Raw genomic sequence first — 57671 nt, forward strand, 5'->3', positions numbered from 1 at the left:
ATTGCGGTGCGCCGAGTCGTGCCGGGTTCACTGCGGCGATGTCGTGCGGTTGTTGGAACGTTGCTTGCGGCGGCACGGCCGCGGGTTGCTCGACCACGGTCGTCAGCGAGGCCGGGACGACCTTGCCGACGACGCGGTAGTCCCAAGCGCGGTGGACGGGCCAAGCCATTGCCGTTTTATCTTCCGGATCGATCAAGGCCGGCGTCGAGGTCGGGCCCATCCGCGGCCCGCGATCCAATTCCGGATCGGGAATCGGCTGCAACCGGGGAGCGGCGGGAATCGCCGTTCCGCTCGGAGCGACGCCGCTCGAATACGGCGACTTCGCCGGAGTCGAGATCGTGCCCGGCATGTTGAGAGCCGGTGCAGTGAGGGCCGGAGCGGTGAGCATCGGTGCGGAAAGCGCGGGAGCGCTGTAGGTCGTCGTCGGAACGGGCTGGCTCGTAGGGATCGGCGTCGAGGAGTTCAGCGTCGGCGGAACCGGTGTGAGTCCGCCGGCCGAGACGGAACCTGAATTCGAGTTCGGGGCATAGTATACGGAGCCGGTCGTCGGCAGCGGAGCGGCGGAGCTCAGCGTCGTGCCGTTTAATGATGTGCCATTCAAAGACGGCACCGGCGTCGAAAGGGTCGGTCGGGCATACGCCGGCGTCGCCACGGACGGAGCAGCGTAGGTCGGGGCGTACGTCTGAGTCGAATACGATGGTGCCGAGTAAGCGGGGGCCGCATAAGTCGGGGCGATGCTGCTCGGCGCGCCGTACGTCGCAGCCGGAGCGGCGGCGGGGGCCGCGGCGGCGCCGTAGTTATACCCGCTGACGTTGACGTTGCCTTGCGCCGGCGGATAGGTGTAAGCGTTGGTCGTGCCGGGAACGAACGACGACGTGCGCGGCGCGGCGTAGTTCGTGGTCGTGGGATACGGCGACGTCGGGAACGTCGAGGTTGGATAAGTTGGGGCCGGATAAGTTGGGGCCGGGTAAGTTGCTGCCGGAGCGTAGTAGCTCGTCGTGGCGACACCGCGGTTGCACGAAGAGCAACCGGCGGCCGGAGCGGCGTAGGTGGCCGCAGGGGCGGCATACGTCATCGCCGGAGCACCGATGCCCGACGTCGGAGCCGGAGCGTAGTAGGTCGTGGTCGCGGTGGGGCAGGCCGGCTGCGCCACCGAGTATTGCAAGCGATACGACGAATAAGGAACGTACTGCACTTGTTGTTGGTAGCTGACGACGGGACGCATCACGGTCGTCGGGCAACCGGTGCAAGGGTCGGCGCTGCAGACGGGACGATACGTCGTCACCGGCACCGCGACGGTTTGCGTTCGGTAGCACGTTTGCGGGACGTAGTTGCAAACGAGCTGCTGACCGCACGGATTGCAGACGGTGCCGCCGTAGAGCGAGGCCGCCGCGTTTTGGCGCTTTTGCAGACAGCCGAAGAAGGCATTCGCATCGGCAGGGACAAGCATGCTTGCCGCGGCCATGAGCGTGGCAGTTACTCGGATGCGTCGGTAAGTTCGTTTCATCATCTGATCTCTCCCTGCGACGGCGCTAACTAGTGCGTTCTTTTGGTGTACGAAAGTTTTGTTCAAGTCGTCAATGATTTCATCCGACGAAACGCCATTTGGTAATACTTTCCGACTGTGCGGAATGTTCATCTCGGGCGATCATTTTCGATCAGGTTGTCGACGACGCGCGATTTCGCTTGCTGCTTGCTGCCGGCAATTTGCCCGCGAACAAGCTCGAAACGAAGCGCACGCGACGACGATTCCGCCCGAAAATCCAGGCATTTCGTCCGCCCAACCCTACGTTAATTCCCACGCGCGGCGGGCGAATGCGCGAACTTCAGCCGAGATTATTCGCACGCCGCGGTCGCTACGACCGGCGCAACTCCGCTAAGTCGTACAACCGGAAGAACAGTTCGCGCATGTTGCGACCTTCGTTGGAAAACAATCGCTCAACTTCTTCCGGTGCGATGTCGCCGGCGGTGCCCGCTGCGGAATGCCGTGCGAGGAGTTCCGTCGCAAGTTGCACGGCCGTGGCGACGCTCGGGCAGACCTCGAACAGCGTCGGTAAGCGAACGGGAAAACAAACCGGCGTGTGCGTCGTGAGCAACAGCCCGCAATCATGCCGACGGACGCTACACGCAACTTGCACGCGACTTAAGAAGCTCAACTGCTCATAACCGTCGAGGCAAAGAATCGTGCGCGGCGTTAAGGGCTCGGTGAGTTTCAAGCGACGTTGTCCGTCGTGCAGCTCGATGAGTTGCACTCGCTCGCCGCGCGCCGTGAATTCGCGCACCAGCGAAGCGAGCAACGTCGACTTCCCCGCACCATGCGGACCTACGATTTGCCCGCGACGATTCGCGGATAAGAACCGCTCGACGAGCGCTGCCGCGGACAGGCCCGACGGAAAGAGAAACGGCAGCGCCCCGGGGCGCACGAAGCGCGACGAGAACGGATTGATCCGCTCCGCAGGTTCGTCGCCGCGTGCTTCGTCGTTCATAAGAGCGGGGGCGCCGCGGCCGGAACGGTGCCGACATGGAACGGCGTATCCGAAGTCAGTTCTTTGCCGCGCGTCGGAAAGAGACGCACGCGTACGCACCAACGAACCTTGACGATCACCCCTTCATAGCTGAGCGGGCTCATCGGCAGCACGGTGCGCAAGCGTTGCGGTTTGCGTAAGTCGATCATGCCGCCGTCATCGGTCGTTTGACGCACGAAGTGATGCACGGCGATGTCTTCGTCCCCTTTGCCCATCGTGTACCACAAGACGGAAACTTCGATGGCCCGCGCGTCGACGAGCGCGAGCGAATCGATCCGATATTCGGCCGTGAGCGTTTCGCCGGGCTCGTAATGCCGCCGGCTGCCGTCGAGCAAGATCGTGATGCCGGGATCGTTCATGCGTGCGGCACTCCGTTGCGGCCGGGAAACACCAACAGCGAGAAGACCCGCTCGAAGTCGGGCCAGTTGTGCAGGTCGCCGCGCACGATCAACTTCCATTTCACCGCGTTGTGCGGCGATTGAAACGAGTGCATCGCCGCTTCCGGCACGCGCAGCTCGAGTCGCGTGGCGAACGGTTGGCCGCGCTTCAAGGTGAACGAATCGCGGCGAAAGACTTCCGTTTCGACGACGCGCTGAATGTGCGTGCGCGAGTTCGTCCCTTGGCGAAACGTCGCCTCTTCGTCGCAGGCCAGCACGATCGAAAGTCGCTCGAAGTGCAGCCTGCCTTGCTGCGAGAAGAAGATTTCGTAGCGCCCCCCGGGATACAGCGGATGGTCGGAGACTTCGACGACCGTCGGCTCGACGCCAGTCGTGATCATGAGTTGCTTGCCGGCTAAGAAAGCGAGAAATCCTCCGGCGACGAGAAACGGAATCAACCCCAGGCCGAGCAGGTAGTCGGCACGGCCGGCAAGCGCTTCGTCGATCGCCTTGTAGACGAGCCAGCCGACGAGGATATTCCAACCGATCGCGACGATCGTCATGAACCAAGTGTTCCAGCCCGGCGCGGCGATCGGCAGCCGATGCTTCAGGGTCGTGCCGGGACTGTTCGTAATGTCCTGATCGGCCGGCACCGTCGGATAGCGCGACGACGACCCTCCGGCCCCTTCGAACAATTCCATATTCGACGCTTGTTGCAGCAGCGCGCGATGCTCGGCCGATTTTCCCCAAGTAAGAAACACGTAGATCAATCCGCCGACGCCGACGGCGACGAACGCCGCGGGCAACAGCGGCAAGACCCAAGCGACCCAACTGTAGCCGCGCTTGACGACGGCGGTCGACGGACGATGCGGGTCGTACCAGCAAGGGTATTCCTTGCCGACCTCGAACGGCTCGATCAAGCGTTCGCATTCGGCCCGATCGGTGGAATAAACGCCGGTCGCATCGAACGTGGTCGCCTCGTATTCGCGACCCTCGACCGCGTAACGAATCGAAACTTCCGGTCGATAATTGAGTTGATCTTCTTTGGAAATTTCGGCGATGCGCTTTCCGAGCACTGTGCCTTGGGTTTCTAGGAACTCATGGTTCGCGCGCCATTCGGGCGCGGTCATCTGCCCGACGACGATCGCTAAGATGCCCGACCCGGCGACCATGAGCACGGCGAAGAAGGCCGCCATCGCGGCCTGTCCGCCCAACTCCGACATCGTGCGGCGCTGACCACGTTTTTTGCTGAAGAAACGAAAGCGAGGCACGAGACGATGTCCAATGGCCGACGTGAGACGCGGGAATCGACGCCGGGCGGGCGATAGCAAAGCGGATCGGAGGCATTCGGAAAACGAGTACCGCTACGGCTCCTAGTCGCAACCGGGGCGCGACCTCCCTTTTCTAATCTCCGAAACCCGACGGCGGAAGGGTATAATCGCCGAGCGAAGAGCCGGAGCGCTCGAAGCAGGGCATAAATCAGGGAGGTCCGTTCCGTAGCGGCGAAAATTCATGAAAAAACAATCCGCCGGCCCGAGCGCAGAGCGGTCTCTAATCCAGCGGTTGAAGTTCGGCTCGACGCTCGCGCTCGGCACGCTTTTGTGCTGCGCGACCTCGGCTTGCGCTCAAGCGACCGCGCCGGCCGGCGCACCGGAGAAGCCCGTTGGCACCGCGACTCTGCCGACTGAAACTCGCCCGGCTGTGAGCACAGCTGGCCAAGGGGAAGATTGGTCGCAATGGCGCGGGCCGCGTTCCAATGGGATCGCGCTGCGGACTTCGCTGCCGAGCACCTGGCCGAGCGCTCCGCTGGAGCCGGTGTGGCGCATGCCGCTTGGGGAAGGTTGGTCGTCGCCTGTGGTCGGCGAGGGGCGCGTTTACATGCTCGATCGCAACGGCCCGCTCGAACGCGCAGCGGCCTACGATGCCGTCACCGGCAAGCTGTTGTGGGAACGGACCAACCCGGTCGATTTCAATCCGCATGCCGTGGGGCGTCGCTATGGCAACGGGCCGAAGGGAACTCCCGCCTTCGCCGGTGGATTCGTTTATACGCTCGGCATCGCCGGTTGGCTGCAATGTTTGAAGGCCGAGAGCGGCGAAGTGGTTTGGAAGAGTTACTTCCCGGCGGAGTTCGCCGAGTCCGTGCCGCTGGCCGACCAGCGCACTTATGTCGTCGCCGAAGATCATGTGGTCGTGCCGATCGGCGGAGGTCGCGGCGCGCCGGTGCCGCTGTTCGGGTACACCGGTTCGCCTCTGGTGTTCGATCAGTTCGTTATCGCGTCGACCGGCGGCGCGCGCGGCGGCACGATCACGGCGTTCGAGCGGACGACCGGCAAGGTCGCTTGGCACGCGCTGCATGAGAACGTCTCTTATTCATCGCCCGTCTCGGCCGAGATCGGGGGGGTGAAGCAAGTCGTCGTGCCGACCGGCCCGAGGTTGGTGGGCCTGGAACTCGCGACCGGCAAATTGCTGTGGAGCGTGCCGTATCAAAATCAATACGACGAAACGATCGGCACTCCGGTCGCCGCCGGCGAGCTGGTGTTGCTCACCGCCGTGGGGCGGCCGCTGTCGGCGTGGAAGATCGGTCGCAATGCGGCCGGCGAATTTGCGGCGAGCGAAGTTTGGCAAAACGACGATCTGCAAAGTTACTTATCGTCGGTGGTCGTCGTCGGAGAGTTCGTCTACGGCATGAACGACGGCGGCGAATGGCATTGCCTCAAGCTCGCCGACGGCAAAACGATCTGGCGCGGCGGCAACCACGGCTACTACACCACGCCGCTCGTCGCCGAAAATCGCATTCTGGCACTGAACGAGCGCGGTGTACTCGACGTCTTAGGAGTGAACCCGCAAGCCTACGAGCCGATCGTCACGACGAGGGTCGCGAAAGAACCGACCTGGACCTCGCCGGCCCTCGTCGGCAACCGGCTGTATGTACGCATGCGCAGCGCGCTGGTTTGCTACGAACTAAAGTAAGGCAGAGCTCTGAGGCGAGCGGGGGACGTAAGTCCCCCGGTGACATCAAAGCTGCTTGACGCATAGCGACTTGTCGGGGCGATCTTACCGGGGGACTCACGTCCCCCGCTCGCCTCGGATAGGCGCAACGATCGTTGCCGCGCCCAACGCGCTTTCCAGTTTGGTTCCGAGTTCGTTACAGTCGCGGCGTATGTAGGCCAGAGCGACGGTGATCCCTTGTCTGACCGACGATGACGTCACTTTTCCGACCGCTTGTTTTTGAAACAACAAGCCGCTGCCGACTTCGGCCGGCTCCGCCGGTTCGGGCGCAAGGGCAATATACTCCAACACCACGAGCGTCTTATTAACGTGGCCGAGAGCGTCGAGCCGAGCTACGGTTTCTTGGCCGAGATAACATCCTTTGCGGAAGCTTATCGTCAGTTCGTTACGGTCGAGCTCTTGAGCGAGGTTCTTGTCGGAAATGTCGAGACCGTAAAGGGGGAGGCCGGCTTCGATGCGCGGCGCTTCCCAAACATCGGCCGCGCAAGCAACCGCGCCGGCGGCAACGAGCTTGGCTTGCAGATCGGCCGCGGCCTCGCGAGGACAAAAGATCGTGTAGTTCGGCTCCGGTGCTTGGGCCGAGCGGGCGACGAACGCACCGTCTCCGAATGCCGGAATCAACGTGTTGCCGAGCGTGGCGGTCGGCAACGCAACGGCCAACGCTCGGCCGACGATCTCCGCGGCGTTCGCGCCGGCGATGAGCAGTTCCGCCCAATCGTTCGTCCGATCGGTGATCGTTACTTTCTCGCGGATCAAGTATTTGTCGAGGTGCTTACGCAACCGTGCGCCGACTTCGACGGCCGGCGCTCCGATCTCTTCCAACAGCAGCCGCTCGCCCGTGTTGTGTACGAACACATAGAACTGAATGTGCCCCTTGGCGTCGAGCAGGAACGCTTCGCAGCCGGTGCCGGCCGCGAGGTTCTTGATGTCGTTCGTGCAGAGGTTGTGCAGAAACACGGCACGGTCTGCGCCGGTGAGCTCGATCTTACCGCGCGTCGAGAAGTCGACCGTTCCGCAAACGTCGTAGAGCGGGCCTGTCATGTCCGAACACTCTGCTCGAGTCGCACGTTCGTATACTGGGCGTCGTTCACGATGATGCACGACTTGCGGCGCAGTGCGAGCCTTGCCACATCGGCCGCCTCGGCGACCGGTGCGATGCCGAGATCTTCGACCGTCGTCGCATCGAGCTTGCTCAAGAGATAGACCCGGACGCGGCGCTGTGCTTCCGCCAGCAGCAGCGCGGGGAAGGCATCTGCCGGCCGGACCTTGCGAATCTCATCGCCGGCCGTGTCGCGATCTTCTTGCTTCGTAAAGAGATCCAGGGCGGGCCCCAGCGGCTCTGCGAGCTCCGTACACAGCGCGACGGCGCCGCCGTCTTCGACCACTTCGAGCGCCATCGCCAGCGCCTTGCCGACGTTGGCCCACGACTGCGCCCCTTCGCCGGAGAGGGCTGCCACGACGAGATCGGCCGTGCGTGGGACTTCGCAATTCCACGTGTCGTTCCAAAGCTCCTCGCCGCGCCGCGCAACGGCCGTGGCTTCGCCGGCGAGAACCAGCGGCGTGCCGCTTCCCGACTGCGGCACGACTTGCACGGTGAATTGCGTGCCGGTCTGTCGGCCGACGAGCTCGATCTCTTGTTGCGACTTCTCGAACATCTCGCTCCGGCTGTCGAGCAGGTGCGCGTTGCGGAAGCGCTTATGGGCATCGGCATCGGAGAAGGTCGGGTACAGGCCGCCGAAGATGCCTCGATAGTCCCACGCTTCGCGCCCGCGAAAGCAACCGACGGGAATCACCATCTCGGCATCGGCAACCAATCGGTTGAGATAGATCGGCCGGCCGGAGCGGGTGTTGGTGAGGTAGCTGAGCTTGCCGCGATCGAGCGGGTCGTGGAGCTCGATGTGAATCGAAACGCCGTTGCTGAGCTCCAGTCGCTCGCCCGGCAGAGTTCGATCGGACTGCAGGACGGTGATGTCGGCCGGCAAGATCGAGGCGGCGAGCAATTGTTCGGCGATCACGCGCACGATCTCGGCCGAATGCGGCACTCCCCGGTCGAGCGCGATCGTGACTTTATCTCCCTCGACCACGGCTTGGGTGAGCATCGGGTACTTCAACGGATTCGCGAGAGCCTCGCGCGTGGCAGCTTCGATCGGTTGCGAAGTGATGGCTTCCGCTGCATGCGGCGCACAAACGGCGATGAGCCGTTCGTCGTCGAGGGGGATCGTGAACTCTGCGGATTCGCCGAAACGGACGAGAGAAGACATTCTAGGAAGCCTGTAAGAAATGGGGGCTCTCAAATCGCGGCCCCGTTGAACTCCATAACCGATCTTATCCCTCTGCGCTCAGCATGGTCAATAAGCCGAGCTTGAGTCGCAATGCAGCCATGCGACATAATGCTTGCTCGCTGCCTAGATAGATAGTGGCCCTAATGGCATCGAGCGGAAGCGATGGATCTTTCCGCACGGACATAAAAGCGTCAAGCCGACGCAATCGTACCAATCAAGGAAGGTTTTCGATGTCGTCGTTCTCCCTCGGCCGTATTGCGCCGACATTGGCGTTGCTTTCGCTCGTGCTGTTGTCGCACTTCGCCGGCTGCTCCGGGAAGCCGCCGAAAGGACCTGATGAAAGTTCCGCGCCGGCGCTGACGGAAGGGGAGAAGCTGCTGACGCGGATGATCGAAACCTACGCGAAGGCCGATTCGTATTTCGATCGGGGGGAATTGCGCATCGTCGGTCGCAACCAAGGACAACAGCTGACGGAATCGAAGTTGCCGTTCGCGGTGATGCTGGAGCGGCCCGGCAAGTTGCACCTGCATTTGTATCGTGCGACGTACGTGTGCGACGGAACTTGGGCCTGGGGCTGGGATGAAGACTTGCCCGGCTTTCTGCTGAAGAAGCCGGCGCCGAATCCCGTGACCCTCGGCGATGCTTACTCCGACGACGCGCTCAAAGCGGCGTTCAACGGCATGTACGGCGGTTCGCTGCCGGCCGAGATGCTGCTCGGGGCCGACGCGATGGATTTGATTCGCCACGGCGACGCAAAGCCGGAGTTGATGTCCGACGATTTCGTCGGCGATCGAAATTGTCGGCGCGTGCGCGTCAAATCCGCCGACGGAAATACGGTGTATTGGATCGATCGTGAGAATCTGACCTTGCGGCGGATCGAGTTCCCGACGGATCGCCTGGCGCTCACGCTCGCCGATACGCTCTCGATGACGGAGCTGAAACTGACGGCGGAATTCATCGACGCGCAACTCAACACTAAGGTGCCGGCCGAGGCGTTTCAATTCGACCCGCCGCCGCAACTGAAAATCGTCGATAAGTTGGATCCGTTGTGGGGGAGCTCGCCTCCCCCTCCGCTCGCCGAAACGCTCGGGCGGACGATCGGAGACTTCAAACTGCGCACGCTCGATGGTCGCGCGATCGGTCGGGGAGACTTAAACGGCAAGGTCGCCGTGGTCCTCTTCGTCGCGTTCGAGGGAAGTCAACACTTCGTGCTGGAAGCGCTCAATGCAGCCCAGCGGAAATTCGGCAAGCGCGATGACTTGATGATGCTCGCAGTCAGCATCGACAACCCGGGCCCGATGGGAATCGGCGACGAAGTTTTAGACAAAGCGATGAAGCAAGCGAAGTTGGAGGTTCCGCTGGCGCGGCTCGTCGACGGCTCGGCGATGACGGCGTTCGACGTCCGGTTCGTGCCGAACCTGTTCATTCTCGATCGTCAGGGGATCGTGCAAGATAACGAAGTCGGGCTCAATCCGAAGCTGAACGCGGAGCTCGGCACGCGCATCGACGAGGTGTTGGCCGGGAAGTCGCTCGTCGAAGCGGCCCGTGCGCGTTATGCGGCGCGATTGAAGCAATTCGAGCAAGCGCAACAAGCCCAGGCGGCGATCTCGCCCGAGGGGGGATTGTCGGCCCGAGTGAGCTTGGCGACGAAGTCGCAACCGAAAACGCTCAAGCTCACGCAGCTCTGGCAGAACACGGAAATCAAGAAGCCCGGCCACATCGTCGTGGCGGAAGAGAAAGGGAAGCCGGCGCGGATCGTCGTGCTGGACGGCTTGCGCGCCGTCGGCGAACTCGACGCGGCGGGGAAGCTCGTGCGCACCGCCCAACTCGATTTGCCGAAGGTGCCCGAGGAAGCGGTCGTTAGTTTTCTGCGTACGACCGTCGATCGGGACGGCAAGCGGTATTTCGCGGGTTCGGCTTCGGCTCAGCAACAGCTGCATTTGTTCGACGCCGATTTCAAGAAGCTGTTGAGCTTTCCGGATGGGACGCACGCGGGAATCTCCGACTTGCAGATGGGAGATCTCGACGGCGACGGCCGACCGGAAATCGTCGTCGGTTATTGGGGCGTCGTCGGGGTGCAGGCGATCTCGCTCGATGGGATTCGCCAATGGAGCAACCGCAAGTTGCCGGAGAACGTGCAACGCTTGGCGCTCACCGGACCCGACAAAGACGGCAAGCGGCTGGTGCTATGCACGACGGGGCTGATGACGCTGGCCGTGTTGAACGAACGGGGCGAAACGCTGAAAGAGATTCCGGTCGGCAATCGAGCCGCACGGCTCATCACCGCCGCCGATCTGACGGGGGACGGAAGCGTTGAACTGTGCGCCATTACTTCGACGAGCCCTGGCACGGACGTCGCGATCGGGTTCGACGCGGCGGGAGCCGAACTGTGGAACTATCCGCTACCGGCCGGCTTGCAACCGGTGCCGGAAATGCAAAACGAAATGATCGTCGGCGGCAAGTTGTTGAAAGACGGAACCGGGTTATGGGTCGTGGCCGGGGCCGACGGCACGCTCCACTTTCTCGACGTCGCCGGGAAACCGCTCGATTCGTTCGCCTGGGGTGCGGCGATTCGCGGCCTTGCGATCGGCACGCTCGACGGCGCTCCGGCGTTATTCATTTCCGATGAAAAATCGGTGACGGCTTTGCGCTTCGAGCGTTGATCGAACGAACGGCATCTTCACACACCGGCCGCTGGCGACTCGACCCGTAATCGGGTATCTTGCCGCTTTGCAAATTCACGCGCGAACGGGCTCGTTCTCGTTCGCGATTTCCACTTCGTCGTGGTTCCCGTCCCCACGGTTTTCTTATCGGAATTGCGCTCATGGCCGTCACCGCAGAATCGCTCGCTCCTTGGATCAAAACTCTCCTCACTGCGCCGCCGGCTGCGACGTCGGGCCTGAAGTTGAACGATTATCTCGCTGCGATCCCGCGCTTGGCATCGCTGCACGACGTGCCGTCCGGAACGCCGGTCCTGATCCGCGGCGACGTCGACGCGAAGCCGGGAGCCGAGATCGGCGAAGGGGATATCCGCCTGCGCTCGATGGCTGCGACGCTGGAGTTCGGTCGGAAGCATGGTTGGAAGCAGATCATCTTCGGGCATATCGGCCGCAAGCCGGAAGGAAGCCTGAACAAAGTCGCCAAGCGACTCGGCGAGTTGCTCAAGTGTGAAGTGCAACTGATCGGCGATTGGTACGACGATGCGACGAACACGGTGCTGGATTCCGTGAAGACGGCAATCACGAACGCCGCGCCCGGCAGCATCATCATGCTCGAAAATTCGCGGAAGTACGCGATCGAGCGGGTGCTTTGGGAAGCGACTCCGGACGACGTCGCGAAGGTCGCGCCGACGCTTGCGAAGTATGTGAACGAACTCGCCGAAAAGGTCGCGACCGTTTACGTCAACGAAGCGCTCTCGGCCGGCAGCATGGATTCGTCCAGCACGATCGCGCCGGCGGGAATGAAGCGCGCGGTGCTGGGGCAATACGTGGCCGGTGAGTTCGACGGCCCGATGCAGCAGTGCCTCAACGCCGACTTCGTCTTCTTCTCCGGTTTGAAGACCGACAAGCTCGACGACTTGCGCGCCGTGGTCGATCGCGGCACGGTGAAATGGGTGTTCGTCGCGGGCAACTTCGTGCTCGCGCTCTTGAAGGCCGATGCTGAACTTTCCGGCAAGCAGTTTTGCATGGGCTTGGCCGAAAAGCCGGAAAACGCGAAGCAGCCTTGGTACATCGATCCGAGCCGCGTGGCGCAAGCGAAGCAACTGCTGCAAGACGGCCGAGCGAAGGGAATCAAGTTCGTCATGCCGGTCGACTTCACGCTCGCCGACGGCAGCGTCGTCGACGCGATGACGCCGGAACAACAGCAGTTCGACGTCGGCCCGAAGACGTCGCAGCACTTCGCCGATGCGATCACGAAGTATCTCGCCGAGAGCCAAGGTAAGGGCGTGGTCTTCTACAACGGCGTGCTCGGGATGTTCGAAGACCCGAAGTTCGAAGCCGGCACGAAGAACTTCGTGCATCAATTGGCACGGCTCACCAAGGCCGGTGTGGAAGTTTATGTCGGCGGCGGCGAAGGGGGAGCGGCTTGCGAACGCTACGGCAAGCCGGAAGACATCAAGCATTGCTTCACGGCCGGCGGCACGGTGCTCAACGCGCTCGGCAGCGCTCCGGTTCCGTATCTGCAAACGCTCTACATGGCGGCGAAGAAGTAGGACGTCGCTTGAGCGGCCGGATTATATCCGACTCGCGCGTTGATTCATCGCGCGCCGAAGTCGGCATCGGGAGCGCCGGCTCGCACCGCTGCGCAGAGCGCTAAGAGCTTTTCGAGATTCGCTTGGATCTCCGCTTCGGGCTGCGCGGTCGACAGCGCATGTTCCAAGCGTCCGGCGATCGGCGTCAGTTGGGGGAAGCCGTAACTTCCGGCTGCCCCTTTGATCTGATGGGCCGAGCGCCGCAACTCGTCCCACTTCTCGGCGGCGAACAGTGCTTGGAGTTGGACGATCCGTTCCGGCATTTCGTCGACATATAAATCGACGAGATCCGCGAAATCGGGATCGGACCCGAGAGCGGAATAAAGGGGCGTATTCGGGAGATTCATGACCGATTCCGGAACTCGAGCGCTATCCCTGCTCGCGAAACAGACGTACGACAAAAAAAGCCTAGGACGTTATTCGCGAGACGCAAATCGAAATTCCGTGTGGAATCCCGTGACTGCGGTAAACCCCATTTGGGGTGTCCCACCTTATTCATGGTCTAGCCTTGGTTAGGAAGGTTCCATCAGCGGGGTATCGCACGCCGATCGAGCTTTCGCAGTCCGTCGACACTCTTGCGCTCCGTGGATTTTCGAGGTCCGCCCCATGTCCGATTCCGGCGTTATTCGCACGATCTTACACGTCGACGACGATCCGCAGTTCACGGTTTGGATGCAACGACTGCTGAGCCGCAAGGGTTACGACGTCGTCTCGCTCAACGATCCGACGCAGACGATCGACGAGATCATGCGCCACGGCTATCGCATCGTGCTCTTGGATATCGACATGCCGACGATCGACGGCATCGAGCTGTTGCGCCGGATCAAGGAATACGACGGCGGGATCCAAGTCGTGATGCTGACGGGCCTAGTAACGATGGGGAACGCGATGACGGCGTTCCGGCGCGGCGCGGAAGCCTTCTTCGTCAAGCCGGTGGAAGATCTCGACGCCTTGACCGCAGCGCTCGACGCCGTCGTTTATAAAATCGAGCATTGGTGGAACGCGCTGCATAACCTCACCAAACAGCGCCGTCAGTTCGAAGCGGCGAGTAAGGCCGCGGAAGCAGCCGGGATGCCGAGTGATGCGAGCGCGGAAATTTCCGTCGGCGCGCCAGGCTTAATCGTCACGATCTAACGGTATCGCAAGCGGGTGTCGTAAGCCGCAAGATCGGCTCCGTCGCGCTTAGATGAGCGGACGACTTTGCGCAGTCGTTAAGGTTCGCCAGAAATTGCGTGGCGCTGGGGGGAGTGGATAAATCGCTCCGCGCAGCCGTTTTCTTCGCAATTTGATCGCTCCGACCGAGCGATTCCGGCCAGCCGCTAGCAAGGCTGTATTTGTCATCGACCGCATATCCGGAAGATCGCGAACTTGCGAAATCAGGCCAAGGGAGCTTGGCATCCCGGACGATAACTTCGCTTAGCTGCAGCCGAGATGCTTTGAGATCGGCTTGAGTTCGTGATCGTTTCCCTATAGGAACTGGAGTCCTCCCCATGAAGTACGTTCTTTCTTTGTTCGCTGTTGCTTCGATGTTCGTTTTTTCGACGGACGTGAAAGCGGCTGCTCTTCTTGACCGCATGTTGGGCCGTAGCGGCTGCGCTGCTCCGACCTGCTGCGAAGCGACCTGTGCGGCTGCTGAGCCGACCTGCGCCGCTGCCCCGGCTTGTGCCGCTCCGACCTGCGCCGCCCCGACTTGTGCTGCTGAGCCGTCGTGCGCCGCTGAACCGTCGTGCGGTTGCGCTCCGGCTTGCGGCACGTCGTGCTGCCGTCCGACCCCGATCCGCGATTTCCTTGCTTCGCTGCATTGCAAAGTGCACAGCCTCTGCCACCGCAACAAGTGCTGCGATAGCGGCTGCGGCGGTTGCGCCGAAGCGACCTGTGCCGCTGCTGAACCAGCTTGCGGTTGCGCCAAGTAGTTCGACGGCTCCGCAAGGAGTCGCCGAAGAGGATTTAGGCTTGGGTCGGAAGAAGTTCGAGAAGGTTTGAGATGGAAGGTTTGCGAAAGTGTTTGTGTTCGTTGCTTGATAAAGTCCGCCTGAGAGGTTCGCTGTCGGCCATGCTGCAGCGGCCCAAACGATCCGCTTCGGCGGACTATAAAAAACCTGACGGCCCGTTCGAGACCACCATCGAACGGGCCGTCTGTGTTTTCCTTCCTTGAGCGTTTATGCTCGGAAAACGGTCGGCAACGGCTCCCGAACGAGAAAATTGCGTCGATTGTTTCGATTTCGCCGTTCAGGACGCATAAAAAGCAGTAGGTTTATTCTTGACGACCGCAGCCGGCGGTAGCCATTCTAGGATGGTTGCCCCGCGATTCCGCGGCGTTTGTAGTCGCAGCGATCCGGCGAGTCGTTTTCGACGTAAGCTTTACGTCGAAGCAGCTTTGGTCGTCGCGCGATATCCCGAACAGGAGATTGGCCTTATGGCGTTGCTCGCTCACCGTCGGTTCGCAGAAGTCGCTCGCAAACTCATGCTCGGCCTCGTCGCAGGCTGGACGCTTACGACGTTGTTGCCGACGAGCCTGTTGCCGAGCGCCGCAGCCGCGGACCTACCGGAACGAATTCGCGCCCAGGCGGAAGCGGGAGAGTTTTCCACCGCGTTCGCCGCCGCCGGCCGGTTGCCCGTCGCCGAACGAGACGAAGCCCTGCGCAACATCGCCGCCATTCAAGCGAAAGTCGGCTCCGGCCGGGCCGCGTTGGAAACGGTCGGCTCGATTCGCAGCGACCGGCTCCGGAGCGATATCCTCGCACAATTCGGCACCACGTCGAACTTCGACTCCGGCGGCATCACGGCCCGCCCCGCCAACGGCGGCCAAGGTGGAGCTGCTCGCCCCGACTTCGAATCGTTGATCGAGTTGATGACCTCGACCATCGCCCCTGAATCGTGGCGCGAGGCCGGCGGAACCCAAGGGGAAGTGAAGTCGCACCGTGGCGGCGTGTTCGTCGATGCCACGGGCGGGATGAAGCCGATCGTCGATGCCGAACAGCTGGCCCGACTCGGCAGCTTGCGACGCGAAGCGGCTCGCGGCACCGCCGGGGTCTCGGCTCGCAGCACTTCCTCGCTCCGTAAGGTTTCGCTGACCCGACTCGAACGAGAACTCCAACTGCGCGCAGCGCGCGGCTTAGCTCCGACGGAAGAGCTTGCCACGCTCGCCGGGTTGCAAAAGATTCAATATGTGCTCGTCTACCCGGAATCGGGCGACGTGGTGCTCGCCGGTCCGGCCGGCGACTGGTATGTCGGTCGTGAAAATCGTCTGCTCGCCGTCGACACCGATCGACCGGTCGTGTTGCTCGACGACCTCGTGAACCTGATGCGTCGCGAGTTCTTGGCCGGCGGCAATTTCGGTTGCTCGATCGATCCGACGCCCGAAGGGCTGCAGAAGGTCACGGCTTTCGTGACCGAATCGAACAAGAAGCCGCTTGCCCCCGGGGCTCGGCCGAAGTGGATGGACGGTCTCCGCGATGCCCTTGGCCCGCAAAAGATCACGGTCGATGGGCTCGACCCGACGACCCGAGCCGCACGCATTCTCGTCGAAGCCGATTATCGGATGAAGCTCGTCGGCATCGGCCGTGAAGAGAGCGTGCCGAACGTCCCGAGCTATCTCGACATGGTGAAGAAGAGCAAGGGAACGCCTCCGGCGATGGACCTGCTCCGCTGGTGGTTTACGCTCAACTACGATGCCCTGCTCACCTCGCCGGAGCACGACGTATACGAGCTTCGCGGTCAGGGGATCAAGCTCTTGAGCGAAAACGAATTTCTGGCCGCTCGCGGACAGCGTGTGCAGTCGGGCCGCTCGGATAACTTGAACCAGGAGTTCGCCGTGAACTTCACGAAGAACTTCCCGTTGCTCGCTCAGAAATATCCGATCTATGCCGAGCTCCAAAACATCTTCGACTTGGCCTTGGTTTGTGCCGTGTTGAAGCAAGACGGCGTCTGCGATCGGATCGAATGGCAACGCTCCGGGTTCATGAATCCGCGCGTCGTGCAGATCGAACACGGCTTCACGCCGACAACGGTCGACACCGTGGTCAACAGCCGCGAGATCTCGAAGTCGTTGATCGTCGCCTCGGTCAGCGGTGGCGTGACCGTCGATGTCACCCCGGTCGCGCAGCCGAAGTCGATGGAAGTCGACTCGCGCGGTCAGCTGTTGAAGCTTCGCCAAAGCGTCGCTCCGAAAGAACTCGCGAACTCGGCTTGGTGGTGGGATTAAGCCGTCCCGACTCCCGAGTACGTTACCGCAAACGGACAAAGCCTACGCTGCATCGATCGCAGCGTAGGCTTTTCCTTTTGGGTTGAGCACTTCGAACTTTACTTCGTCCCTGAAGTCGCTTTCTGCAAGCGGTTGATTTGGCTGCGGATCGTGGCGAGTTGCTCTTTGAGCTTGTCTCCTTCGGCGTCGGTGTCGAGCTTGGTCGGCTCGCCGAGGATTTGCTCGAGTTGTTCGCGAATCAATTCGCGGCGGTTCGGAGCGGAGCGGGTTGCGAGGGCGTACCAAATCTCCGGATCGGCAGCCATCCAGCCGGCCGCCGCTTCCGGCGAATCGTCTTTCTCGTCCGACTGGTAACGTCGCACGATTACGCGAATCCGAAACCCTTGTTCCGGGTCGAGGCTATGCGGGCTCAAGTTCCGCAAGTAGGGAACGACGTTCTGGCCGAATTCGCGCAACTTGCGATCGGCATCTTCGCGCTCGACATACTTTTCGCTGGCGAGTTGCGCGACGAGCGCCCCCCAGGCGCGGCGATCGTAATTGTGGGCGTTGCCGGCTTGCTTGAAGAGCGACTCTTCGATCGACTTCGTGATCGACGCCAGCGGCCAGCCCGGCCGAAGCAAGCGCAGCAACGGCTCGAGGTCGTTCTTCGCGAGGTCGGGCTCGGCGGCCATGAGATGCCAAACGGAATCGGCTTCGTAAGTTCGCGCGGGATTGTCGCCGACCTGCACGGTGACTTTCCCTTCCGACGGTTGGAAGAATTCGAACGGCTTCATCTTCCCTTCACCGACGGGCGTGCGGCGAATGCGCAGTTGATTGCCGCCGGTGAGCTCGACGGAAACCTTGAACGATTTCGTCGACAGCTGATAGTCGACGCTCGGGGATGCTCCCGTCATGTCGACGCGCAGGCTTTCCTGGCGTTCTTCCGATTGCGTGTTCGAGGTGAAATTGCGACCGGAGAAGGCTGCGGTCGCGGTGACGCGGCCCGCGGTCATGCCGACGTGGACATAGCGCAGATTGTTCTGTAGTTGCGAACTGAGCTCGATTTGCTGCGCTTGCGCGGCGGAGCCGAACGCCCCCGACACGAGCAACGCTAAGGCGCAAGCTGCCGCTGGAATCGGCGACGACGGAGAGAATCGAAACGATCGAGAGCGATTCGTCATGGTGGGGATGTTCCGAGCACGGAGCTGGGGGCGAGCGGGTCGGCGAAAGATCGTCGACCGCGATTGTCGGGGCGATGACGCTATTCTCAGCGGCTACGAAGCGGCTCGCAACTGCTTTTCAGACACAGAACTAAGCGACCGATTTCTCGACCTTTTCGTCGTTCGGCTCGGGTTCGCAATTCACGCTCGGCACGAGCTTCGAATGGGCCGCAGCGTGGCGTTTGCGATAGTAGCGGTAACCGATCAACACGCCGATTCCGGCCAGCACGACCGTGATCGTGACGGCTTTCTCGGCGTCGGTGATGTACTTCAAAACGGAGTCGGAGAAGAAGTAGGCGAGGCTGAAGAAGGTCGAGATCATCACGCCGGCGCAAAACATATCGGCGATCACGAAGCGGCGAAACGGAACCTTTAAGATCCCGGCCGTGATATAGATGGGCGAACGGATGCCGACGAGAAACCGCGACACGAACAGCACTTTCAGTCCGTGCTTGTGAAACATCTCTTCGATGTGCCGTTCTTTCTCGGCAGAGAGATAGCTGGCGAAGAACGCGCGGCGCTGCAGCAGCTTTCGCCCGAACTTACGGCCGATGCCGTACATCACGATGTCGCCGAAGATCGCGCCGATAAAGCACGACCCTAAGGCGATCCAGGGATTCAGCTTCGCCACGTGCGGCGCAGAGAGCCAGCCCGCCGCCACGATCGGGACTTCTTCCGGGATCGGCAAGCCGCAACCCGTGAGCACCAAAAAGGCGATGATGCCGATGTAGCCCCAAGTAGCGATAAACGCTGCCGTGTCCATGCAAACTCACGAGGCCGGTGCCGAATCGACGCGATGCGTAAAGCTTCCCTAAGTCCTCAAGTCGGTTGGAACGTAGGGTCTGGTTCGAGTATAAGCCTTTCGGCTGCATTTTCACAACCTTCGCTAAAATCGCAAGGCCGATACCGATCCGATTGCAGGCGAAAGCCTTACGACGCGGCAAGCCGCCAGCAGTCGTCGTCGAGTCCGCACACGGCGAGTTCGACCGCACTCCCGCTCTCGGCAGGCAACAGCATCAAGAACCCGATCTCGGGTCGGTCCTGGCAGTAGCGAACCGATTCGTCGAAGCCGAGGACGTAGAAAGCGGTCGAAAGGGCATCGGCGAGGGCCGCAGTCGGCGCGAGCACGGTCACGGAGAAGACCCCTTCGGCCGGCGTTCCGGTGCGCGGGTCTAAGATATGGCCGTAGCGCTTTCCCGCGTGGCGAAAGAATTGAAAGCCCGCCCCCGAGGTTCCCGCCGCCCGATCGCGAACGAGCAGCTCGGCCAACTTTCGCTCCGGCCGCAACGGATGGCCGATACCGATCATCCAGCCTGGTGAATCGGGGCCCGGCGGCGCGGCGGCCGAACTCTCGGCCTGGGCCGACCCTTGGGCCAAGACGCTGCTTTGTCCACCGTGCCACAAGAAGCTCTCGAAGCCGGCGGCCCGTAGGTGGCTGCCGCAGCGGTCGAGCGCGTATCCTTTGCCGAGGCTATTGAAGTTGATCTGCACACCAGGCTGCGTAAAGCGGACGGTGCGGCGCCGGCGATCCAGCAAGAGCTTCTCGCTGCCGACCTGCGCTCGAGCCGCGGCCAGCGTCTCGGCGTCGGGCACGGCTCCTTGCCGCCGAGCGAAGCCCCAGGCCTGCGATAGCGGGCCCGAGGTAATATCGTACGCCCCGGCCGTATCGCGATGGAGTTGCACGGCAAGTTCGAGCAGCGCGAACAGTTGCGACTCGACTTCGACGGGCACGTCGGCCGCGCGGCGATTGATGTCGAGCACCTCGCTCGTATCGCGGTATACGGTGAGCTGCGCTTCGAGGGGTTCGAGCAGGTCGAGGGCTTCGAGGGCGACGTCGACTCGGTTTTCTCCGGCAGGCAGCAACAATTGAAAGTCGCTCGCCATCGCCTGCCGGGTGTAGCGGAGATAATACGGCTGCTCGGAGCCGTCGAACGGCTCGAAGGGGGACTTATGAGCCGAGGTGTCGCCGCGCAGAGCCGCGTTCGTCGCGACATCCTGCATCGCGGCGACGGCGGCTTGGCCGGTAATAAAGTGCCGGCGAGTCGCCGGCCGTGGAGGCTGCATCGTTCGGGATATGCCGGTTGTACATCGATTCCGTCGGTTTCATGCTAACTGCCGGCGTCGCCGAGGGCGACCGCTCCGTTTTCCCCGGCGACATTTATTGCGGCCTCCCCCCATGCAGGCGCATAATAGGAGGCGGAACAGAGAGTCGGCTCGAGCGGAGAAAGAAACATGCGAGATCATCGAAGCGAGAAGCAGCGTATCGGAAAGCATCAAGTCCGAAAACAACGGGCCGTATGGGCCTGCGCGGGCACCTGCATGGTGCTCTGCGGCTGGACGGTTTGGGCTGCCGATAGCTCGAAGAAAGCGCCGCCGCCGAAATTCGACGCCGGCGCGGTCGGCGAAATCTTTTTCAAAGATGCACGCCAACAGTTGATCGGCGAGCCGCCGGTAGCCGGCGCCAACGCACCAGTAGGAGGCGGGCCTGCTTCTCCTGGCGGCGGCGGGACCGCGGCCGCCTCGGCAAGTTCCGACGGCAACGCGTGGTCGGCGCTCATCACCGGCGACACGTTGGAAGCCGAGATCAAATCGCAACCGGGGGAAATCGACAAAGCGCTCAAGGCCGCGAACCCGCACAAGTCGGCGCGGATGGTCGTCACCTATTTGGCGGCGCTCTACAACGTGATCTTCAAGTACGACAAAGACGTTCGCTGGAAGGGGGAATCGCAACCGCTGCGCGACAACTTCGCCAAGGCCGGCAACAACTTGAAGGCCTGGACCGATTCGCAGAAGAAGCAAGTCGCGAAGCTCAAGACCGATCTATCGGAACTGATTCAAGGCAACGCTCCGGCACTCACCGCCTCACTCGACGGCGAAGCGCCGTGGCTCGAAATCGCCGACCGAACGCCGATCATGCACCGTCTTGAAATCGGCCAGCAAGAGCATCTCAACGCTTGGACGAAAGATGCCGACGCCGTGAAGAAAAATAAAGACGCCGTGATTCGCGAAGCGGAAGTCATGGCGATGCTCGCCCGCGTGATTCAAGACAAGAGCTACGAGTTCACCGACGACGAAACCTACATGGGCTTTGCGAAGGCGCTCGAAAAGCACGCCTCGGACGCGGTCGCCGCGGCGAAGTCGGGCGATGCGGCTGCGGCCGGCTCGGCAGTGGCGAAGATGCAGAAAGCCTGCGACGACTGCCACGGCGGATTCCGCTAATCGACCACTCGTAGCAGCACGATCTAATGCAAAAGCCCCTGAAACGCTATCGTGCGCTTCAGGGGCTTTTCGTTGGTTCGAGCTTCCGGCGGTTCCGCTGCGGGCGGGTTATTTGCCGAAGAGTTTCGTGAAGAGGTTGTTCGACTTCTTGACGTCGGAGACTTCGACGATCGGTGCAGCGACGTCGTTGTCAGGAATGATCACGGTGATCGGCTCTTCATGGCCGACCGTGAGGATCCCTTGCTTGGTCGCTTCGGCGATCGCGAGTTGAGTTTCGACTTCCGTGGCTTCACGCGCTTCGGCGCACTGACGGCAGCTGCCGCAGACTTGCACGACGACGCACTTCCATCCGTGCTTCTCCGTCACGACCGGCGTCTTCACCAGCTTCGTGATGGTCTTCACTTGGCAGCAGGTCGGCTGCATGATCTTCTCGCACTTCACGCAGCCGTCGCAATCACGTACCTGCTGGGTGCCGACGCACTTCGAGCGGCCGTTGAGGCAGATGTCTTCGCACTTGCAGGAGTATTCGAACTTCGTCGTCTTCGTGACGTTCGGAACCAGCTTGCAAACCTTACGCGATTGGCAACCGCATTGGTTGCAACCATGCCCGGCCTCGGCCTGAGCGACGAGGCCCAACAGCGCGACGGCAAGCGAAAGAATCGTAGCGTATTTCATTGTTATCTTCCTTGATGGAACGAGAGAGCATCGTCCTTGCTTATTTCTTCATCGGCACGGAAAGCGCACGACTACGGCTCCGAGGATGAATTTCCGCTTAGTTTCGGAGTGGCGGCGGCGATCCGTGTCGGACACGCGGCGCTCGAATTTCAGCGAATCCGACCGCTCTCGGAAGCGATGGAGCATTCGATCCATGCGAACGCAATAAGCGAGTGCGGTCGTAACGATCGTGACGGTGCCGGCACTGCATTACGATCGAAACGAGGATTACAACAGTGACACATGTCGGGAATCTCATCATTAACCGGTCGATAAGCATTGGAGCCGAAAGCTTAGTTATTCCGGATTTATGGGAACACATCCATGCGGTACGTTTTCGCAGCCCTGGTGGTCGGATTTGGTTTTATCGTAGGGCCATCGGTCGTCGTTGCCCAGCAAGTGTTCACGGAACAGGCTACATCGCCGACGCAGCCCGACGCGACGAATGCCGCTCCTCTGATCGTCTTGCCCTCCGACGTCGCGCAATTGCCGGGCCTCGCCGCAAGCGCACCAAGCGTGCCGCAACTCGGCTCGGTCAACTCCGAGATCAACCTCGCCTCGACCGGCGCGTTTGCTCCGGATGTGCCGGTGAAGGAAGAAGTCACCACGGCGAAGTTCAACTCGCTGGAGAAGAAAGTCAACGACTTCATCCAAGGGGCGACCGGCACGACGTACCCCACGGTGAAGATCAACGGCGTGTTCCAAGCCGATGCCGGTTTCTTCCAACAAGACGACCAAAGCATCGCACGCTACGGCCGGGTTAAAGATGGTGCCGACGTGCGCCGCTTCCGTCTCGCCGCTTCCGGCGCCATCAGCGAAGTGCACAACTACTTCATGCAGGTCGACTTCGGCTTCTTCGGCCGGCCGACGATTCAAGACTTATGGGTCGAGCAGACGGCGTTGCCGATCCTCGGCACGGTCCGCGTCGGTCAGTGGAAGCAACCGTTCAGCTTGGAAGTCGTGAGCAGCTTTCGCTACACCACGTTCGTCGAACGCTCGACGTTGTTTCAATCGTTCACGCCGTTCCGGCATCTCGGCATCGGGTTTTACAACAACAGCGAAGACATGATGAGCACCTGGGCCGGGTCGATGTTCGCTGCGGGCCAAGATCAGTACGCCGGCTCGGTTGCGACGGCCGGGGGCATCGGCACAGCCGAACGCTTCACGCACTTGCTCCACTACGATGAAGAGTCGGGCGGCCGTTATTACACCCACATCGGTGCGGCTCACTACTTCTCGGCCCCGAACGATCACAGCGCGACCTTCCGCACGATTCCGGAAGTCTTCATCGGCAGTCAAGGAACTGCGGCCCCCAACACGGTTGCCGGCCAGCAGCCGTTGCCCGGCAACGTGACCGGTACGCCGTTCTTCGTGAACACCGGAGCGTTGGCCGTGAACAACTTCAACGTCATCGGCAGCGAATTCCTGTGGGTCAATGGACCGCTCTCGTTCCAAACGGAATCGATGGTCAACATGGTCAACCGGACGAACAACGCTTCGAGCCTGTACTTCACCGGTTCCTATGCACAGGTCGGCTACTTCCTCACCGGCGAACACCGGCCATACGATCGTAAGGCCGGTGCGATCGATCGGATTCGCCCGCACACGAACTTCATCCGAGTTCGTCGATCCGACGGCGAGATCTGTCGCGGGCCGGGTGCTTGGGAACTTGCGTCCCGCGTGTCGAACCTCCGCTTGAACGACAACGATGTCCGCGGCGGCACGATCACCGACTTCACGCAGGGGATCAACTGGTACTTGAACGCTTACCTGAAAGCGCAGTTCAACTACATTCACTCGATGTCCTACAACGCCGCTTCGACGCAAGCGAACACCGACATCTACGATTTCCGCGTCCAGATCGACTTCTAAACGAGTCCCGACGGATTAACGTTGTGACCGTCGATTTCCGACATAGAATGAACGCATCGCTTCGGGTCGGCGGAGTCGAGAAAATCGGCTCCGTCGGCCCGATGATCGTTTTGATCCATCTTTGTGGGAGAGCTTGCGTGTCGACGGCTAAGAACGTGCTCGGACTTCCGCTCGAGCCTTGCTCGCATGATCCGCTCACCGGCTTCTATCGCAACGGCTGCTGCGATACGGGGCGCGAAGACACGGGCCTGCATCTGGTTTGTATTCGAGCCTCGCGCGAGTTCTTGAGCTACTCGCGCAGCGTCGGCAACGATCTTTCGACCCCGATGCCGCAGTACGATTTTCCCGGCCTGCAACCGGGCGACCGTTGGTGCTTATGCGTCGAGCGGTGGCAGCAAGCGCATGCCGCCGGGAAAGCCCCGAAGATCGTGCTCGCGGCGACCCACATCTCGACCTTGGAGTTCGTCGAGATGGACGTGCTCGAACAGTTCGCCGACGAAGAAGTCGAATAGGCGATCACAGCGTCGGCTTAGTTTGCCGATTCGAGGCTGTGCAGGTCGCTGATTTTCGCGCGACGAATACGGGGCGTCGAAGCCTCATCGAGGCGTAAGTCGGCTTGAAATCGAGCTTCGAGAATTCGGTCGCCGTGGCGCCGTAGGTTCTCGGCCGCGTGCTTTGCGAACAGGCCCATCGAGGTGAGCAGCGCGAAGTTGCCGAGCATTTCGCAACCTTCTTCCACCATGACGCCGTACTTATCTTTCGGCAAAATCAAACTCAGCTCGGCCGACACGGCGACCGCATAAAAACCGGCGACGCCGAAGAGAGCCGCGATCGAAGCCGGCGATTTGCGCATCGCGCGCAGCAGTGCAATGCCGGTCGTCGAGAGAACGCAAAAATAAGCGAGCACCCACCACAGCGTGCCGTCGTGCGAGATCCGTTCGCCGGTGAGATGCGACATCATTTCCTTAAACGCTTCGTGCAAGCTCGAGCATTCGTCGATGCTCATGATCGTCCAGCAGCAGGCCGCCCAGAGCCAGATGCGGCGCGGCTGCTTCGTCTCCGACTGCAACACGTAAATCAGCAAGCAGCAACCGGCCGCGGCCAGCAGTGTGAACGAAGAGACCCAGACGGCGAGGCTCCCTTCCGAATCAAGATCGAACGTCGCCACGCGGCCGTCGGTAGTGTGCGGCGAGAGCAACGGCATGATCGCATACAGCACTTCCAGCAACCCGACGATCGCCGCGCCGGCGAGAAACATTCCCCCATAGAAGCGGTTGCTACGCGGAACGAGATCGACGATCTGCGTACGGCCGTTCATGGGCGAAGTCGTGCTCGCGAGAAATGGTGGAAATGCGAAAACAGGCGAGGGGCGGATAGTAGCGAGAAACCTGCTGCGCCGAAAGACGGATTGACCCGGCCCGCGCATCGTTGATAGCATCCCGCCTCGAAATGGTTTGGCGACGGTATGGCGAAGGATTGCCGAGGACGGATTCCCACGGAGCATTGCAAGGAGAGGTTCGCATGGAGACGGGGCGTTTCTCCCGTCGGCGATTGCTGCAAGCCTCGGGCATCGGGGTCGCGGCACTCACTGCCGGCGGCATCTATTCCACGCAGCAACGAAAAGTTCGCCTCGGCCTCGTCGGGTGCGGTGCGCGAGGTCGGCAACTAGCGGCAGTCATCGGTTGGACGAGAGCCCGGCCGTTGTACGGCGAGATTGCGGCGGTGTGCGATGTCGACTCGCTTCGCGCCGAAGAATTAAGCCGTTCGTTGATGACGAAGGCCGACGTCTATTCCGACTATCACCGGCTCTTAGAGCGCGAAGATCTCGATGCGGTCGTCATCGCCACGCCCGACCATTGGCACACGGCCATGTCGCTCGCTGCGATGAAAGCCGGCAAAGCGGTTTACTGCGAGAAGCCCCTCACGTTGACGATCGACGAAGGAAAGCGACTCGTCCGTGCCGCGAAAGAATCGAAGTGCGTCTTCCAGGTCGGTACGCAACAGCGCAGCGACAGCAACTTTCAAACCGCGTGCGAACTCGTGCGCAACGGCCGCCTCGGCACGATGCGACGTGTGAAGGTCTCGTTGCCGACGGGCTCGCTCCCTCCGGAGTCGTTCGGCGGGCCGTTCGTTAATGAACCGGTCCCCGCGCATCTCGATTGGGATCGCTGGCTCGGGCAGGCACCTGCTGCCGAGTTCTGCAAACAGCGCTTCGATCCGTTTCGTTGGTGGTTCGAATACAGCGGCGGATTCATGACCGACTGGGGAGCCCATCATCTCGATATCGTGCAATGGGCGCTAGGCCTGGAACGCGCAGGGCCGACGACGGTCGTAGCCGATGCCGAACTGCCGAACGTCGTCGACGGCTACAACACTCCACGGCGCTTCACCGTCGACATGACGTATCCCGGCGATGTGAGCGTGCGAATCGAGTTGAGCCGCAAGGTGAACGGAATTCTCTTCGAGGGAGACGCCGGGAGCATATTCGTCAATCGCTTGCGGATCGTCGGCGAGCCGTACGAGTCGCTCGCCTCTCAGCCGCTGGATGCCGTAGCCGTGCGTTATCACAATCGGGTCCGGCCGTGGGGTACGGCGAACTATATCCATATGGTCGACTTCCTCGAAGCGGTTCGTTCCGGGGAGGCTCCGATTTCGGATGTCGAAAGCCAGCATCGGGCGGCCACGGCTTGTCACCTCGCGAACATCGCGATGCGGCTCGGCCGGAAAGTCCGCTGGGATGCCGACCGTGAAGACTTCTTGAACGACCCGGAAGCGACGGCGATGCTCAGCCGTCCGCAACGGGCCGGCTACGCGGTCTGACGAGAATTCGCACGCTCCACCCTCGCGAGTTATTGCAGGTCGAATTTTCCGGCTCGAAAATACGGCGGTAGTTAGGGGGGCTCAAACCTCTAACGACACCGCCTTCCGCAGGCTCCTGCCCCGTCTGCGGCAGGCTTTTTTTTGCGCTTCGTAGCGGCTTCTTCGACGAATACCGCTTGGATACCGACGTTTTAACGACGGATTCGGCGAACTTCCGATCGGGAAACTTCGCTCTTCACTTCCCCTTCAAAGTGATAGAATAGAACTCAACTCTTGCCGACCGGAACCGGCGAGGTTTAATTCTTATTTTTTTCGAGTCGTCTCATGAGCTACGCTCCCCCGCGTCGAGTCGTTCGTAAAAAGCGCGACAACACCCCGCTGATCATCGCCATCATCGCCATCCTCGCCCTCCCGGCGCTCGGCTTCGGCGTTTACCAAGTTTTGAATAAGCCGAAGGATACCAATGGTGGGCCTGCGGTCGCATACATTCCTCCGGCGCAATTGAAACGCGATCGGTTGCCGGCCGCCGGTTCGCAAACATCCGAAGCCGAATACGCCTCATCGAAGTCGTCGATATTGTCGAATCCGATGGCGACGAACTACTCGAACACCGGGTCGAACTTCGGCGGCTCGAGCAATGCTTTCAGCGGATCGATGTCGAGCGGCAGCGGGATGCAGAGCGCCAATGCGGCCACCGCCAAAGCCTGCAAGAAAATCCAGGAGTCGCTCGAGCTCCGTAAAGGTCTGGTTGTGTGGTTGTTCGATCGTTCGCCGAGCGCCGACGGCCGCCGTGAAGAGGTCATGCAGGCGATCAAATCGCTGTATCCGACGATCGTGCCCGAGGGAGATCGCAAGGCCGCGACGTCGAAGGAAGACGCCAAACTGCTGACCGCGGTCGGAGCGTTCGCCTCGGATGCCCAATTCTTTACGGACGATCCCGTCGCCGGCGATGAGAAGGTCTTGGCCGCCATCGAAGGGATCAAGAGCGGTAGCGACGGCAACATCGAAAACACGTTCCGCGCCATCTCCGCGGCGATCACGAAATATGCCGTCTACACGGAGCCTCCGCATTTGCGCAGCGTGTCGATCGTCGTCGTTACGGATGAAGTCGGCAACGATCAGGCCCAGCGCGATCTGGTGATGGAAGCAGCCCAGAAGCACACCATTCCGATCTATGTCATCGGCTCGGGTGCCGAGTTCGGTTCGGTCGGTGCCACGGACGTAGGTCCGGAAGGAAGCGCCGTGATTCGTGGTCCGGAATCGCGCGACGTGGAATGGGTGAAGCTGGATACCGGCTCCGGCCCCGGCATGATGGGCTCGCAAGAATGCGGCATCGGCCCGTATGGGTTGTCGGCGATCTGTCGCGAATCGGGCGGCGAGTATTTCGTCGTCAGTTCGCTCGGCGGCGGGGTGACGTTGCCGCCGCAATACTATCCGCGCTATATGCCGGAACGAGATTATCAAGCATATGTATCGGGCAATAAAGCGATGCAGGCTTTGATCGCCGCGTCGAAGTTGCCGGCTGCGAAACAAATCTCCGGCGCGGAGACGAGCTTCACCACGGACGAGACCGGGGTCGCCAAGACGCTCGACATCGACAAAGCCCAACGCCCGCAAGCGTTGATCAAGCCGGCCCTCGATGAACTCTTCGACACGTTGAAGAAGGGAGAATCGGATCGAGCGAAGCTGACCGAGCCGCGCCAACAAGCCGCGTTCGATTTAGCGCTCGGCCGCGCGATGGCGGCGAAGGTGCGAACCGAAGGGTATATCGTCTTGCTCGCGGCTTTCAAAGCCGGGCGTAAGGCCAGCAAGCCGGGAGCGGTTCTCTGGCGTTTAGAACCTGCCGACGGGATCGAGAAGAATAGCGTGCTCGATAGCATGTCGAAGAAGGCCCGCGAGTATCTCGAAGGGGTAGTTAAGAATCATCCCAACACCCCTTGGGCCGAAGCGGCTAAACAAGAGCTGAACTCGCCGATCGGCTGGAAGTGGACCGAGAGTTAACGCTCGCGGTTCGCAACCAAGCTTCGACTACGGCTTCACTTCGAGCCGATACAGATGCGTATCGGTTCGAAGAAACAACGACTTTCCGGCTACCGAAAGTCCGGCGAGCGTTCGCCCGTCGACTTGGTTTTTCGCTAGTTCTTTGAATTCCTTGCCGGGCGCGACGACGGTGCATTTTCCTTCTTCATCGAGCAGGTAGATCCGCCCCTCGGCGAAGAGGGGCGAGGCCGAGAAGTTGCCCCCGATCCGCTCTTGCCAAACCTCATCGCCGGTGACGGCATTCAGCGCCGAGGCGATTCCCTTGTCGCTGACCATGTAGATTTCGTCGCCGACGACGATCGGCGAGGGATTGAGCGGCGCCCCCTTCTTCACGGTCCAGGCCTTGTGCGTCTCAGTCACGTCCCCCGTTCCGCCGAGCTTCAAGGCGAACATGCTGGGGGTATCATAGCCGGTGCAGATATAGGCGAACCCGTGCGCGACGACCGGCCGCGGCACGAGCGAATAGCCGTTGTATTTGCAGCGCCAGATTTCCCTGCCGGTTTCCGGCTCGTAACCGATCACGGCGTCGCCGCCGGTGCTGATGAGCTGCACCTTCCCTTCGATTTCGATCAACAGCGGCGTGCTGTAAGCCATGCGCCCTTCGCGCGTCGACTTCCAACGGGTCTCACCGGTCTTCTTATCGAGCCCGACGACGTACTGCACATCGGTGCCGTCGCAAGACAACAGCAAGAGATCCTTGTACACGACCGGCGACCCGCCGGGGCCGTGTCGATGGTTGTATTTGAGCGTTTGGTTCTTCCAGACGATCGCACCGTCGGTCGTGATGCAGGCCGTGCCGTGAGCGCCGAAATGGAGGAAGATCCGATCGCCGTCGATCACCGCCGTCGGTGAGGCATGATTGTTCTTTTTGTGGATCTTGGCCGGCGCATCGATCTTGAAGATCAGCACGTCATGCACGATCTTGCCCGACGTGCGGTCGAGGCAGACGGCGCGGAGCTCGATCGGCGGATCCGGCACTTCCGGCTTCGGGGCGGGCTTGGCCTTTTCTTTCTCTTTCTCGGCTTCCTTTTTTTCCTTCGCTTCGAGCTTCGCTCGTTCTTCGGCCGTCATCAACGGGTCGATCGGCTTCGGTGGTGCGGCCGGTTTCGGCGGGCTGTCTAATTTCGGCTCGGCGGGTTTCGCCGGCTCCGCAACGGGCAGCGGCGGCAACTCGACGCAGCTCGTCACCCAAACCTGATCTCCTTGAATCACGGCGCTCGACCAACCGCCGGCGATCGGCGTCTTCCAAACGATGTTTTTCGTCTCGCTCCATTCGAGCGGCAGACCGGTCTGCGCGACGTGTCCTTCGCCCCCCGGTCCGCGAAACTGCGGCCAAAGGAACTCGCCGCCGGGCATGGCGACCGCTCGCGGGGCCCCGTTCACCGAGGTAATGGCAGGAGGCGTAGGAGCGGCGGCAAATAGCGCCAGCGAAACGAAAAGCGTTGCGCTCACGAAAAACCTCTCGACTTAGGCGGGATGAAGGGGGCGGGAAGGGCTTAGTATAGCCCAACGTCGAGATCCCGCCAAATTCCGGACTTCGACCGGGTTGGAACGCCTTTTCGCCATAGCAACCGTGGCAAACGTACGCGGCCGTAGGTAAGCCTTAGTCCACGATCGACCGCATTGGACGGTCTTGCGCCGGCCGACGTTCCGAAGCAAGGCGCTGGGATCGCGTTGCACGGCAATTACGGATGAAATTCGGCTCCTCTGTCGAATTTGTTCTTTTCGGCATACAAGCTGCTTTAAGTTTCCTGCCGTCGGTGGCACCACGCGTTCAGCATCCTGACCACCAGCCGACGCCCACGCATAATTCCAAGGAGAACTTCCATGATGACCGTGAAAAAATTCGGCGCAATGCTCGTAATGGCCAGCATACTGCTTACCGGTTGCGACAAAGAAACCAAGTCGACCTCGACGAAAGAAGTGAAGACCCCGGACGGTTCGACGAAGGTAACTACCGAAGTCAAAACCGAAACCAGCGGCAGCAATCCCCCGGTCGTTCGTTAGTAAAGCGAAGCGCGTGTCCATCGCGCGCCTTCGCATGTCCGAAAAGACGGCTCCGCGAGCAATCGTGGGGCCGTCTTTTTTGTTGCGCTACGAAGCTGAATAGTTGACTACGCCTCGATGGGAAGCGACAAAGACGCTCCGTCGTTGTCGCGGCGTTTCCCACCTTGAGATCGCAACGCATGTCCGCACTCGCTTCTACCCCACTTCCCGCCGGCCTCGCTGCGCTTCCGAAACCGGCCGTGGTGCTCTCGTTCACCGAAGGTCCGGCCGTCGACGCCGACGGCACGGTCTACTTCTCCGACATCATCGGCAATCGGATCATGCGCCGTAGTCCCGAGGGCGTGGTGAGCGTCTTCCGCGAGCCGAGCGGACGGACGAACGGTAACACCTTTGATCTCCAAGGACGCTTGCTGCATTGCGAGGGAGCGGAGTTCGGGCCCGGCGGCAACCGCCGGATCACGCGCACCGACTTAAAAACCGGCCGGTATGAAGTTCTGAGCGAGCGTTACGAAGGAGTTCGCTACAACGCTCCGAACGATATCTGCGTCGATGGTCGTGGTCGGATCTATTTCACCGATCCGATGTATTTCGACCGGACGCAAATGGACATGCAGCAAGAAGGGGTCTATCGAATCGATCTCGACGGCCGGGTCGTACGCATTCTCGAACAGCCGATGATCCAGCGCCCGAACGGCATCGCCGTGACGCAAGACTGCCGGCAGCTTTACGTGATCGACAGTTGCCCGACGAGGGGAGGCAATCGCAAGGTGTGGAACTTTCGGCTCGACGACGAAGGGAACCCGCACGATCGGCGGCTGGTGTTCGACTTCGCTCCCGGCCGCGGAGGCGATGGGATGCGTCTCGACATCGCCGGCAATTTGTGGATCGCCGCGGGAATCGCTGCGCCGCGCGGGCCGCACGAGACCGCCGACGTGCCGACCGGCATCTATCAAGTGTCGCCGCAGGGAACACTGCTCGGCCGCATTCCGATCGGCGAAGATGTGATCACGAACCTCGCCTTCGGCGGGGCCGACGGCAAGACCCTCTACGTGACGGCCGGCAAAACGCTATTCACGCTGCAAGTGCCGGTCGCCGGTCAGGTCGCGTTTCCGAAGTGGACTGAGTAGGTTTCTTTACGGCGTAAGCTTACTTACGACTTGCGCGACTTACTCATATTTTGGAATCGCCGGCATCGGAATCTCTCGGATCAAGCGTTTGACGACTTCTTCGCTGGTCGTCCCTTCGGCTTGCGCTTGAAAGTTCGTGGCGATGCGGTGTCGCAGCACCGGCACGGCGACCTTTTGAATGTCTTCGATCGAGACCGAGAAGCGAGCGTCCATCGCCGCGAGCGCTTTGCCGCCGTGAATGAGAAATTGCCCGGCCCGCGGCCCGGCGCCCCAATCGACCCACTCTTTCACGAACTTCGGCGAGGAGTCGTCTTTCGGCCGTGTCGCACGAACGAGAGTCGCCGCATACTTGATGATGTACTCGCTCACCGCGACCGAGCTGACGAGCTTCTGCAAATGCAGAATCGAACGACCGGAGAGGACCTTGCGCACTTCCGGCTTTTCGCCGCGCGTCGTCGCCGCGAGAATCCGTTCTTCTTCATCGCGGGTCGGATAGTCGACCTTGATGTTGAACATGAACCGATCCAATTGCGCTTCCGGCAGCGGATAGGTTCCTTCCTGCTCGATCGGATTCTGCGTCGCGATCGTAAAAAACGGATCGGGCAAGACGTAGGTCGTCTGACCGACGGAGACTTCGCGCTCTTGCATCGCTTGCAGCAGCGCGGCCTGCGTCTTCGGCGGCGTCCGGTTGATTTCGTCTGCGAGCAGAATGTTCGTGAAGATCGGACCTTCGACGAAGCGAAAGTTGCGGTGTCCTTTGTCGTCTTCTTCGAGGACGTTGGTGCCCGTAATGTCCGACGGCATGAGGTCGGGCGTGAACTGAATGCGCTTGAAATTCACGTCGAGAATCTTCGCGAGCGTGGCGACCATCAGCGTTTTCGCGAGGCCCGGCACCCCTTCGAGGAGGCAATGCCCGCGCGTGAAGATCGCGGCGAAGAGTTGCTCGATGACTTCGTTTTGGCCGATGATGACCTTTTGCAACTCCTCCTGCATCATTCGACGATGTTGGGCGAACTCTTGCAGGACGTCGCGAAGACTGCGCGGTTGGGTAGACATGAAACTTTCGGAGCGCTGCGGTCGATGGTAACGAGCGAGAACCAAGATCGTCGCCGAGAACCGTTATCTTATCGACTGTAGCCGACCGGAGGCAATCGCCGCTCGGGCATGTTGTTGATACAATGAGCGTTGATAGGAATGAGTTCGACGTTAATCGGAACGGATTCGGAGGTTTGGCGAAGATGCGAACCGCCATCGTCGGCATACTCGTCGCATCGCTGCTCGGGTTCGGAAGGGTTGCGCCGCTGCGCGCGGAAGTCACTGCCGAGCAAGTCCACCGGTCGATCTCCGACGCCATCGGCTTTCTTCAGCGGCAGCAAAAGCCCGACGGTTCTTGGAACGAAGAAGTTCTGGGAATGTCCGGCGGCGTCACTGCGCTCTGCACGCTTTCGCTGCTGACGGCCGGCATCCCCAAAGATGATTCCGGGATTCAGAAGTCGCTCGCGTTTCTGCGCAAGATCGAGCCGAAGATGAACTACGTCGTCTCTCTGCAGACGATGGTCTTCTGCTTGGCCGAGCCGCAGCGCGATCTGCAATTGATCGTGCGCAACGTGAAGTTTCTGGAAAACCAGCAACGCCGCGACGCGCGCTACAGCGGTGGTTGGGACTACAACAAAGGTCAATCGGCGGTCGACAACTCGAACACGCAATTCGTCGCGCTCGCGTTGCATGAAGCCGAGCGTGCCGGCGTGGTCACAAGCGAAGCTACTTGGCGGCTCACGCGTGACTATTGGGAACGAACGCAAAATCCCGATGGATCTTGGGGCTACGTCGAAGGGCAGTCGGGTACCGGCAGCATGACCTGTGCCGGGCTCTCCGCGTTGCTCATGGCGCGCGAGAAGCTCAACGACGGCGACGCGAAAGTCGACGGCGAGCGCGTGGAGTGTTGCAGCGATCGCAAAGACAACTCGCCGATCACTCGAGCCATGAATTGGCTCGGACGCAATTTCAGCGTGCATCAAAACCCCGGTGATATGGCCCATGTACTCTATTATCTTTACGGCGTCGAACGGGTGGGCCGGCTTGCGAATCGCCGGCTGATCGGTAACCACGATTGGTATCGCGAAGGGGCCGATGCGCTGGTGCGCCGGCAAACGCAACTCGGCGCTGGGCAATGGGTCGGCGTCGGCACCGGCGAGCAAAGGCCCGTCATCGGTACTTGCTTCGCGCTGCTGTTTCTAGCTAAGGGGCGCCGTCCGGTGTTGGCGGCTAAGCTCGCGCACGAGCCGGGCGAAGATTGGGATCACCATCGCCAAGACCTGGCGAACCTGACGCGCTATTGCGAGAAGAAATGGGAGCGCGAGCTTACTTGGCAAGTGATGCGCTCGAAAGACGCGACCGTCGACGATCTCAATCAAGCGCCGGTCCTCTATGTTTCCGGCAGCGAGATGCCGATTTTCACCGATGCCGAAGTGCGCGTGTTGCGGCAGTATCTCGACCTCGGCGGCTTTCTCTTCGCCGAGAATTGCTGCGGCGGGAAAGAGTTCGACGCCGGTTTCCGCAAACTCATGGAACGCCTGTTTCCCGACCGCGATGAGCGCGGGCAACCGCTTTATCAGCTTCGACTCTTGCCGCCCGAACATTCCGTCTGGAGCGCCGAGGAACCGGTCGACCCGAAGTATCTCAAGCCGCTTTATGGGCTCGATGTCGGCTGCCGCACGAGCGTGATCTATTGCCCGGAAAATCTCGGCTGCTATTGGGAACTCGATCGCTTGGGCCGCACCCAAACGTATCCGGCGCCGATCGAAGCGGAGATCCGAGCCGTGCGCTCGATCGGTATCAACGTAATGGCTTACGCGACGAACCGCGAGGTGAAGTACAAGCTTGAGATTCCTCGCATTCTCGCCGACGATGGGAAGCTCGATGCCGTCGAGCGGGCGAAGCTCTACATCGCCGAACTTCGCCACGGCGGCGGCTCCGGCATCGCGCCGGCGGCGCTGGTGAATTTGCTGCGGCAACTGAGCGTCGATACCGGGCTGCGCGTCAGTACGGAGAAGCGGGAACTCTCGCTCATCCAAGATGCGCTCTTCGATTACCATTTGATCTTCATGCATGGCCGCACCGGGTTCACGTTTTCCGATGCCGAGCGCAAGCAACTCCGCGCGTTCATCGAACGGGGCGGCATGATCTTCGGCGACGCGGTGTGCAGCAGCGAAGAATTCGCCACGGCCTTTCGTCGTGAGATGAGCTTGATCTTTCCCGACGCGCCGCTGAAATCGATTCCGCTCAAACACGACGTTTTTACCGATAAATTCGGCGGTTTCGATCTCTCGCAAGTGATGTTGCGCGATCCACGCCGGGGCAATGCCGGCGGGCCGCTGAGAGCCGACGTCGTGCGCGCGACACCGGAATTGGAAGGCTTGCAGTTCGGCACGCGCTACGGCTCGGCAGGCGCCGTCGGCTCCAGTCTTGATCGTTCCTCATTTTGCATTTTGACTTCTGCCTTTGCCCCGAGGTTCCCGTGCCCGCTCAATTGCTCGACGGAAAAACGCTCGCTCGTACGATCCAAGCCGAAATCGCGTCGGAAGTCGCCGAGTTCATTAAGCAGTCCGGTGTCGTTCCCTGCTTAGCGACGGTGCTCGTCGGTGCCGATCCGGCCAGCGAGGTTTATGTTCGCAATAAGCGCCAGGCCTGCGAGCGCGTCGGGATGGAGAGTCGGCATTTTCCCCTCGTTGCCGAAACCACGGAAGCGGAACTGCTCGAGCTCGTCGAGCGCCTGAATCGCGATACCGGTGTGCATGGAATTCTCGTGCAGTTGCCGCTGCCGAAGCAGATCTCGGAGCAGCGCGTACTCTTGGCCGTCGAGGCCGCGAAAGACGTGGATTGTTTCCATCCCGAAAACGTCGGGCTGCTCGTGCAGGGGCGGCCGCGGTTTCTTCCTTGCACGCCGCACGGCGTGCAGCAATTGCTTTTGCGTAACGGCATCGACACGGCAGGCAAGCATGTCGTGATCGTCGGGCGGAGCGATATCGTCGGCAAGCCGTTGGCGAATATGCTCGTGCAGAAAGGGGCCGGCGCCGACGCGACCGTCACCGTCTGCCATAGCCGCACGCGCGACTTAGCCGCCGTGACGCGCACGGCCGATATTCTCGTCGCGGCGATCGGCAAGGCCCGCTTCATCACGGCCGACATGGTTCGGCCCGGGGCGGTCGTCGTCGACGTCGGGATCAACCGAACCGAGTCGGGTCTGTGCGGCGACGTTGACTTCGCCCCGGTCTGCGAAACGGCATCGCACGTCACGCCGGTCCCCGGCGGCGTCGGCCCGTTGACGATCACGATGCTGCTGAAGAACACGCTCGTGGCATGCCGCGGCTTGCAGTAGCTTCTTCGCGCTAGTGGTCCAGTCGATCCGGCACGTTGTCGTTATCCTTGTCGAACGGCAGGGCATCGTCGAGATCGAGCAGACCGTCGCCGTCGGTATCGCCCGTCAGGCTGAATGCTTCCCCTTCGGGGAGTTGCCCCTGATATTGATAGTCGAGAATCGTGACGAAATCGCGGCGTTTTACCGGCTGCTCGAGGCCTCGCACCGCTTCGGCCCCCTCCGGAAGCTTCGCTAGTTTGAAATTAATCAGCAAGCTGAAATCGGCGTCGGCCTCCGGGTTGTTGAGTTCTAGAGGCGTATGCGTCGTGCTCCCTTTGAGCCATTCCAGTCGACGAATCGCCGCGGCCACTTCGCGGCGCTTCACGTTGCGCTCGGCGTCGAAATCGGGCGATTGTTGGTCGGCGACGTAGATGCCCAACAACGCTGCCCGATTGGCTGCTGCGAAATGGGGATCGCTCGGCTTCAAGTCGTGATAAGGCCAAATCAAAACGCCCGGCGGTCGCGGTGCTTTCGGCGTGCGCCTCAGCGCCATGACATCGACGGGATTAAGCAACAGTCCTTGAATCAGTCGCACGAGGCGAAGATTCGTCGCCACTTGCTGTGGGTTCAGCTTCTCGCGCAGCGCAACCACGGAGAACGCCGCGGCGGCTTGTCCCGCGAGCATGCCGTGCCCATGCAACCGCACGGCCGATTGGACGATGCTCGATAGGCCCAAGTTTTTTCCGGCCACGATCAAGCCTTCGGTCTCGAGCGGTGCCATGCTTCGTAGCGGCAGCATCGCCCGATCGGTATCGGTGCTCCAATTGCGAAGCGGCGTATGGACGAGCGTCCATGTTGCGTTAGTGTCGTCGTTGAGAAAGATACGCTTCGTCGGATGAAAATCGATGTTGAATTGAAAGCCGAAGGCACCGTCGGGCACCATGCTTTTCGACCAGCACTGGTTGCCGTCGGTGTCGCGCACGTCTTGCTCGCGCAACATATACATCGCCTGCGTACGCAAGCCTTCGCGAATATACGGCTTCGGCGGCAAGTGATCGGGCGTGCCGAATTCGTCGGTCAGTTGCAGATCGCGAAAGGTCACGATCTTCCGGTTCGGATCGGCGCCGGCTGCGGCGAGATCGCGCTCCGCCACGGTCGTTTGCAAATGGTACAGCAGCCCGAGCGTGTGCTGTTTGACATCGTTAAACACGACCTGCCGCTCGCGCGGATTCATCTCGACCACGTTCTTTTGCGACGCCCCGACGGTAAGCCGCTCCAGCGCATCGACGACAGGCTGCGGATAGCGATTCGTCGGATAATCTTGCAGCGGCCAATTGACGAGGACCGCCTCGGAACCGGCCGGCAAACCTAAATGGCGGCGATCGACGAGCCGGCGATGATGATAAACCGTCGGACCGTCCGTATAAGGGCCGTTGGGCAAGGCCGTATCGCGCCAAGCTTGCGCGAAAGGCTTCATTGCCTCCTGCGGCCAGCCGAGTTGTGCAAACTCCGCCGCGGTCGAAGTCGTCGCGGCGAAGTAGCGGCGCTCGTCGTAGCCTGTCGGGCGTTCGATGATCGTCGGCTGAGCGCTTTCGCGTAGCACCATGCAATAGGTGAGGGGGTTGATTTCGTTGTGCTCGATTCGGTCGTAGCTTTCGGGAGCGCTCGGCTCTTGAAACCGGTCCTTCAAATCGGGCCCGCAAAAATACTTGGCGCCGGACAGGCGAACGATATCCCCCCAATCGCTCGCGTCGATCGTGATGCGCGGCTTAATGACGAACGTAGATTCCTGTGTCTCGGAATTGCGATCGGCCACGTTGCCGAACGCAACCGCTTCGACGCGCTTTCCCGCTAATCGAACGCCGAGCGGTTCGATGTTTTCCAAGAGCGTGATCGAGCCGCCGGCGCCGACGAGATAGGGAGCGATCAGCCGGCGGAAAAGCAACTCGGTGTCGCGGGGCTCGCAGGTCGTCCAGGCGCAAAAGCAATTGCCGGGCCGCGCGTTTCCATACTTGCGCTGCATGTCGGCCTCGATCAGGTCCATGATTTCGAGGAAGATGCCGCTGCGCGGAAAGTGAACACGACCGCCCCGATACTTAGTCCATTCATCGATCGCAGCGAGCCCTTCGGCGGTGAACTGTCCGCCGAGCCAATTGCAGTCGTTCGTGAGGACGATCCTCGGCACGCCGAACCGCGCCGCTTGGATCGCTGCGGCCGTGCCCGACTCGCCGCCGCCGACGATCAGCAAATCGCATTCGATTTCTTCAGCGGCGCGAAGTTGCGTCGGTGTTGCGAAGCTTGCCGCCGCGGCTATAAGAACGAAGCCGAGCAAGCGAAGCGAAAAGGAAAGCAAGGTGATCTTCGTCATAGGTCGTTTCTCACTCCGTTAAGCTCGACGTGATCCGTTCAACAGCGCACGAACTTCGACCAAATCCAATCGCTGATAAGCAATCCTTCGCGGGTCAGACGCAGTCGCCCCTCATTGAGCTGTAGCAAGTCCGAGGCGAGTAGCTTGCCCAACTCATCCCCGCCCAATGACGACAAATCGTACCCGAATTCTTCGGCAAAGGCTCGCGCCTCGATCCCTTCCGGCAAGCGTCGCAAGCCGAGCACGAGGGCCTCGCGGGCCCGATCTTCGGGGGCGAGAGTTTCGCTATCGGCCACCGGCGACTGCCCGGCTTGAATACGTTGGAGCCAAGTCGTCGTACTCCGATGATTCGTCTCTCGGCGGCCATCGACATAGCGCGCCGCCCCGGGGCCGGCGGCGTAATAGCCGTGCGCGGCCCAATAGGTCTCGTTGTGGCGGCAGCGTCGGCCGGGCCGGGCGAAGTTCGAGACTTCGTAATGTTCGTAGCCGGCGGCGGTGAGGCGGTCGATCGCTTCGAGGTACATGGCACGTTCCAACTCTTCGTCCGACTGCTGCAGTTCGCCTTTCAGCTTACGTGTCCAGAACGAAGTACCGCGCTCGAACGTCAGACCATACAGAGACACGTGATCGGTTTCCAATGCGAGGGCCGCATCGAGATCGCTCCGCCAATCGTCGAGCGTCTCCTGGGGAGCGCCGAAGATCAGATCGAGCGATGTCGAGAACCCAGCGTCTTGCGCGAGGCGAACCGCCTGGCGGGCGATCGCGGCCGTGTGATCGCGTTCGAGCGCACGCAGCTTCTCGGCGCGAAACGATTGTACGCCGAGACTTAGCCGCGTCAGCCCTGCCGCATGCAATACGGCAATCCGTTCGGGCGTCACGTCCGACGGATTCGCTTCTGCGGAGAACTCGTAGCCCGGCGTCAGCGGAAACCATCGTCGAGCTAAGTCGACGAGTTGTTCAAGCTGCGGCGGTGCGAGATGCGTCGGCGTGCCCCCGCCGAGAAACAACGTGGCGACGGGCCGCGGCTCGACGAGCTGCGCGAGCTCGATCGCCAGCCCTGCGAGATACGCCTCGATCAGATCGTCGCGTCCGGCGATCAGTGTGAAGTTGCAATAGCCGCAACGGTGCCGACAAAACGGCACATGCAGATAGGCGGCGGTCGGCGGGCGCAAAACGGATGGCGGCACGTCCGACCTCGCAGGCTTGAACTGGCGCGCTACAGCCACAGCCGGAGTCGGCCGTCGAGCATGTCCGGCATCGCCTTCTCGACGATCCGGCGAACCTGAGTCGAATTATATCGGGTACTCAGATGCCCGGCGATGATGAGCTCGTTCCTAAAGCGGTCGCGCCGTGCGAGGATGTCGTCCAGGTGCATGTGGCCGAACTTGTGAATCTTTTCCTTGCGATGGCCCGGCGCGACGAACGTCATTTCGGTAATCAAAATCTGAGCTTCATAGGCGGCCGGGCAGTTGTCGAGGCCGGCTGGAGCGCTGTCGCCGACATAAGCGACGAGCGGCATTCGCCGTTCTTCGGAGATTTCGACTCCGCTTTGCCGCAAGTCGCGAATCTGCTCGCCCGACAGGGTGAGATATTCCGGCTTAAGCTTTTTACGACGTTCCCACACGACATAGCCGACGCTCGGCACCGTATGCACCGTTTCCCAAACCGAAACGACATGCTCGCGCGAAAGCTCGATCTCGTCGCCGGGCTTCACCCCGATCAGCTCGCAAGGCATCCGGCCCCGGTCGAGACGGGTAAATAGTTTGAGGATCTTATCGACCGTCTCGACGGCGTGTTCCGGAAGATAAATCTTCGGCGGCTCCATCTTCATCATGCGCCGGCGAGCGACATACGCCGGCAACGATGCGATGTGGTCCAGATGCGTATGCGAGACGAACCACGTCTCGGTTCCCATGAAGCCCCAGGGATGCGCCCCGAGATCGAACCCGAGCTTGAGTTCGGGAATGCGCCAATAGGTCTGCACCGCGGCGCGCGACCAACCCTCGATCGTGAGGGCCTTATGTTGCAAGGTATTTACCGGAAGATTCTCAATCATCCACCTATCTTACCGGTCTGTCGGGGAGCGACAACCCGTGTTGAAATCGTGATGGAATGAGGCGGAATCGCGCCGCGCGAAAGAACGGAATTGACGCACCCAGGGCTCACTCCTACGATTCCACCGGACTTCCTGACTTCTCGGAGCGTTCTCTCCGATTTCGAGGCTTTCCGATTCCGCGATACGCGCCGCTGCCGAGACACACGAGCCCGACCGTGCGATAACTTGAGGAAACGTACATGCGCAGTCGCTGGTTCGTCACGTGCGTCGTCGTGCTGCTCGTCTTATCGCTCGCGACCGGCCTCGGCTTATACGGCGTGTATCACGCGGCGCAGGAAGTGCCCGACTTCTATGCCGAAGCGGTGGCGATGCCGGAGACGCACGCCGACAAGGCGAGCGACGAGTTTACGGCCGGTGCGTTTGCGTTGGCGAACGACGTCGAAAAGGAAGGGTCTTGGAGCTCCGTATTCACCGATGAGCAGATCAACGGCTGGCTTGCGGTCGATCTTGTCGAAAAGCATCCGAACCTGCTGCCGCCGAACTTCGAGCGGCCGCGGATCAAGATTCTCGACGACCACGTGCAGGTCGGCGTGCGCTGCGAGATCGGCGGCGTGAAGACCATCGCTTGGATGGACGTCGAAGGACAGATGACGAAGAACCAAGAGCTCGCGGTGCGCTTTCGGCAAATTCGTGCCGGAGCGGTGCCGCTGCCGCTGTCGACGATTCTCGATGCGGTTCGGCAAGCGGCCGAAGCGTTTGAGTTGTCGCTCCGTTGGACAACCGTTAACGGTGATCCCACGGCGATCGTCGGCTTGCCGTCGACGATGAAGAAAGGGATTCGCTACGAACTCGATCGGTTCACGCTCACCGACGGAAAATTGTACGTCGCCGGCCGGACGTTTCGAGCCGACGGCAAGCCCATTGCTAAGCGGTAGCTTCGTTCGTTAAATATCGATCTCTGCGGCCGGCAGGAACCGATAGTCGAACGTCGGCTCGATGGATTCGATATCGCGACGATGTTGCAGCCGAACGCGACCTTGCAACCGTCGGCCTGCGACGAGGATTTCAAGTGTGTCGCCGGTCACATCGCGCCCGTCGAGACTTTCCGGTTCTCCTTGATGTCCGATCACTTCATATGTTCCTGCATCCCATTGAGCGACTGTGCCACGCCCGCCGGAGATCGGTCCTTCGTAGGCGAGGTACTCCAAGCGATGGTCGGGCAGCAACGCGACGACTTGAAGCTCACGAATGTCGGGAGCAAGGTCGAGCGCCCAGGTTCTCAAGACTTCGCCGTGCTCCAGCATGAAGTCCCAATGCGAAGGTCGGCGGGATTCGACAGGGCATTCGTGTCGCAAAATGACGAAGCGCGGCATGCGGCATCAACTCCAGGCGTTAGGCTTCGCGCTGGAATTCGATATGCCGCTGCCAATGCTCGTTGTCGAGGTGCGGGAAGTCGAGCCGGAGATGCGTGCCGCGACTTTCATTGCGTCGCAACGCGGCTTCGACCATCAACCGCGACACGACGAGCATGTTCTGAAGTTCCCAACCTTGCGGCGAAGTGAACTGCCGATTGACGACGTAGCCGGACCAGCGATCGATCGTTTCCGCGGCTTCGACCAGGCCCGCCTCTTCGCGGCGGACGCCGACGCTGTGCCACATCAGGCTTTTGAGCGAGTTGCGAATATCGGCGATATCGAGCAACTCCGGCGATTGTTCCAGCGGCGGGTTCTCCAGCGGCGGCACGCGGAAATCGTCGGCGATATTCAACGCGGCCTGCGATGCTCCTTCGCCGGCATGCGCACCGAAGACGAGTCCTTCGAGGAGGCTGTTCGACGCCAGGCGATTGGCGCCGTGCAGGCCGGTGGAAGTCACTTCGCCGGCGGCCCAGAGGCCGGGCAGCGTCGTGCGGCCTTCGGCGTCGGTCGTGACGCCGCCGATCATATAATGGGCCCCCGGACGAACCGGGATTCGATCGCGCGTAATGTCGAGGCTGAATTCGGCGCAGAATGCCGCGATGCCGGGGAAGCGTTTCCGCACGCGAGCCGGATCGAGATGCGAAAGGTCGAGATAGACGTTCGGGTGGCGCGTCTGTTCCATCCGGCTGACGATCGCTTGACTCACGACATCGCGCGGCGCGAGCTCGCCGCGCTCGTCGAACTCGAACATGAAGCGCTTTCCAGCGCGATCGATGAGATACGCCCCTTCGCCGCGCATCGCCTCGGTGATGAGGTTGCGGCTGCTGCCGGCGATATAAAGCACGGTCGGATGGAATTGCATGAACTCCATATCGCGCAGCTCGGCACCGGCGCGATAGGCGATGGCATGGCCGTCGCCGGTCGCGACGTCGGGGTTCGTGGTCTCGCGATAGATTTGCCCCGCTCCGCCCGTGCAAAGAATCGTCTGTTTGGCCCAGACGAGCGTTTTGCCGTGTTTGGGATTCCAAACCAGTGCGCCGCGCACGACACCGTCGAACGTCAGGAGATCGAGCGTAAAGGTGTCGGACCAATTGTCGACGTTGCCGAGCCGCTTCGTCTTGTCGATCACGGCCCGCATGACTTCGCGACCGGTGGCGTCGCCTAAGGCATGCACGATTCGATCGTGGCTGTGACCTCCTTCGCGGCCGAGCGCGAGCTCGCCGGCTTCGAGATCGAACTTTGCGCCCCACTCGATCAACTCGCGAATGCGTCGGGGAGCTTCGCGGACGACGAGTTCGACGATCGCTTCGTCGCAAAGATCGCCGCCGGCGCGAAGCGTATCGGCCACGTGATTCGCGAAGCAATCCTCGGGATCCATGACGCCGGCGATGCCCCCTTGGGCATACTGGCTATTCGACTGCTGCAGCGCGAGCTTCGTGATGACGAGGACGTTGAGCGCAGGATCGATGGCGAGCGCAGCGCGCAGGCCGGCAAGCCCGCCGCCGATGATGAGCACGTCGGTGAAGTGGTGAGGAACCCGTTTCGGGTGAAAGGGAACGAGATAGCGTCGGCCGAGTGGACCCATAGAAAAAGCGTCGCAGGAGAGAGGGACGGTGACGGAAAGCCGTCGGATCCATTATTCCCTCGATCGCGGTGCAGTGCCACGTATCGAGCGGTGCTAGCGACGGGCTTTCGTCGGGAACGGCGAAGCTTGTGAACTGCGAAGCTCGGAAACAGCGCAGCGTGGAAAAACAAAAACGGCCCGCCGCGCGACGAACTTCGAGGAGCTTGTCCTGAAAGTCCGTGGCGCCGCGAGCCGAATTCGACGGCGACCCACTACTAGAGATCGCGGCGTCGAAAGAAGATGGGAGAGCCGGTTCGCAGTCGTTCCGGCTTGAGGCGTTAGTTCTTAGGTTGGACGGCAGCGCACCGCTTGCAGCGCTTCATGCGGCGGTTGATCGCAGCGTTGCACTTAGGGCAGCGGAGAGTCTTACGCAGACGCGTCATCGGAGTTTTTGGGCGTTTACCCATGGCACTACTCGCAGTCTTAAAAACGGGGATAAGCAACTCAGGATAAATACTTCCTGAGATCGTGCAAGGGGGACTGGCCGCTAGTTTTTGGGTTTTTGTCGCGGAGTGCGGACGATTGCCGGCACGCTTGGTTCGCAACTCTCGGTATTTTCGGCAGAGTCGACGGCGAAACTCGAACTCTTCCGCTTCAGCCGCGAGGTCTTATGCCCCGAGCTTACCCCACTGCATGAAGGTGAAAAGTTGCGTGAGCCACGGCTGCGTCCACGGATTCCAAGTCGGGAACGTGACCGAAACGACCGAGGCTCCCAGCAGCAACAGACAGACGGCTCGCAAGCCGCGCCGGTTTGCACAGGCATCGACTGCCGGCAACATCATGGCCGACCACAGCGGCGCGAACCAAAAGACCCAGCGGAAACCGGAAGCGACGCCGCCGTAGTTGCGATCGATCAACGACCGCGAAAGATAAAACGCCAAGCAGACGACCGAGGCGAGCGCGATCGCGGCGGCGATCGGGCGGAGCGGCTCGTTACGACGTCGGCATAGTTGCCCCAGGCCGGCGACCGTGAGCAGCCACATCGGCGTGAGCGAGAAGATGCCATGGTGTCCGACCAGCACATGCAGCGCATAGCGCGCGCGCGACGGCTCTCCACGATCGACCCCTTCCGGAATATCCGACCAATGGCTATTGCGCACGACGCCGTCTTTGCGGAACTGATAGAGATACCAATTGTTGTCGGGATCGCGCCGGCCGTAGGGAGGCATGACGGTCCCATGCGCGGCATAGTTCGTTCCGCACGACGCGACGGCGACGACGAGCGCCGCCGGCAAGAAGCCGAGCAACGTTTGGCGTGGAAACTTCACCAGCAACCCCACCGCGGCGATCGCCGCCAGCGATAAGGCCGGCAATTCGTTGGCCGCCATGAACGCTGCGAAGAACCCGGCTTGCGCGAAACGGCGTAAGCGTAGGTCTCCTTCGACGACGATTCTTGCCACGGCATCGAGCAGCACCATCGCCGACGCGGCCGCGATTAGGTGGTTGTTCAACGAGATGGCGAAAGTCGTTTGCATGCTGCCGAAGATCGCGCCGGCGACGACGAACATCCGGCCGAAATCGGTGCGGCCGTAGCGTTCGACGTACCGCGCCAATAGCAGCCACATCAAGACGATTGTCGGAATATTGATCGTCGCGAGCATGAACCGGCCGACGCCGTACGGGTGTTCGCCGAGCGAGTAGCCGGTGAGTCGGTAGATCAGCCAGTATTCCCCGGCGATCAGCGTCGACAACAGCGGCGGCTTCGACGAATAGAGGTGTCCTTCATCAGGGCCCGGGGCGGCACGGCCGGCGTCGTCGTGCTTCACGACATCGATCGACGCCCAATTCGGTTCGGCGAAAATGTCGTCGATGACATACGTCCCTTTCTCGACGAGCGACCGGATCGTCAGCCACCGGCTTCGATCGTTGGCGCTGAGAAACGGCAACTTCTTCTGCCAGTCGGCTCGGCCTTGATTGAAGAGGTGGTTCTCGAGTCGGCCGGAATCGACGGCATCGACGGCCATGATGCGGCCGAGCAAACCGGCCGCTCCGACGACGATCAGAATCGCATAGATGCTGCGACGGAGCGCGGAGTTGGGATCAGGGTCGGCCTGAATGGACATCGCCGGCGTTTGCATAGAGGTGTCGACCAACGAATCGTCGCGAAAGGAAGAACGCTCAGCCTTCGATCATGGTTTCAATCGGTTCCGTCGTCACTTCGGAAATCGAAAAGGTATCCAGATCGTTTCCTTGATGGGCCGTCATCAATTCGGCCAGGAAGCCGATCGACATGAACTGCCCGCCGATCAGAAACGCCGCGATCGAATAGAGCAGCGCAGGCCGTTGATGAAGCTTAGGGTCGATGCCGGAGAAGACCGAAGCGACCCAAAACCAGGCGAGCCAGGTCATTCCCAGACCGCCGACGAAGAAGCAGATCAGCCCGAGCGTGCCGAGCAAGTGTTGCGGGCGATGGCCGAAGCCGGTGAGGAACGTCACGGTGAGCAGATCGAGAAACCCTTTGAAGAAACGGCGAAAGCCGTACTTCGAATGGCCGAACTGACGAGCCCGATGTTGAATCGCGATCTCGCCGACGCGAAAGCCGCGGGCATGCGCGAGCACCGGAATGAAGCGATGCAGTTCGCCGTAGATGCGCACCTCTTGCACGACGGCCCGCCGGTAGCATTTCATGCCGCAGTTGTGATCGTGCAACCGCACGCCGGTGAGATAGCCGACCAAGCGATTGAAGATGCGCGATGGGCCGACCTTGTGCCACGGATCGTGGCGAACTTGTTTCCACCCGCTGACGACGTCCAAGTTCTTCGACTTCATCTCGGCAAGGAAGTTGGGAATCTCATGGGGGTCGTCTTGCAGGTCGGCGTCGAGCGTCATGATGAAGTCGCCGTGCGACGCTTCGAAGCCGGCGCGCAGTGCGGCGGCTTTGCCGAAGTTGCGGCGAAAGCGAATGCCGCGCACGCGCGGGTCGTCGGCCGAGAGCTTACGGATCAACTCCCAAGACCCGTCGCTGGAGCCGTCGTCGATGAAGATGATCTCCAGATCGTAGCGTTCCGCTTTCGCGACGTCGGACAACTCGGCATGGAGTTGCCGGAGGCTATCGACCTCGTTGAGCATCGGAATGACGGCGGAGATTTTCACGGAGCGTGCGTCGGCGAAGTGGAGGAGGGTTCGGAGCTCGGCGGCGGGGCGGCGGCCTTCGTTCGCAATTGATATAGAATAATCGAAACCGCGAGTTCGGCCACCAGCCAAACCAAGCGAACGAGAATCGCCGTGACCATCGCCGCGGCATTGCCGTAGATCCAGCCGAGCACGCTGAAGAGGACGCCGTCGCGCACGCCGAATCCGCCGGGAATGAACGACAAAAACCCGATGACGACCGATAAGGCCGCGGCAATCGTGCCGATCGTCCACTCTTCGGCGAGCGACCTGCCCGAGGTGAAGCCCGCTCCGCGCGCCGTCGCCCAGATGCTGAGGCCCATCATAATCCACGCAACCGTCATCAACCCCCAACCGCTCAGGAAGGTGGCAAGGCCGATGCGGCGAAGTTCGTGCGAGGCCGTGGCTTCGTCCCCTTTGCCGCTCCGCAAGCGGCGGACGATCTGCTCGAACACCGGTGGAATCGTCGGCAGGCCTGTGATGCCGACCATCGCGAGGGATCCCCAGAGCCAGTCGGTGCGCTCGGGATACTTCAGCACGATGACCACGGCCGAGACCATCGCTCCGACCGCCATCATCGTAAATGTTTCGTAGAAGACGCTCACCGCGGCCAGCGCCGGCTTGGCGCCATGCACGACGAGCATGCTCGTCCGCATGACGACGACCATCGCCTTGCCCGGCACGTATTTGCCGAGATGCCCGATGTAAAACGCCCTGACGACGGCGCTCGTCGGCACGCGCTGCCCGAGGCCGGCGAGGATGCGTCCCCAAAAAATGCCGCATGGGAGTTGGCCGAGAGAATAGAGAGCTGCAGCGAGCGCGAGCCAAGACCAACGCAACTCTGCGGGCGACCAACGGCCGGTGCGGATGTTTTCTTGCAGGCTTTCCCAACCATGCAGGAGAGCGCCGTGAATAAACCAAGCCACGACCGCGAGCAGCGCGAGTTTAGCGACCGTAATAATCCGGCGCTTCGCAAGAGGATTGTTTTTCGCGAAGCTTTGGATCGCTACCAGCGGACTCGGCACGGCGACTTGCTCGCTATTTCAGACACGCGCCGAAGCGCAAGAGCTTGTGGATTACCGCGTAGACCGCAGTTGCCGGCCGCTAACGACGAGGCCGGGCCGGGCGTCTACGCAGAGACGAAATGGAGAAAGCCCAATTCTGTCGGCTGAGAGGGCATCGCACAAGCAGGCGGGAGTGCCGAGCGAGAAAGTGCTTGTAGCAGCGACGTGCGCGAAGCTAGTTCGTCTTCTCGCGCGTCAACGTACAGGAACGGGTGATCGTGCCGGCGCTCGTGAACTTCGGCGTGATCCAGGCGTTGTTCGTGAGGTTCACGGAAACGGTCACGGTCACCGTGGTCGTAGCGTTGGTGATCGTCGTCGGGTTGATCGTCACGGTGCCGCCGGTGATTAAGTTGGCGGATAAAACCGTGTTCACGGCCGCCGTCGTGTTCGCGGCCGTGGCGCCCGGCACGATCGCGCGGCGGCAGCCTTGGTAGCTGGAGAGGGCGACGGCATTGACGATCTGGTTGCAACGCGCGAACTCGATCGCTCCGCAGAACAGCGTGAAGAGCAGCGGGCAAACGATCGCGAATTCGACCGTCGTCGTGGCCTTGCGATGGCGCTTACGACGTAAAAGTCGCGGCACGGCGTTCGGCGTTGGGGCGATTCGATGTTGCATGACCGTGAGTTCTCTGCTCGGGCGAATTCATCAAACCGGAATGAGCGTTACTTCGTCAACACCACGGGCAGCGTGTAGGCCAAGTCTTTGAAGGCGGCATCCAAGCTCGCGGCATCGGTGGCATAGTAAAACTTTCCGCCTGTCATGGTGGCGATCGTTTGCGTCGTGGTTTGATCGGCGTTCTTCAGGAAGCAGACGCAATGGACCGTGATGTTCGCGTCGACGCAGTCGTCGGCGGCATCGATCGGATCGCGGCCCGCGTTCCATTGACCGTCGGTCATGAGAATCATGACTTTCTTGGCATAGCTCTTCACGCTAGGGCCGGTGAGGACCGTCCGGCCTGCGTCCATCCCGGCCGACATTTCCGTGCCCCCGAGCATGACGTTTAGCGACTTCGCATGCACGGCGTTGTAGACCGCGTTCATGTCGGTGGTGAGGCCGAGATCGGTCGTGCAACCAACCGAAGTTTGGCCGGTTAGGGAGTATTCCGTCGTGCTCTTGTCGACGTCGTCGGCCCAGGTGACCACGGAGACGCGCGGCGGAGCGTTAGCGGTTTTCAAAATCGTGCAAAACGAATTGATCGCGGTATCCAACGCCAACCAACGGCTCCCGGTGGTCGGCTTGTTTTTGATGGCCGTGACCCAGTCCAGCAAATAAGGGAGCGGATAGCTCCAAGCAGTGCCGGTTTGATCGAAGCACATCGAGTGCGAACGATCGAGCACCAAGCAGACTTCGCACGCGAATGCCGAGGCGACGGAAGTGTTGCTGGTCGTGAAGGTCTTCGTGCCGAAAACCGGTGCGAAAAAGAGATTCACGGCTCCGTTGGCGTTGGCGCTCGACATGTTGGACGTGATCTGCATCGCTTGCGACGGCTTGGCGCCGGCCACGAACAGCCAGGAGCCGTCTCCTTGCAGCACCGATTGGCCGACGGCGATATCGGCCGAGGTGAGCGTCAGCGGCTTGCCGGCTACCGTGTTTTGCGCCGCCATCGCGATCGCGGCGCTGATGGCCTGAGCATCCGTCTTACCTTGCACCAGGGCCGAGGTTCCGGCCTTGCTGGCCGCGTCGGTCGAGGCCTTGAGCTGCGTTTGCACGAGTTCGATATAAGAAATGTCGATCGAGAAAGCCGCCATCGCCATCAGCACGACGACGAACAGGGCGACCAGCGCCAACACCGCGCCGCGGCGCTCTTTGCGGCTTCGCAGACGCAACGTGGATGGAATGGATTCGCCGTTTCGAAGTTCATCGCGATGCATGGTGTGCTTCTTTATAAATGAGGCGGAAACTTGTCCGACGCTTGCTATGACGAAATTCTAGAGATGCGGAATCGTGATTTTTGCGGAAAGGGTCGGGCTGCCGATGTAGCCGAAGACGAGCGAGTTCGAAGCAAACGGAGCCGAAACCGTTACGACGATCGTCGTGCCGATCGGCGTTGCGGTGGTGACGGTTGGCGAGATGGAGACGGTGCTGTTCTTGATGCCGAGACTCGTGAGCACGGCGTTGGCCCGCGTTTGGGCCGTGACGGAAGTTCCGCCGATCGCAGAAGCGACGTTCGCGGCTTCGTACGAGGCCGAGGTCAACGCTTGTTGGACGAACACGGCATTCGACGCTTCGATCACTCCCATGATCATCGCCATGAGGATCGGCAGGCAAACGGCGAACTCGACCGTTGCGATGCCGGTGCGAGACGGCCGGCGCCGCGGTTTGCGGAGCATGACGAACGGTGCCGCCGAGATAAGCGATTGGCTTGCTTGCGACGGCGAATCGGCTGGTGAACGAATGGCCTTAGTCATGGGGGCGGGTCAATCCTCGTTCGGCGAGCATGTGAATGGTCCGCAGACGCTCGATGTACTGTCGTTGGGTGAACGCTCGCCCGGTCGGAAGATCGAGCGTTTGGCAACTCGGCTCGTTCGGGTATTTGACGGCGAGCGCTTTCGCCGTCTCAGGCAGGCAGAGTTGCTCGATCACGGTGAGCGCGTTCGGCGCGACCACCAGGTTTCGCAAGAGCTCCTGCCCTTCCGAGAAGTAACAAAGTCGATCCATCCGATCGAGCGCCAGTTCGAGATTCTTGATCTTCGGGATGAGGGCTTCGCCTTGCGGCGTACGCAGAAGGGTGACCAGCAGGTGGTCGTCGGCTAGTAAGACTTCTATGCCTTTCGAGACTTCTCGCACGGGGAAGCCGAGCTTTTCGAGTTGCGGAATAATCGGCGCGACGTCGCTGCGCGTGATCAGATCGCCGTCGCGATATCCGGACTTCTTTGCCAGTTGCTTCTCGACGAGGTCTTGCACGACGGCGAACGGCGGAACTTTGCTCTTGCGCTCTTCCGCCGGCGACGAAGTTTGCGTAGCCGGTTGATCTGCAGCCGAGAGCGGAGCGGATGTCGAGATCGCGGCAAGCACCACGGCGAGCGCTGCGGCAGCACGCGGCGTAAGCACGATCGAAAGAGAGCGAGGAATGATGGACATTTTGCAAACTCGGATCATCGAACGGACGACACATTCGTGCGAAGGACGCTGGAAACCCTCGCGCAAGAGAGGCGCCCATAGTCCCGTATAGAATGTGTAGGTCGAAAAAGGACCTTCTGCCGGCGAAAGTTTTCAACCTGGTAGGGATAGTCCGAAGGTTGCGAATGCGCCGGTCGTCGAGCGCTCTTTCGGGTTGCGGTTTTTCCGTTCGCACCGTAATTAACGTCGCCGCTTTCGGCGTCCGCAGCGTATTTCGCGACGGAATTGCGGGGCGATGCGCGACGATCGAGAGGGAAATATGGCGTTTTCCCCGAAAGTCCTGCTATAAACAGCGACGGGCGGAAATTAACCGGGGATGTGAATCATGGCCGATATCGTGCTGATTAATCCTCGCTTCGAGATTTCCTTTTGGGGGCTCGAGCTGGCTCTGCCGCTTTTGGGAAAGCGCGCCAACCTGCCGACGGCTTGCTTGCCGCTGTTGGCGGCGCTCACGCCCGGCGAACATACGGTCACGCTCATCGACGAAAACGTCGAGGCGATCGATTTCGCGCGCTTGGAAAAGGCCGACATCGTCGGCGTGACCGGCATGAATGTGCAGCGGCATCGGATGCGCGAGATTCTCGTTGAGTTGAAAGACCGTGGAATCTTTACGGTCGTCGGCGGCCCTTGGGTCACGGTTCAAGAAGATTATTTCGGCGAGCTGGCCGACGTGATCTTCATCGGCGAGGCGGAAGACACCTGGCCGCAGTTTCTCAAGCAATGGGCCGCCGGCTCGCACGGCAAACGCTACGAGCAACTTCAACCGACCGACATGACGAAGGTGCCGCCCCCCCGCTTCGATCTGCTTAAGATGCGCCACTACGCGTTCGGCAGCTTGCAATTCTCACGCGGCTGTCCGTTTCAATGCGAATTCTGCGACATCATCATCACCTTCGGACGCCGACCTCGGCTCAAGACGAACGAGCAGGTGATCACGGAAATCGAAGAGATGCATCGGCAAGGAATGTCGAGCGCGTTCATCGTCGACGACAATCTGATCGGCAATAAAAAGGCGGTTAAGGTTCTGCTGGCGAAGGTAAAGGAGTGGCAGGAAAAGAACGGCTATCCGATTACGTTCTTCACCGAAGCCTCGATCGATCTGGCCGACGATGCCGAGCTGATGCAGGCGATGGTCGACTGCAACATCACGGGCATCTTCATCGGCGTCGAGAGCCCGAACGAGGCCTCGTTGCGGGAAACGAAAAAGTTTCAGAACGTGCGGAGCGGCGGCACGATCGTCGAAAAGATTCATCGCATCCAAGACGCCGGGCTCGACCCTTGGTGCGGGATGATCGTCGGGTTCGACGCCGACGATCGGACCATTTTCAAAGCTCAGTACGAGTTTCTTAAACAATCGCGCATCTTGCATGCGATGGTCGGCTTGCTGTATGCCGTGCCGAAAACGCCGCTGCATAAACGACTCGCGGCCGAGGGGCGGCTCGATTACGACGATCAGCCGGTCTTCGGCACGAACGTCATTCCCGCCCAAATGAGCCGCGAGGAAATGCGCGACGGCTATATCGATCTGATGGCGTCGGTCTATGAGCCCGACTTCTACTTCGAGCGATTAGACAGTTTGTACCTTAGCGAAAAGTTCCGACTCGGAGCTACTCGCGAAAAGTATGCAAAATCGCATTTCTTCACGAGGATCAAAGGGCTGGTCGCCGAGTCCGTCAAGTCGGCCTATGTGTTTATGAAGTTGATGCGCGAAGTGCCCGAGGCCTCGCTTCGTAAGGAATATCGCCGCCGGATCGGGCATTTCTTAATGCAGCGCCGCGATCCGTTCATGCTCTTCATCTACATTCTTAAGTGCGCGATGCACTATCACCACTACACGCTCACCCGGCAGATGGCGAGTCGCGAGACGGGCGTCGTAAGTACGTTCTAGGTTGGCGGTCTTTTAGAGCACGGCTTTTTGCCTCGAATGCCGCAGAATGCCACCCATCGACGAAAGCCGTTTGCCAATCCTGCCGGCTTTCGTCATTCTTATCCATGCTTGTGCGGAGGTGAATCGGGCCGCGCCACGCGCAGTCGACGATCCGCGGCTTACATAGCTTGCCGTGACTCCATTTTCCGCGCAGCCATTGATAGACCCTGAACGAAGCGGCAGACCTTATCTTGCTCGGAGAAGCCCGCATGGCGCGGATGGTTTCGCTCGGTGTGTTGGTTGTCTTGATCGTCGTGATCGGCTTCTTGTCGTACGAAGTGATGGCGACTTTTTTGTTGCCCTTGTTTCTTGCGGCGATGCTCACGGTGTTGTTCCACCCGGTCAACGACTGGATCGCAAAGCGATGCCGCGGCCGCACGAGAATCGCCGCCGCCCTGACGACCTTATTGATCCTCCTAGCCGTGCTCTTGCCGTCGTTGGCCTTGGGAGGCTTGGCCGTTTCGGAGTCGTCGGACTTGTTTAGACGTCTCGATCGCGACGACATCTCGCGCAAGATCGCGATGCTCCAAAATCGCCTCTCGCTCGGGCCCCCTCCCGCGCCGGTGATGGGGGCCTTAGATCGGATCGATCGATCGCTACATCGGGTCGAAGAGCTTCCTCGTAGCTTGCTCGAAGCTGCGGAAGAACGCTCACGCTTGATCGAAGAAGCACAGAAGCAAATGAAGATCGACAGCGATCTCATTCAAGAAAAGCTCGGCTTCGGCGAAGGCCCTGCCCAGCCGTCGGACGCCGCAGCCGTTCCCCCGCCGCAGTTGAAAGCGGCTTGGAACACTTGGGTCGCCGCTTGGAGCGAGCCGAAGCCGGCCCCTTCCGATGTCGAGGCCTGGGAAGCGGCTTGGCGAAAGTCGTACCTCGCGCTCGACGCCTTTCGCAACGAGCTCCTCGGCGGGCCTCTGGCTGCCGCCGTGAAGCGGTTCGTTAATCTAGAGCCCGATCAACTCGACAAGCTGCTCGATCGGGCACGCTCCGCCGCCGGCCCCTTGGCGCTCGGCACGACTCAATACGTCGGCGGTCTCCTGGTGCAACTCATCATCGGTTTGGTCGTGATGCTGATCAGTTGCTACTACTTTCTTGCCGACGGCCGCGCGATGCTCGCCTCGCTGACCTTGCTCACGCCGCTCGACTCGAAGCATGTCGAAAAGCTGCTCGCGGAGTTCGGCAACCTCACGCGCGCCGTCGTGTTGTCGATGTTCCTTGCAGCGCTGGCGCAGGGCTTTCTTGCCGGCATCGGCTATCTCTTCGTCGGGCTCGATTCGATCTTCCTCCTCACGCTGTTGACGATGCTCTTCGCGCTGCTGCCGCTCGTAGGAGCGACGGCCGTATGGGGCGGCTGCTCGCTCTGGCTCTATTTCATCGACGGCCGGCCCGGCGCAGCGATCGGTCTCGCGATCTACTGTGCGATCGTCGTTTCGCTCGCCGATAATCTGATTAAGCCCTTGGTGCTGCAAGAACGCTCGAACATGCATCCTCTGCCGGCATTGCTGAGCGTGTTGGGGGGAGTCGAAGCGCTCGGGCCGATCGGTGTTTTCGTCGGGCCGATGGTGCTCGCGCTGCTACACACTCTGTTGGTGATGCTCCGAACGGAGTTGGCGAACTTCGAGAAGCGCAAGACGTAGTAGAGCGTAACCGCGCGTTGTCGGGCATCGAAGCGTGGCCGCGTCGGTCTCGCACTAAACCCCCGATTTCGAGCTTGTGGCAAAACGCGAAACGGGGCTAAGATGCGACCCGCCGGGGGCATGCGACGGTACGCGAAGCTATTTCGCGCACCGTTGAACACACATCCCAGTCGCCGGTTTTACGCTGTTTTAGCCCCTTCGCACGTTGAGTTCACTCCCCCTTACAACTGCGCTGCACGGCAACGTCGCAGGAGTCGTTTAATGAATGCTTTGGTACTCATGCTGATTCCGGCGACGCTCGGCGTCGACTTCGGTTGGGAACGTCAGCCGGACAATTCCATCGAGTACATCGTGCAGATCGAGCCCGAGGCGGTCGAGTCGATGAAGACCGGCACGGAGCTGATCAGCAGCTTGCCGCCGGCGCTGCGCAACATTCGCGACTATCGGATTCGCGTCGGCCGCGATCGGCTGCCGAACCAAAATATCATCCCTCCGGAAATCAATTCCAATCCTGCGGTGGGATCGAATCGCTCGACGATCGGCAACGCGCCGATGAATGCGCCGAACAACTATCCGGCCTCGACCTATACGCAGAACAACGGCGCGTTCGTCAACAACTCCGCAACTCCGCAAACGCTCTCGCAACAGCAACTCGCCTCGGCTCAACCGACGCAATACAACAATCAACCGAACTACAACAACACGCCCACTGGGCTCGGTCCGACGACGAGCAACGTCGCGGGCATGAGCAACGTCACCGGCACGCCGACGGTTCCGACCTCGACGAGCGGCTTCCCGTTGCAAACGTCGAACGCCACGTATCCCGCCACGAACTATCCGACCAACACAAACAACCAGTACCTCGGAAACCTTCCGCCGCCGCCGGGAACTTACCCGAACAACGCTTACCCGGCCGGCTCCGCACAGCAGCCGGGCTACAACCAACCCGCCTATAATCAACCCAACTACAATACGCAGCCCGGCTACAACAATCAGCCGAACTACAACAACCAACCGTCGTACAATCAGCCGGGCTATCCGCAGCAGCAAACGAATCCGCAATACGGTCAACAGCCGCCGCAATATCTGGCGTCGAATCCCGGACCTGCGGTTCCGAACTTGTACGGCCCCGGCCTCGGCGACCCACGCTCGTTCGGTGCGGCGAAGCCGAGCATCACCGATCCGGCCAACCCCGCCGGAACGGCCGGTTTCGGCAACCCGCAATTCGCCGGTCAGCCGACGAACGGATTTCCGCCGGGCACGCAATTCACGCAACCGGGCGCGAACACGATGGGCACCTATCCACAGGGCCAGTTCGCCGGCGCGCCTCCGCTCGGTGTGAATCCCAATTTGTTGCTGCCGAACGGTCAACTCGCCGGCAATCAGCCGCCGCTCAATCCGCAATTCACGAACGCCGCGAATACCGAAAATCGCTCCGGTTCCGATCCGCATCAGTCAGGAGCCGCAGGACGCACGACGGCCGCCGAGCAGCAATCGCAATGGGTCTCGCTGACGTTCACCTTGGTCGCGCTCTTCGCTTCGATCGGCGCCAACTTCTACTTCGGTTGGACGACCTATCACCTGCGTGAACGCTATCGCATGATGCTCGTCGACCGAGCGACGTATTAACGGATCTAAATTCGGAGTTCGTCGATTCTCCGCATTTGATTTTTGCCGTAAGAATTTTCTCTTTCGGTTATCCCGTTCGCTTGAGCTGCTTCAGTAGCTCGTCGGCCCGTCGGGTCTCGATCTCTTCGAGGAAGCGCACTTCACCGGCTTGTGCGACCGCCACGATCCGTCCGTCGCAAAACGCGATCGAGTTGCCCGTCACGGCCGGCAAGCGCGGCCCAGGCAGAATGATCCCCGTGAGGTTCAGCGGATCGGCCGCCGAGAGAATCAGCCATTGCTTCTCCGCCCCTGCTTCGACCTGCTCTTCGCGGACTTTGCGAACTTGTTCGACGGCGTCGCCGAGCGCGAACTGCTCCCCTCCGACTCCCGCAATGAAGCGCCCGCCCCGAATCTCGCCGCGCGCTTCCATTCGCCGATACTGACTCACCAGCGCCCACCACGGCGGCGCACAGGTCTCGCGTTCGAGTAAGTCGCGGAATACGATTCCCCAACGCTTCAACAAGTGCCAAGCCCATTTCACCACGCGCTCCTCCGGGCTCACTTCCAGCAGCGCACCCGGGAACAGCGACCAGCGGCCGGCCATCGTGCAACTTCCCGTTCGTCGACGTCGCGAGCGCAAGCGAACGCGCGACGACCGCTTTTGCTCATCGGCCGTCAACGCTCGCACCGCGCCGAAAGCGTCGGACGAGGCGAGCCCTTGCGCGGCGAGCTCATAAAGCCCCATGTCTAAGTGGTCGGGAAGTAGACCGGTGAGCGCTACTAGATCGTGATAGAAGAGCGCGCCGCGTGCCCGGAGCACGTCGAGCACATCGAGCGCGTTGCCGCGCAGCGGTACTTCTTCGAGATTGCGATCCGGCGGAACGAGCCACGCGATATCGGTACGCGCCGCCAGCGCGATCGGCATCACGCGATTGAGCCCGACCGCGCTGGGGCCGGCTTCTTCGTCTCTGCGCGGCGGCTTGAGTCTCCCCCACATCACTTCACCCGAAAGGGAAAGCTCATCGAGCCAGAGTGGGTCGTAGTCGGTGACGCGACTCGCCAGCACGCGCGATTCCCAAGCTCCGGCCGGAATTTCGAGTCCTTCGAGTTGTTCGATGACCTCGCGCAACCCGGCGCGGCCACGCAACCGGACCTCGCCCGTCAGCCGCTGATGTCGCAAGAGAAACCGTAAGTAATCGCTCGGCTCGACCGGTTTGATCTGCTTGCGCAAGCCATCGAGAGTCATGCGATGGATCCGCGCGAGCAAGCGTCGATCGCACCACTCCGGATGCTTTTCACCGGCCGCTGCAGCCGCTTGGCCGGCCGGCGTGAACGAGCCGCGGAGCACGACCCCTTCTCCTTCGAGCGACTCGAGCGCGGCGCCGACCGCCGAGATGTCGAACCCCAGTCGCTCGGCAAGTTGCGGCACCATGATCGGCCCCAAGCACGGCATCCAGCCGCGCAGCGCAACGATCAGCGCAGCGCTCCGCTCGGTCGCAGTATCGTCGCCGGCAGGCAATTCGGGCTCGAACCGCGCATCCGCATAAATCGCTTTCGCGAGCGACGCTCGTTCGGCGGCGACCCAAAACCGTCGGCCTGCCGCGGTCGTCGCCGTTAGGGCGCGCTTCGCTCGTCGCAACGGCTCGAACATTTCGCGCCAAGGCGCGCCGTCGACTTCCGAAACGACGACCATACTCAATAGAGCGTCGTGCAGTTCATCGGGATCGCGAACCGTC

General features: G+C 61.1%; 45 protein-coding genes (1 of these 45 running past the window's edge). 18 read left to right on the top strand and 27 right to left on the bottom strand.

Going from position 1 to position 57671, the window contains the following annotated elements; translation table 11 throughout:
• The 4 genes from K8U03_18630 to K8U03_18645 all read right to left on the bottom strand — a co-directional run.
• Window positions 1–1510, bottom strand: a 1510-nt coding sequence (locus K8U03_18630) for a hypothetical protein (GenBank protein MCE9606904.1), incomplete at its 3' end; no start/stop codon positions are given.
• Window positions 1511–1856: 346 nt separating this feature from the next.
• Window positions 1857–2486: a hypothetical protein gene (locus K8U03_18635; protein MCE9606905.1), complete on the bottom strand. Its 630-nt coding sequence runs from the start codon at window positions 2484–2486 to the stop codon at window positions 1857–1859.
• Complete coding sequence (locus tag K8U03_18640) at window positions 2483–2884, bottom strand: hypothetical protein (protein MCE9606906.1); 402 nt, start codon at window positions 2882–2884, stop codon at window positions 2483–2485. The genes K8U03_18635 and K8U03_18640 overlap by 4 nt, the downstream gene beginning before the upstream one ends.
• Entirely contained in the window at window positions 2881–4173 is a 1293-nt protein-coding gene (locus K8U03_18645; GenBank protein ID MCE9606907.1) for a DUF3592 domain-containing protein, read from the bottom strand. The genes K8U03_18640 and K8U03_18645 overlap by 4 nt, the downstream gene beginning before the upstream one ends.
• 241 nt (window positions 4174–4414) lie before the next feature.
• Between K8U03_18645 and K8U03_18650 the strand changes: the two genes are divergently transcribed.
• Complete coding sequence (locus tag K8U03_18650) at window positions 4415–5872, top strand: PQQ-like beta-propeller repeat protein (GenBank protein MCE9606908.1); 1458 nt, start codon at window positions 4415–4417, stop codon at window positions 5870–5872.
• Between the two features lie 96 nt (window positions 5873–5968).
• Here K8U03_18650 and K8U03_18655 read toward each other — a convergent pair whose 3' ends face one another.
• Window positions 5969–6952 carry a hypothetical protein gene (locus tag K8U03_18655; protein MCE9606909.1) on the bottom strand — a complete coding sequence of 328 codons (984 nt, stop codon included), beginning with the start codon at window positions 6950–6952 and terminating at the stop codon, window positions 5969–5971.
• Window positions 6949–8172: a lactate racemase domain-containing protein gene (locus K8U03_18660; protein ID MCE9606910.1), complete on the bottom strand. Its 1224-nt coding sequence runs from the start codon at window positions 8170–8172 to the stop codon at window positions 6949–6951. Before K8U03_18660 ends, K8U03_18655 begins: the two co-directional genes overlap by 4 nt.
• A gap of 251 nt (window positions 8173–8423) precedes the next feature.
• On the opposite strand from K8U03_18660, the gene K8U03_18665 reads away from it, so the two are divergent.
• On the top strand, window positions 8424–10856 hold the full coding sequence (locus K8U03_18665; GenBank protein ID MCE9606911.1) for a redoxin domain-containing protein: 2433 nt from the start codon (window positions 8424–8426) through the stop codon (window positions 10854–10856).
• 161 nt (window positions 10857–11017) lie between these two features.
• On the top strand, window positions 11018–12406 hold the full coding sequence (pgk, locus tag K8U03_18670) for a phosphoglycerate kinase (protein MCE9606912.1): 1389 nt from the start codon (window positions 11018–11020) through the stop codon (window positions 12404–12406).
• A 44-nt stretch (window positions 12407–12450) separates the two neighbouring features.
• On the opposite strand, the gene K8U03_18675 is transcribed toward pgk, so the two are convergent.
• Window positions 12451–12792 (bottom strand): Hpt domain-containing protein, encoded by a 342-nt coding sequence (locus K8U03_18675; GenBank protein MCE9606913.1) that lies wholly within the window; start codon window positions 12790–12792, stop codon window positions 12451–12453.
• Window positions 12793–13051: 259 nt separating this feature from the next.
• Between K8U03_18675 and K8U03_18680 the strand changes: the two genes are divergently transcribed.
• Window positions 13052–13579 (top strand): response regulator, encoded by a 528-nt coding sequence (locus tag K8U03_18680; protein ID MCE9606914.1) that lies wholly within the window; start codon window positions 13052–13054, stop codon window positions 13577–13579.
• Between the two features lie 1282 nt (window positions 13580–14861).
• Window positions 14862–16649, top strand: a complete 1788-nt coding sequence (locus tag K8U03_18685; GenBank protein ID MCE9606915.1) for a DUF1598 domain-containing protein — start codon at window positions 14862–14864, stop codon at window positions 16647–16649.
• A 98-nt stretch (window positions 16650–16747) separates the two neighbouring features.
• Here K8U03_18685 and K8U03_18690 read toward each other — a convergent pair whose 3' ends face one another.
• The 3 genes from K8U03_18690 to K8U03_18700 all read right to left on the bottom strand — a co-directional run bounded on the left by K8U03_18690 (window position 16748) and on the right by K8U03_18700 (window position 19912).
• Window positions 16748–17809 (bottom strand): hypothetical protein, encoded by a 1062-nt coding sequence (locus tag K8U03_18690; protein ID MCE9606916.1) that lies wholly within the window; start codon window positions 17807–17809, stop codon window positions 16748–16750.
• A gap of 130 nt (window positions 17810–17939) precedes the next feature.
• Window positions 17940–18611 carry a DedA family protein gene (locus tag K8U03_18695; protein ID MCE9606917.1) on the bottom strand — a complete coding sequence of 224 codons (672 nt, stop codon included), beginning with the start codon at window positions 18609–18611 and terminating at the stop codon, window positions 17940–17942.
• Window positions 18612–18778: 167 nt separating this feature from the next.
• Window positions 18779–19912 (bottom strand): FAD:protein FMN transferase, encoded by a 1134-nt coding sequence (locus K8U03_18700; protein MCE9606918.1) that lies wholly within the window; start codon window positions 19910–19912, stop codon window positions 18779–18781.
• Window positions 19913–20080: 168 nt separating this feature from the next.
• Here K8U03_18700 and K8U03_18705 point away from each other — a divergent pair, with 168 nt between their 5' ends.
• Window positions 20081–21067, top strand: coding sequence for a hypothetical protein (locus K8U03_18705; protein ID MCE9606919.1), 987 nt, complete (start codon window positions 20081–20083; stop codon window positions 21065–21067).
• Window positions 21068–21175: 108 nt separating this feature from the next.
• Here the strand turns inward: K8U03_18705 and K8U03_18710 are convergent, their stop codons facing one another.
• On the bottom strand, window positions 21176–21742 hold the full coding sequence (locus tag K8U03_18710) for a hypothetical protein (protein MCE9606920.1): 567 nt from the start codon (window positions 21740–21742) through the stop codon (window positions 21176–21178).
• 363 nt (window positions 21743–22105) lie between these two features.
• Here K8U03_18710 and K8U03_18715 point away from each other — a divergent pair, with 363 nt between their 5' ends.
• Window positions 22106–23653, top strand: a complete 1548-nt coding sequence (locus tag K8U03_18715) for a hypothetical protein (protein MCE9606921.1) — start codon at window positions 22106–22108, stop codon at window positions 23651–23653.
• A 101-nt stretch (window positions 23654–23754) separates the two neighbouring features.
• Complete coding sequence (locus K8U03_18720) at window positions 23755–24165, top strand: DUF2237 domain-containing protein (protein ID MCE9606922.1); 411 nt, start codon at window positions 23755–23757, stop codon at window positions 24163–24165.
• Between the two features lie 17 nt (window positions 24166–24182).
• Here K8U03_18720 and K8U03_18725 read toward each other — a convergent pair whose 3' ends face one another.
• On the bottom strand, window positions 24183–24971 hold the full coding sequence (locus tag K8U03_18725) for a hypothetical protein (protein MCE9606923.1): 789 nt from the start codon (window positions 24969–24971) through the stop codon (window positions 24183–24185).
• Window positions 24972–25174: 203 nt separating this feature from the next.
• Between K8U03_18725 and K8U03_18730 the strand changes: the two genes are divergently transcribed.
• Both K8U03_18730 and K8U03_18735 read left to right on the top strand, forming a co-directional pair.
• Window positions 25175–26473, top strand: coding sequence for a Gfo/Idh/MocA family oxidoreductase (locus K8U03_18730; protein ID MCE9606924.1), 1299 nt, complete (start codon window positions 25175–25177; stop codon window positions 26471–26473).
• Between the two features lie 324 nt (window positions 26474–26797).
• Complete coding sequence (locus K8U03_18735) at window positions 26798–28474, top strand: VWA domain-containing protein (protein ID MCE9606925.1); 1677 nt, start codon at window positions 26798–26800, stop codon at window positions 28472–28474.
• A 27-nt stretch (window positions 28475–28501) separates the two neighbouring features.
• On the opposite strand, the gene K8U03_18740 is transcribed toward K8U03_18735, so the two are convergent.
• Window positions 28502–29965 carry a PQQ-like beta-propeller repeat protein gene (locus tag K8U03_18740; GenBank protein MCE9606926.1) on the bottom strand — a complete coding sequence of 488 codons (1464 nt, stop codon included), beginning with the start codon at window positions 29963–29965 and terminating at the stop codon, window positions 28502–28504.
• Window positions 29966–30340: 375 nt separating this feature from the next.
• Between K8U03_18740 and K8U03_18745 the strand changes: the two genes are divergently transcribed.
• A complete protein-coding gene (locus K8U03_18745; protein MCE9606927.1) occupies window positions 30341–30520 on the top strand; it encodes a hypothetical protein in 180 nt (59 codons plus the stop codon).
• Between the two features lie 179 nt (window positions 30521–30699).
• Entirely contained in the window at window positions 30700–31647 is a 948-nt protein-coding gene (locus K8U03_18750) for an SMP-30/gluconolactonase/LRE family protein (GenBank protein ID MCE9606928.1), read from the top strand.
• 39 nt (window positions 31648–31686) lie between these two features.
• Here K8U03_18750 and K8U03_18755 read toward each other — a convergent pair whose 3' ends face one another.
• Window positions 31687–32703 (bottom strand): MoxR family ATPase, encoded by a 1017-nt coding sequence (locus tag K8U03_18755; protein MCE9606929.1) that lies wholly within the window; start codon window positions 32701–32703, stop codon window positions 31687–31689.
• Window positions 32704–32885: 182 nt separating this feature from the next.
• Here K8U03_18755 and K8U03_18760 point away from each other — a divergent pair, with 182 nt between their 5' ends.
• Window positions 32886–35273: a DUF4159 domain-containing protein gene (locus K8U03_18760; GenBank protein ID MCE9606930.1), complete on the top strand. Its 2388-nt coding sequence runs from the start codon at window positions 32886–32888 to the stop codon at window positions 35271–35273.
• Window positions 35165–36025, top strand: a complete 861-nt coding sequence (gene folD, locus K8U03_18765) for a bifunctional methylenetetrahydrofolate dehydrogenase/methenyltetrahydrofolate cyclohydrolase FolD (protein ID MCE9606931.1) — start codon at window positions 35165–35167, stop codon at window positions 36023–36025. Before K8U03_18760 ends, folD begins: the two co-directional genes overlap by 109 nt.
• A 10-nt stretch (window positions 36026–36035) precedes the next feature.
• Here the strand turns inward: folD and K8U03_18770 are convergent, their stop codons facing one another.
• Genes K8U03_18770 through K8U03_18780 form a run of 3 tightly spaced genes read right to left on the bottom strand, consistent with a single transcriptional unit; the run spans window position 36036 to window position 40428 of the window.
• The gene (locus K8U03_18770; protein ID MCE9606932.1) at window positions 36036–38372 is read right to left on the bottom strand and encodes an FAD-dependent oxidoreductase; all 2337 of its coding nucleotides are present in this window, start codon (window positions 38370–38372) and stop codon (window positions 36036–36038) included.
• 38 nt (window positions 38373–38410) lie between these two features.
• The gene (gene hemW / locus K8U03_18775) at window positions 38411–39559 is read right to left on the bottom strand and encodes a radical SAM family heme chaperone HemW (GenBank protein MCE9606933.1); all 1149 of its coding nucleotides are present in this window, start codon (window positions 39557–39559) and stop codon (window positions 38411–38413) included.
• Window positions 39560–39588: 29 nt separating this feature from the next.
• The gene (locus K8U03_18780) at window positions 39589–40428 is read right to left on the bottom strand and encodes a metal-dependent hydrolase (protein ID MCE9606934.1); all 840 of its coding nucleotides are present in this window, start codon (window positions 40426–40428) and stop codon (window positions 39589–39591) included.
• A gap of 239 nt (window positions 40429–40667) precedes the next feature.
• Here K8U03_18780 and K8U03_18785 point away from each other — a divergent pair, with 239 nt between their 5' ends.
• The gene (locus tag K8U03_18785) at window positions 40668–41363 is read left to right on the top strand and encodes a hypothetical protein (protein MCE9606935.1); all 696 of its coding nucleotides are present in this window, start codon (window positions 40668–40670) and stop codon (window positions 41361–41363) included.
• Between the two features lie 9 nt (window positions 41364–41372).
• On the opposite strand, the gene K8U03_18790 is transcribed toward K8U03_18785, so the two are convergent.
• From K8U03_18790 to K8U03_18830, 9 genes are all read right to left on the bottom strand, one after another.
• On the bottom strand, window positions 41373–41801 hold the full coding sequence (locus K8U03_18790; protein MCE9606936.1) for a hypothetical protein: 429 nt from the start codon (window positions 41799–41801) through the stop codon (window positions 41373–41375).
• Window positions 41802–41820: 19 nt separating this feature from the next.
• Window positions 41821–43428, bottom strand: a complete 1608-nt coding sequence (gene nadB, locus K8U03_18795; GenBank protein ID MCE9606937.1) for an L-aspartate oxidase — start codon at window positions 43426–43428, stop codon at window positions 41821–41823.
• A 647-nt stretch (window positions 43429–44075) separates the two neighbouring features.
• A complete protein-coding gene (locus K8U03_18800; GenBank protein MCE9606938.1) occupies window positions 44076–45560 on the bottom strand; it encodes a hypothetical protein in 1485 nt (494 codons plus the stop codon).
• A gap of 25 nt (window positions 45561–45585) precedes the next feature.
• Window positions 45586–46536, bottom strand: a complete 951-nt coding sequence (locus K8U03_18805) for a glycosyltransferase family 2 protein (GenBank protein MCE9606939.1) — start codon at window positions 46534–46536, stop codon at window positions 45586–45588.
• Window positions 46537–46556: 20 nt separating this feature from the next.
• A complete protein-coding gene (locus K8U03_18810; protein MCE9606940.1) occupies window positions 46557–47603 on the bottom strand; it encodes a YbhN family protein in 1047 nt (348 codons plus the stop codon).
• A gap of 214 nt (window positions 47604–47817) precedes the next feature.
• Window positions 47818–48258 carry a pilus assembly protein gene (locus K8U03_18815; protein ID MCE9606941.1) on the bottom strand — a complete coding sequence of 147 codons (441 nt, stop codon included), beginning with the start codon at window positions 48256–48258 and terminating at the stop codon, window positions 47818–47820.
• A 47-nt stretch (window positions 48259–48305) separates the two neighbouring features.
• Entirely contained in the window at window positions 48306–49514 is a 1209-nt protein-coding gene (locus K8U03_18820) for a VWA domain-containing protein (GenBank protein MCE9606942.1), read from the bottom strand.
• Window positions 49515–49571: 57 nt separating this feature from the next.
• Window positions 49572–49934: a pilus assembly protein gene (locus K8U03_18825; GenBank protein MCE9606943.1), complete on the bottom strand. Its 363-nt coding sequence runs from the start codon at window positions 49932–49934 to the stop codon at window positions 49572–49574.
• Window positions 49935–50043: 109 nt separating this feature from the next.
• On the bottom strand, window positions 50044–50724 hold the full coding sequence (locus tag K8U03_18830; GenBank protein MCE9606944.1) for a hypothetical protein: 681 nt from the start codon (window positions 50722–50724) through the stop codon (window positions 50044–50046).
• Between the two features lie 364 nt (window positions 50725–51088).
• Here K8U03_18830 and K8U03_18835 point away from each other — a divergent pair, with 364 nt between their 5' ends.
• From K8U03_18835 to K8U03_18845, 3 genes are all read left to right on the top strand, one after another.
• Window positions 51089–52651 carry a B12-binding domain-containing radical SAM protein gene (locus K8U03_18835; GenBank protein ID MCE9606945.1) on the top strand — a complete coding sequence of 521 codons (1563 nt, stop codon included), beginning with the start codon at window positions 51089–51091 and terminating at the stop codon, window positions 52649–52651.
• 248 nt (window positions 52652–52899) lie between these two features.
• Window positions 52900–54327, top strand: coding sequence for an AI-2E family transporter (locus K8U03_18840; protein ID MCE9606946.1), 1428 nt, complete (start codon window positions 52900–52902; stop codon window positions 54325–54327).
• Window positions 54328–54588: 261 nt separating this feature from the next.
• Window positions 54589–55956, top strand: a complete 1368-nt coding sequence (locus tag K8U03_18845; GenBank protein MCE9606947.1) for a hypothetical protein — start codon at window positions 54589–54591, stop codon at window positions 55954–55956.
• Between the two features lie 67 nt (window positions 55957–56023).
• Here K8U03_18845 and K8U03_18850 read toward each other — a convergent pair whose 3' ends face one another.
• On the bottom strand, window positions 56024–57671 hold the 3' end of the coding sequence (locus K8U03_18850; GenBank protein ID MCE9606948.1) for a DEAD/DEAH box helicase. 2915 nt of this gene lie beyond the right edge of the window; the window shows 1648 of its 4563 coding nt (coding positions 2916–4563); the start codon falls outside the window, past its right edge; it ends in the stop codon at window positions 56024–56026.

It is taken from the genome of Planctomycetia bacterium, from assembly GCA_021413845.1.
Taxonomy (GTDB): domain Bacteria; phylum Planctomycetota; class Planctomycetia; order Pirellulales; family PNKZ01; genus PNKZ01.

Bases quoted from the DNA above. Each gene is read 5' to 3' on its own strand.
- K8U03_18635 (MCE9606905.1), bottom strand. From the start codon at position 2,486: ATGAACGACGAAGCACGCGGCGACGAACCTGCGGAGCGGATCAATCCG.
- K8U03_18640 (MCE9606906.1), bottom strand. From the start codon at position 2,884: ATGAACGATCCCGGCATCACGATCTTGCTCGACGGCAGCCGGCGGCAT.
- K8U03_18650 (MCE9606908.1), top strand. From the start codon at position 4,415: ATGAAAAAACAATCCGCCGGCCCGAGCGCAGAGCGGTCTCTAATCCAG.
- K8U03_18655 (MCE9606909.1), bottom strand. From the start codon at position 6,952: ATGACAGGCCCGCTCTACGACGTTTGCGGAACGGTCGACTTCTCGACG.
- K8U03_18660 (MCE9606910.1), bottom strand. From the start codon at position 8,172: ATGTCTTCTCTCGTCCGTTTCGGCGAATCCGCAGAGTTCACGATCCCC.
- K8U03_18665 (MCE9606911.1), top strand. From the start codon at position 8,424: ATGTCGTCGTTCTCCCTCGGCCGTATTGCGCCGACATTGGCGTTGCTT.
- pgk (MCE9606912.1), top strand. From the start codon at position 11,018: ATGGCCGTCACCGCAGAATCGCTCGCTCCTTGGATCAAAACTCTCCTC.
- K8U03_18675 (MCE9606913.1), bottom strand. From the start codon at position 12,792: ATGAATCTCCCGAATACGCCCCTTTATTCCGCTCTCGGGTCCGATCCC.
- K8U03_18680 (MCE9606914.1), top strand. From the start codon at position 13,052: ATGTCCGATTCCGGCGTTATTCGCACGATCTTACACGTCGACGACGAT.
- K8U03_18685 (MCE9606915.1), top strand. From the start codon at position 14,862: ATGGCGTTGCTCGCTCACCGTCGGTTCGCAGAAGTCGCTCGCAAACTC.
- K8U03_18690 (MCE9606916.1), bottom strand. From the start codon at position 17,809: ATGACGAATCGCTCTCGATCGTTTCGATTCTCTCCGTCGTCGCCGATT.
- K8U03_18695 (MCE9606917.1), bottom strand. From the start codon at position 18,611: ATGGACACGGCAGCGTTTATCGCTACTTGGGGCTACATCGGCATCATC.
- K8U03_18700 (MCE9606918.1), bottom strand. From the start codon at position 19,912: ATGCAGCCTCCACGGCCGGCGACTCGCCGGCACTTTATTACCGGCCAA.
- K8U03_18705 (MCE9606919.1), top strand. From the start codon at position 20,081: ATGCGAGATCATCGAAGCGAGAAGCAGCGTATCGGAAAGCATCAAGTC.
- K8U03_18710 (MCE9606920.1), bottom strand. From the start codon at position 21,742: ATGAAATACGCTACGATTCTTTCGCTTGCCGTCGCGCTGTTGGGCCTC.
- K8U03_18715 (MCE9606921.1), top strand. From the start codon at position 22,106: ATGCGGTACGTTTTCGCAGCCCTGGTGGTCGGATTTGGTTTTATCGTA.
- K8U03_18720 (MCE9606922.1), top strand. From the start codon at position 23,755: ATGATCGTTTTGATCCATCTTTGTGGGAGAGCTTGCGTGTCGACGGCT.
- K8U03_18725 (MCE9606923.1), bottom strand. From the start codon at position 24,971: ATGAACGGCCGTACGCAGATCGTCGATCTCGTTCCGCGTAGCAACCGC.
- K8U03_18730 (MCE9606924.1), top strand. From the start codon at position 25,175: ATGGAGACGGGGCGTTTCTCCCGTCGGCGATTGCTGCAAGCCTCGGGC.
- K8U03_18735 (MCE9606925.1), top strand. From the start codon at position 26,798: ATGAGCTACGCTCCCCCGCGTCGAGTCGTTCGTAAAAAGCGCGACAAC.
- K8U03_18745 (MCE9606927.1), top strand. From the start codon at position 30,341: ATGATGACCGTGAAAAAATTCGGCGCAATGCTCGTAATGGCCAGCATA.
- K8U03_18750 (MCE9606928.1), top strand. From the start codon at position 30,700: ATGTCCGCACTCGCTTCTACCCCACTTCCCGCCGGCCTCGCTGCGCTT.
- K8U03_18755 (MCE9606929.1), bottom strand. From the start codon at position 32,703: ATGTCTACCCAACCGCGCAGTCTTCGCGACGTCCTGCAAGAGTTCGCC.
- K8U03_18760 (MCE9606930.1), top strand. From the start codon at position 32,886: ATGCGAACCGCCATCGTCGGCATACTCGTCGCATCGCTGCTCGGGTTC.
- K8U03_18770 (MCE9606932.1), bottom strand. From the start codon at position 38,372: ATGACGAAGATCACCTTGCTTTCCTTTTCGCTTCGCTTGCTCGGCTTC.
- K8U03_18780 (MCE9606934.1), bottom strand. From the start codon at position 40,428: ATGATTGAGAATCTTCCGGTAAATACCTTGCAACATAAGGCCCTCACG.
- K8U03_18785 (MCE9606935.1), top strand. From the start codon at position 40,668: ATGCGCAGTCGCTGGTTCGTCACGTGCGTCGTCGTGCTGCTCGTCTTA.
- K8U03_18790 (MCE9606936.1), bottom strand. From the start codon at position 41,801: ATGCCGCGCTTCGTCATTTTGCGACACGAATGCCCTGTCGAATCCCGC.
- nadB (MCE9606937.1), bottom strand. From the start codon at position 43,428: ATGGGTCCACTCGGCCGACGCTATCTCGTTCCCTTTCACCCGAAACGG.
- K8U03_18805 (MCE9606939.1), bottom strand. From the start codon at position 46,536: ATGCTCAACGAGGTCGATAGCCTCCGGCAACTCCATGCCGAGTTGTCC.
- K8U03_18815 (MCE9606941.1), bottom strand. From the start codon at position 48,258: ATGCAACATCGAATCGCCCCAACGCCGAACGCCGTGCCGCGACTTTTA.
- K8U03_18820 (MCE9606942.1), bottom strand. From the start codon at position 49,514: ATGCATCGCGATGAACTTCGAAACGGCGAATCCATTCCATCCACGTTG.
- K8U03_18830 (MCE9606944.1), bottom strand. From the start codon at position 50,724: ATGTCCATCATTCCTCGCTCTCTTTCGATCGTGCTTACGCCGCGTGCT.
- K8U03_18835 (MCE9606945.1), top strand. From the start codon at position 51,089: ATGGCCGATATCGTGCTGATTAATCCTCGCTTCGAGATTTCCTTTTGG.
- K8U03_18840 (MCE9606946.1), top strand. From the start codon at position 52,900: ATGGCGCGGATGGTTTCGCTCGGTGTGTTGGTTGTCTTGATCGTCGTG.
- K8U03_18845 (MCE9606947.1), top strand. From the start codon at position 54,589: ATGAATGCTTTGGTACTCATGCTGATTCCGGCGACGCTCGGCGTCGAC.